The organism is Sphingomonas sp. 10B4, assembly GCF_035019905.1.
Taxonomy (GTDB): Bacteria; Pseudomonadota; Alphaproteobacteria; order Sphingomonadales; family Sphingomonadaceae; genus Sphingomonas; species Sphingomonas glacialis.
This window is the reverse complement of the sequence record NZ_JASJVC010000016.1, coordinates 1-57,161: the sequence shown is the minus strand read 5'-3', so window position 1 is coordinate 57,161 and position 57,161 is coordinate 1. Positions and strand designations below refer to the sequence as shown.

The window sequence follows — 57,161 nt, the reverse complement described above, 5'->3', positions numbered from 1 at the left end:
TCGCGCACATCGTGCTCGAGGACAATCGCCTGCAGACGCTCGCTTTGTCGATCGCCGAGGCTGACGGCGCGCGCGACGTGCCAAGCTATGTCCGGCTGATCGAGATCTTCGAGGCGAGCGGTTCGCTCGACCGCGTGGTCGAAGGGCTGGCGGGCAATGACGATCTGCTGCGCCGCTCGGCCGAAGGGCGCGGGCTGACGCGGCCTGAGCTCGCCGTGCTGCTGGCAACCGCCAAGCTCGCGCTGCAGGCCGCGATCGAGCGGTCGGATCTGGGGGCCGACCCCGAGCTGCTGTCCGATCTCCACGCCGCCTTCCCGCCCGCAATGCGCAAGAAGTTCGGCGCGGCGATCGACCAGCATCGCCTCCGCGGCGAGATCATCGCGACCAAGCTCGCCAACCGGATCGTCAACCGGATGGGCGTGCTCTATCCCTTCGAGCTTGCCGAGGAAGAGGGCGCGGCGATGAGCGACATCGCGGCGAACTTCGTCGTCGCCGAACGGCTGTTCGACCTGCCCGAATTGTGGCGCGAGATCGAGACCGCCGAGATGCCCGAAGCGGCGCGGATCGCGCTGTTCGACGAGGTCGCGGTGGCGACGCGCTCGCAGATCGCCGATCTGTTGCGCGTCACGCGCGGCGGCAGTCGTCCGGGTGACGTGCTCGCGCGGCTGTCGAAGGGCATTCGCGAACTCGACAAGCAGACCAAGGCGCTGCTGCTCGAGGAAGCGAGTGCGCAGAGCGCGCGGATCGCCGCGACGCTCGAGACCGCGGGCGCGCCGGGCAAATTGGTGCAGAAGGTCGTGCGGCTGTTCGAGCTCGATGGTGCGGTCGGGCTGGCCGATCTCGGCGAGCGGCTCGGGATCGACGAGGCGGTGCTGACGCGCGCCTTCACGCGGCTGGGGCAAGCGCTGGGTCTCGACTGGGCGCAGGCCAATGCCGCGCGGATCGCCTCGAGCGACCCGTGGGAGCGGTTGCTGATCGCAGGGCTGGCGCGCGATTTCCAGCAGCTGCGGCTCGAGTTCCTCGGTCGCGGCGCGAACGGGAACGGGAGCGATCCGCAGGCGCTGGTCGAAGGCTGGCTGGCGGAGAATGCCGGCCGCGTCGCGCAGTTCAAGGCGGTGATCGATCGCGCGCGGCTCGCGCCGGCGCCGAATGCGGCGATGCTCGCGCAGATCGCTGGCCAGGCGCGCGTGTTGCTGGGGCGGTAGCAGCCCTCCACAACCGTCACCCCGGACCTGTTCCGGGGTCCACCGGGATGCGCGCCCTGCCTCGGCAGTTCATGCGGCACGGTGGACCCCGGGACGGGCCCGGGGTGACGTTTCAGGAGTAGGCCAGCCAGATCAGCTTAGGACAACAGCTTCACCCCGCGCGCGCTGGCGCGCCTTGAGCTGCGCGCGCCAGCCGCGCGACCGCCACCACATGATGATCCCGGTCACCGCGAGGATCGCGGGCAACAGCCCGCCGAGGAAGATCACGATCTGCCAGACGAGCCCCATCCGGGTGCCGTCGTGGATCCGCCGCATCGTCCGCGCGAGTGGTTCGCGTGGCTCGGGCACGACCTTTGCGGCACCATCGCCGTCGGCGACCGTCACGGCGCGGGCATCGTGCGCGATGCCGAGCGTCCACACCGGCTTCTGATCGGTCGGCCACTCGACCTTGGTGATGGCACCCGGCGACACGGCATTGCCGCGCGCGATGACCGCGTCGAGCGCGAGCTTGGGTGTCGCAAGCGGCAGCGGCCGCTGGCCACCCGCCCGCGCACCGGGCTTGCCGCCCGCCCCACCCTGCGCGCCGCCGAACACTTGCGGGAACGAGATCCAAGCCCCTGTCAACGACAGCACGAACAGCGGCAGCGCGATCCAGAAGCCGAGCAGGTGATGCAGATTGGTGTCGGTGTTGCGATGCCGCCGCCAGCGAAGCCCACGCGCCCAGCGCCCGACCGTCGGCCACCACAGCCACAGCCCCGACACGCAGGACAACAGCATCGCCACCCCGATCCAGCCGACCACTTGCCGCCCGACGCCGGGAATCAGCAGCGATCCGTGGATCATGTGGAAGGTGCGGATCAGCCCGCCGCCGCTACCCGCGCTGTCGAGCACATGCGCGGTCGCCGGATCGATCCAGACGGTCTTGCGGGGCGGCGGTCCGGCGGTACGCTTGGCGGTCGATGCGGTGCTCGCCACCACGATGACGGGCTCACCCGGCGCGGATGGGAGCGCAAGCGAGGCGATTCGGTCGCCCGGCGCGAGCAGGCCGCGCGCCGCTGCGACATAGCGCTGCATCGGCTGCAGCCCGCTTCCGCTCGTCGCGTAGCGCTGCGGGTTGAGCGCATGGTCGAGCGCATCGTCCCACACCAGGGCGGCACCCGTCACCGAGAGCGGGATAATTGCCACCGCCAGTATCAAGCCGATCCATTTGTGCACCTGGAACCAGGCGTTGCGCATTCCGATCTTGCTCACTCAGACCTCCGCCCAGCGGCGCAACAGATTGTGATAGACGCCGGTCAGCCGGACGATCTCGGCATCCCCCTGCCCGACACGCGCGCCGAGCGACTGGATCGCGGTGTCGAGCTCGAACAGCATCGCGCGCGAATCAGTGTCGCGGACCATCGACTGGATCCAGAAAAAGGATGCGACGCGCACGCCGCGCGTCACCGGCGCGACGTGGTGCAGGCTCGACGCCGGATAGAGCACCAACTGACCCGCGGGCAGCTTGACGCTTTGCTCGCCGAACTGCGTCTGGATGACGAGCTCGCCACCGTCATAGCTGTCGGGATCGGCGAGGAAGAGCGTCGCCGACAGATCGCTGCGGATGCGATAATCGCTGCCGCGGCGGATGCGGATCGCGCTGTCGACATGCGCGCCGAAGCCGTCGCCGGTCGCGTAGCGGTTGAACAGCGGCGGAAACACCTTGAGCGGAAGCGCCGCCGCCACGAACAGTGGCGAGGCGGCGAGCGCATCGAGCACGATTGCTCCACCAGCGCGTGCAGCCTGCGAATCCTCGGGCAGTTGCGCATTGTGCTTGGCGAGCGCGGACTGGTGCCCCGACGTGGCGTTGCCGTCGATCCAGTCGCTCGCATCGATCATCGCGCGGAGCGTGGCGACCTGCGCCGCATCGAGTAGATCCGGGATGACCGTCAGCATGCGGCCCCCCGGATCGCCTGGACGCCGCGCACGCGGAAGGCACCGATGTCGGAGGCCGCAAGCCACGCCGAGGCTTTCTCGACGAACGCCGGCGTCGCGCTCGCGCCGGCGCGCTTGAGCCAGCCGATCGCATCCTCGATCCGGCCCGCAGCACCCAGCATCCGCGCATGGTTGAAGCACCCGCGGAAATCCCCGCCCTGCGCCGCGCGCGCATAGCACAGCGCCGCCGCCGCCATGTCGCGCTCGACCACCCAGCCGTCTTCATGGAAGCTGCCGACGAAGTTGATCGCCTTGGCCCCTGCCAAATTTCTGCCGAGCGCCGCTGCCTTGCGGAACCACGCGAGCGCCGCCGGTCGGTCCTCGGCCACGCCGTCGCCGAGCGCGAGCAGGGTCGCGTAATTGTACATCCCCCAGTCGAGCCCACGCTCGGCCGCGATGCGATAGCAATCCGCCGCGCGGCGCTTGTCGGGCGGCGTGCCCCAGCCGAGATCGTAGCACCGACCGACCATGTTGATCGCCATCAGGTGATGCTGCGCCGCCGCGCGCGTGAACCAGCCGAGCGCGGCGCGCGGATCCGTGGCCACGTCGATCCCGTCGAGCAGCATCTGTCCGAACACCGCCTGCGCCTCGGCCTCGCCCGCTTCGGCACAGGCGCGGATGAACGCCGCGCGCTCCGCCGGTGGTGCGGCAAGCCGCGCGGCGATCTCGTCGCGCGACAGCGCCGTGACATCCTCCATCAGAACTTCGCCGTGAGCGTGCCGAACACGGTGCGCCCGGGCGCGATCGACGCGTAATGGTTGGTGTAGGTCTGGTTGAAATAGACCTTGTCGGTCAGGTTCTGCGCGTTGACCGAGAGCTGGAGGGTCGGCGTCAGCTGGTAGCTCGCGCGGGCATCGAAGCGCCAATAGGCGGGGACGCCGCGCGCGAACTGGACCGTCGCGGGGGCGACCGTCACCACGCCCGCCGCGGTCTGCGTCGCGCTGCGATTGTCGGCATAGCCGCCATAGATGCGGCTCGAGTAGATCGCGCTGCCGCCGAGCTGGAAGCGCTTGGTGACTTCGTAATTGGTCGTCGCGGTGAAGCTGTGTTTCGCGATCTGCGGCACTTGCCGACCGGTATTGGCCGAGGCGACATAGACCGTGGTCGCCGGCGCAGCGCCATTCGCCGCCACGGCGAGCGCGCTCTGACCGCCATCGACCACCTTGGCATCGAGATAGGTGTAACCGCCGAACACGGTCCATCCCGGCAGCACCGCGCCCGATGCGGTGAGCTCGAGCCCGCGGATCCGCGTGCGGCCGATAAAGGCGACGCTGCCGCCATCGGCGGTGACGCGCGCGTTCTGGATGTCGGTCTGGAACACGGCTGCTGCGAGCGCGAGCTTTTCGTGGAACACGCTCGCCTTCGCGCCGAGCTCGTACGACTTGGTCTTCTGCACCTTGAGCGAGTCGAGCACCGAAAGCGTGGCAACCGTCGTCGGCAGCGCATTGTCCTCGCGACCCTCGCCGAGCAGGCTGTTGGGCGGCGTCGCAGCGGTGGCGTAGCTGGCGTAAAGGCTGGTTTCCTTGGTCGGCTTGAACACGAGCCCGGCCTGCCAGTTGAACAGCTCATCGGTGCGCGACACGCGCAGCGGCACCGCGCCGACCGCGAAGGGCAGCGTCACGGTCGATTTGAAGCGATCGAAGCGCGCGCCGAGATTGAGGATCAGTTGCGGGAGCAGCGTGATCGAGTCGAAGCCATAGACCGCGATCGTCTGCGCGTCGTTCTGCGTCTCGGTGTTGCTGGCGCCGCGGACGATCGGTGTCTGCACGCTCGACGTGTCGCTGGTATAGTTGACGAAGGGGTCGTTGGGGTTGGGGTTGAACAGGCTCGTGCAATAATAGCGCGCAAGCGTCGCGGTCGTGCAGCGCGGCGTCAGCGTCGAGCCCGAGGCGACGACATAGGTGCCGCGCCGCGTCTTCTCCCACGCGAGCTCGGTGCCGACCGCGAAGCTGTGCTTGATGCTGCCGGTCGTGAACGTGCCGCTGAGATCGGTCTGGTTGATCAGCGCCTTGCTATAGCCATAGCGTGTGTTCGCGCGCCGCCAGACATAGCCGCCGCTCGTCAGATTGCCGCCGGTGTTGGTCGTCGTCGTGCCGAAGACGTTGCCCGTGCTGTCGTCGGGCAGCAGGAAGATATAGGCCTGCGTGTCATGGTTGAAGCGCGCGGTGTTGCGCAGCGTGATCCCGCCGCCGAAATCATGCTCGACCCGCAGCGTCGCCTGGTTGGTCGTCGCATCGCGGAAGTCGCGGTTCTTGAGACCGTAGAAGGTGTTGCGCGAGATCGTGCCGGTCTGGCCGCCGCGCGTCGTGACGGTGCCGATCGCGGGCGTCGTGAAGACAGTGCCCGCGGGCAGCGCGCAATTGGTTGCCGTGCAGACGTTGAGATAGGGAATCCCGCTGTCGGGGAGCTCATGGCTCTCGAGCCGGTAGAAGCCGACCGTGAGGCGCGTCGGCGTGCCGAGCCCGAGCGTGAAGCTCGGTGCGATGCCCCAGCGGCGCGCGTACACGGCATCGCGCCCGGCGACGTTCTGGTCGTGCCACACGCCTTCGATGCGGAACGCCGCGGTGTCGCTGACGCGCAGGTTCACATCGGCGGTGACGCGCTTGTAATCGGCATTGCCGTACGAGACGCTCGCCGATCCGAAGCTGCTTGCTTGCGGAAGCTTCGAGAGGATGTTGATCGTGCCACCGGCGCTCCCGCGGCCACCGAGCGTCGAGTCCGAGCCGCGCACGATCTGCACCGAATCGACCGCGAACACTTCGCGGCTTTGCGAGGCGAGATCGCGCACGCCGTCGACGTAGAGGCTGCCCTGGCTGTCGAACCCGCGGATGAACGGGCGGTCGCCGATCGGGTTGCCGCCCTCGGCCGCGCCGAAGGTGATGCCGGGTACGGTACGCAGCGCATCGGCGAGGCTGTTCGATCCGGTCTGCGCGATCGTGTCCTTGTTGAGCACGAGGATCGATTTCGGCGTGTCGAGCAGCGGCGCGACTTGCTTGGGATCGGTCCGGCGCTGGCCCTGGACGACGATGTCGAGCTTGGCGTCGGGATCCATGTCGTTCGCCGCCGCGAGCGGCGCATCCTCTGCGAACGCCGGATGGCTGGCGAACGCGCCGACGCACGAGAGAGCGAGATAGACGGGCTTACGAACGGCAGAAGATGTCAAAGCGGTTTCCCCTTGTGGGAACACCGCTATTGCGAGTCACTCGCACTGTCAACCTTGTTGCGAATGAGTATCACTAGTGATTGCTTGGAGGTCGGAAAGGGTCCAGCTTCGCAGCGCGCTTGCCAGGTTGGGCGGATCCTCGGCAACGATCCGCAGCGCGTCGATCTGCGCGATGAGCGCGTTAAGCGGCAGCGCGCGCCGCCCCGCCGCGGCTTCGAGGACGTGCCAGAAGATCGGTTCGAGGCTGATCGACGTGGCATGGCCCGCGATCGTCACCGAGCGCTTGACGGGGCCGATGAAGCCGGCGGCGGGTGGGGTTACGGTCATCCGCCCTGCTTGTGCATGTAGAAGCTCGTCGAGCGATTCTCAGGGCCGTATACGCCGGTCGCATGGATCGTCCGCTTGTCGGGCATCATCTGCATCGAAAACACGTCGTCGATGGTGCCGCGGACCGACAGATCGGTCTCGACAATCAGGTCGGGCCGCGGTCTGGTGATTTGCGCGCGGACGCCCGAGTTATCGCCGTCGAACTTGACCGGCGGGCCACCGATGATGGCGTCGAAACCGCTTCCGGTGTCGGTCCGCGAACTGAAACGCTTGCCGTCTAGCTTGAGGATCGTGTCGTTCTTTGAATCGGACGTAACGCTGACGCGCACCCATGTGCCAGACAGCAGATGCGCATCCTTTACCGGTGCCCCGACACGGCGCTGCACCGTTTCACCCGTAACGGCCTGGCCGGTCGGGTTGGTGTAGCTCGCGACGTGCCAAGTCAGCGTGTTGCCATCGGGCGAGACGACATAGGCTACCGTATACGCCAGCTTGCCGCGAATCTTGTCGATCTCCTTGACGACATGGTCGCTCTCGATCGTGATCGACTGCTCGTCCACATAGCCATCGCTGGGGATGGGATGGGGTTGGCCGTCGGCTTTCACAGGGGCGTTGTCGTCGCGCTCGAACACCCCTGTCCCCACCCGAAAGACGCTCGGTTTGACATCGCCGGTGATCGACGCGGTGTCGATCCGCCATCGCCCGGTGAAGGCCGCGTCGAGGCTGGTGTCGGGTGCCCCAGCGCCGACCGAAAGGATGGCAAGCGTGATGACGCCCGCGGCTCGGGCGAGCTTGTGGTTGCGATAGCGCTGCCCGGCACGGGTCATCCAAAACTCCCTATGACCGAACGCCTGAGATCCGAGCGGGATCGCGATCGACGTCTGGTAGCCCGGGTGTCCGTGCCAAATCGGGCGGGATCAAGGCGTATCGAACAGTGCCGCCAACTGCTCGATGATCGTCCCGCCCAACTGCTCCGCATCCATGATCGTCACCGCGCGCGCATAATAGCGCGTCACGTCGTGCCCGATCCCGATCGCGGCCAGCTCGACCGGCGACTTCGATTCGATCCAGCCAATCACCTGCCGCAGATGCCGCTCCAGATACGACCCCGAATTGACCGACAGCGTCGAATCGTCGACCGGCGCGCCGTCCGAGATGACCATCAGGATCTTGCGCTCCTCGGGCCGCGCGATCAGCCGCGAATGCGCCCAGAGCAGCGCCTCGCCGTCGATATTCTCCTTGAGCAGCCCCTCGCGCATCATCAGCCCGAGCGATGGCCGCGCGCGGCGCCACGGTTCGTCGGCCTTTTTGTAGACGATGTGGCGCACGTCGTTGAGCCGCCCCGGCTGCGGCGGGCGCCCCGCGGCGAGCCAGGTCTCGCGGCTCTGCCCGCCCTTCCAGGCGCGCGTGGTGAAGCCGAGGATCTCGGTCTTGACGCCGCAGCGCTCGAGCGTGCGCGCGAGGATGTCGGCGCTGATCGCGGCGATCGAGATCGGCCGGCCGCGCATCGACCCCGAATTGTCGATCAGCAGCGTGACGACGGTGTCGCGGAAATCGGTCTCGCGCTCGATCTTGTAGCTGAGCGACAGTGTCGGGTTGACGATGATCCGCGCGAGCCGCGCCGCGTCGAGGATGCCCTCCTCCTGGTCGAAATCCCAGCTGCGGTTCTGCTGCGCCATGAGGCGGCGCTGCAGCCGGTTGGCGAGCTTGGTCACCGCGCCCTGGAGATGGACGAGCTGCTGGTCGAGATACGAGCGCAGCCGCGCGAGCTCGTCGGCGTCGCACAGGTCGGTCGCCGCGATCACCTCGTCGTAAGACGTGGTCCACGCCTTGTATTCGAACTGCGAAGACGGGTCGGACAGCGGGCGGTTGGGGCGGACGGGGAGCATCCCCTCCTCGCCTTCGTCGCCGGGCTCGCCATCCATGTCGTCGAACGAATCGTCGCCTTGCTCGGTGCCTTCGCCCTCCTCGCTATCAGCTTCGCTCTCCGAGCCGCGCGCCTCGATCTCGCCTTGGCCCTGCTCGCCTTCGTCCTCGCCCTCGTCGCCCTGATCGTCCTGCTGATCCTCGCTGCCCTCTTCCTCCGATCCGCCTTCATCGGCCTCGTCGGGGATCATGTCGCCTTCGATCAGCTCGAGATCCTCGAGCAGCTTGGTGGCGAGACCCGCAAAGGCGCGCTGATCGTCGATCGCAAGGCCAAGCGCATCGAGATCGCGGCCCGCTTTCTGCTCGATCCAGTCGCGCACCAGATCGAGCCCGGCGACCGTCCCCTCGGGCGGCGCCGCACCCGTCAGCCGCTCGCGCACCATCAGCGCGAGCGCGGTCGACAGCGGGACTTCGTCGCGGTTTCGTGCGCGCGTGATCGGATCGGCGCGCAGCCGCGTCTCGAGCGCGCGGTCGAGATTGGCGGTGATCCCGGCATAGCCGCGGCTCCCGAGCGCCTCGACGCGCGCGGTCTCGACCGAGTCGAACACCGCGCGCGCGACCGCGTCGCCGGGTGCACCCTTGGCGTGGAGCGCGGTGTCGTGATGCCGCAGCCGCAGCGCGAAGCCATCGGCGAACCCGCGCGCCTCGGCGACCTGCTCGGGCGGGAGCGTGCGCGCGGGCATCGGCACCTTGATATGCTTGCCGCTTTGCGCGGGCGCGTCGGCAGTGAAGGCGAGCTCGATCTCGGGCTCGTGCGCGACCGCGCGCGCAGTGCCGCCGAGCACCGCCTTGAAACGATCGAGCGGGGTATCAGTGGCCACGGTTCGACTCCGGCAATGCGGTACGCGCAGGGGCAGGAAGAGCAGAGCGATACATCATGCGCCCCTGCTATCAGATGAGCGCGGCGCGGAAAGCCGCAATCTTAGCGTCCGCGACGCAACAGCGAGGATTTCGCGCCCGCCGCCGCGCTCAAACCCGGACGATCCCGCGCTCGAGCAAGCTGTGCGCGGTATCGAGAATCGTCGTGCGCGCATCGCGCGTCTGCCACCCGAGCCGCGCGAGCGCGTGGCCGGCATCGAGCGCACGCGTGCGTCCGAGCTCGCCGGTGACCTGGCGGATCGTCGGATCGAACAGCGCGAGCAAGCGTACGACGAAATCGGGAATGCCGTGCTTCGGCACCTTGCGCGCTTGCGGGCCGAGGCAATCGCGCAGGATCGCGCCGACCTCGTTCATCCACAGGAACGGGCCCGCGCCGATGAAACGTTCGCCGTCGAGCCCCGGCGTCTCGAGCGCGAGCACATGCAGATCGGCGAGATCGCGCACGTCGACCACCGCGAAACCGAGCCGCGGCGTCCCCGGCACTGACCCGTCGAGCAGCCGCTGGACGAACTGGATCGAGCTCGAGAAATCGTCGCTGAGCAGTGGCCCCAGCACCGCCGACGGATTGACCGAGCAGAACTCCATCCCCGTGCCGTGCGCCGCGATCCAGTCGCGCGCGGCGCGCTCGGCGATCGTCTTCGACTTGATATAGGCGCCGACGCCGGGCGCGGTCGGATCGGTCCAGTCGGCTTCGGTGTAGCGCCGCGCATCGCCGCTGTGCCCGTAGGCAATCGCCGCGACCGACGAGGTGAGCACGAAGCGCGAAACCCCCGCCGCCTGCGCGAAGTGCAGCGCGCGCAGCGCACCGTCGCGCGCCGGGACGATCAGGTCGTCGTCGTTCCTCGGCGCGCCCGCCGGAAAGGGCGAGGCGACATGCGCGACATGGCTGCACCCGGCGACCGCCTCGGCCCAGCCGGCGTCGCTCAGCAGATCGGCGGCGAAAAACGTCAGCGCATCGGGCGCCACGCCAAGCGTCGCGCGAACCTCGGCCTCGCGCGCGAGCGATCGCACCGTGGTGTTGACGTGCCACCCGCGCGCGACGAGCTGGCGGATCAGGAAGGCTGCAATATAACCGCTGCCACCGGTAACCAGGACCGTCTTCGTCATCGCGCGCTCCACCTCTGCCTAGCGATCAGTTGTAGATCGAAACGTGTTGCACGCAAAGCGACTTGACCTTGCCAAGCCGCCCGCTCCCGTCGCACATGGCGCGCGCAGGAGAGCGCGCAATGGCCGATCAGGACCTCTACCCCGTCCCCCCCGAATGGGCCGCGCATGCGCGCGTCGATGGCGCGGGCTACGATCAGATGTACGGGCGCTCGCTCGCCGATCCCGGCAGCTTCTGGCTCGACCAGGCCAAGCGGCTCGACTGGATCAAGCGCCCCGAGATCGCGGGCGACTGGTCGTTCGACAAGAGCGACTTCCACATCCGCTGGTTCGCCGACGGCAAGCTCAACGTGTCGGCGAATTGCCTCGACCGGCATCTCGCCAAGCGCGGCGGCGAGACCGCGTTGATCTGGGAACCCGACGAACCCAGCGAAGACCCGCGCCGCTTCACCTATGCCGAGCTGCACGCCGAAGTCTGCCGCTTTGCCAACGTGCTGAAAGCGCAGGGCGTGGTGAAGGGCAACCGCGTCACGATCTACATGCCGATGATCCCCGAGGCGGCGTTCGCGGTGCTCGCCTGCGCGCGGATCGGCGCGATCCATTCGGTGGTGTTCGGCGGCTTCTCGCCCGAGGCGCTGGCGGGGCGGATCGAGGATTGCGGATCGACGATCGTCATCACCGCCGACGAGGGCCGCCGCGGCGGCAAGCGCGTGCCGCTGAAGGCCAATGTCGATGCCGCCGCAGCGAACGCGCCGAGCCTCAGCACCGTCATCGTCGTCAAGGCGACCGACGGCGCGGTGACGATGCAGGAGGAGCGCGACGTCTGGTATCATGAGGCGGCCGAAGGCGTCGCCGCCACCTGCCCGCCCGAGCCGATGGGTGCCGAGGATCCGCTCTTCATCCTCTACACCTCGGGCAGCACGGGGCAGCCCAAGGGCGTGCTCCATACCAGCGGCGGCTATCTGCTGTGGGCGAGCCTGACGCACGAACTCGCCTTCGACTATCGTCCCGGCGATGTGTGGTGGTGCGCCGCCGATATCGGCTGGGTGACGGGGCACACCTACATCCTCTACGGCCCGCTCGCCAATGGCGCGACGACGCTGATGTTCGAGGGGCTGCCAACCTGGCCCGATGCCAGCCGGATGTGGCAGATCGTCGATCGCCACAAGGTCACCACGCTCTACACCGCGCCGACTGCGCTCCGCGCGCTGATGAAGGAAGGCGACCGCTTCGTCACCACGACCGATCGCAGCTCGCTGAAGCTGCTCGGCACCGTCGGCGAACCGATCAATCCCGAGGCGTGGCGCTGGTATCACGACGTCGTCGGCGAAGGGCGCTGCCCCATCATCGACACCTGGTGGCAGACCGAGACCGGCGGCGCGATGATCGCGCCGCTGCCCGGCGCCACCGCGCTGAAGCCCGGTTCGGCGACCAAGCCGCTGCCGGGGATCGACCCGCAGCTGCTCGATCCCGAGGGTGTCGTGCTGAACGGCGCGACCTCGGGCAATCTCGTCATCGCGCGGAGCTGGCCCGGCCAGATGCGCGGCGTGTGGGGCGATAGCGATCGCTTCTTCCAGACCTATTTCACTACCTATCCCGGCAAATACACCACCGGCGACGGGGCGCGCCGTGACGAAGACGGCTATTACTGGATCACCGGCCGGGTCGACGACGTGATCAACGTGTCGGGACACCGGATGGGGACAGCCGAGGTCGAGAGTGCGCTCGTTCTGCATCCGCATGTCGCCGAGGCGGCGGTCGTCGGGATGCCGCACGAGATCAAGGGCCAGGGCATCTACGCGTACGTGACGCTCAATTCGGGGCAGGATCCGTCCGACGACCTGCGCAAGGAGCTGGTCGGCTGGGTGCGCAAGGAAATCGGCCCGATCGCCGCGCCCGACAAGCTGCACTTCGCGCCGGGGCTGCCCAAGACGCGCTCGGGCAAGATCATGCGCCGCATCCTGCGCAAGATCGCCGAGGGCGATGTATCGAGCCTGGGGGATACGAGCACGCTCGCCGATCCGGCGGTGGTCGATGATCTGGTGGCGAACCGCGTGGTTTGAGCCGGGGGCGGATAGCCTCCCGGGCGTCCGCTCTGTTCGGGCGGGTATCGGCCCCGCCGCTCAATCGTCACCCCGGGCTTGTCCCGGGGTCCACCGTGCTGCGTGCACTACACGCGCCGGATCGCCATCCCGGTGGACCCCGGGACGAGCCCGGGGTGACGATGGATCAGAAAACCTAGAATGACGCGGCCGCAGTCCCTTCACCTGGAAGGAACTGCGGCCCGTTCATCATGCGCCGAATGTGCGCTGCCACCAGCCGCGACGCGGGCTGCCGGCTTCGCCCGGATCGGGATCGATCCCGCCGTCGGGACCGGCCGCGGCGTCATCAGCCGGTGCGGCGCCGTCGAGGCCATCGGCCAGCACGACCGCCGGTGCTTCGGCTTCGGGCGCTACCGCTTCGGGCGTCACGGTGTCGACCGCCGCTGCCTTGGGCTTGCGCGTGCGCTTGGGCTTAGGCGCGGGCTCCTGCGAGACCGGCACGTCCATCGTCGCGCTGGTTTCGTCCGCAGGCGCCGCTTCGGCAGCTACCGGCTCGACCGCCTTCTTGCGACGCGTGCGCTTCGGCTTGGCGTCAGCGTCGACCGGCGCTTCAGCCGCGACCTCGGCCGGAGCCTCGACCACGGGGGCAGCCGCAGGCCTGGCCTTGGCGGGCTTGGCCTTGACCTCGGCATCGCGTGCCTTGGGACGGCGGCGACCCTTTTTCGGGGCTTCGGCCTCGGCTTCGGCTTCGACCATCGGCGCTTCGGCAACGGGTGCCTCGGCTTCAACGGCATCGCTCGCTACCGCGTCCTCGGCGTCGGGCGCGCCGGTTTCGCTCGCGACCTGCTCGCCCTCTGCGCGACGTCCGCCGCGACGACCGCGACGTCCGCGACGACGACGCCCACCTTCGCCATTGGCGCCTTCGCCCGCGGCATCACCGTCGGCTGCGAATGCCGCTTCGGCACCCTCGTCCAGCTCGGCCGTCTCGAGCTCGGCTTCGGCCTCGACCGAATCCTCGGCGTCGGACAGTTCGCCCTCGCCAAGCGCCTCGCCCTCGGCAGCACCCTCACCCTCGGGACTCGCGCGACCGCGACGTCCGCGACGGCGACGGCGACGGCGCGAACCAGCCTCGTCCTCGCCAGCTGCCGCTTCGCTGCGCTCGCGCGGAGCCCGCGGCTCGCGTGGCTCGCGGGCGGCCTTGGGCTGCTCCTCTTCCTCTTCCTCGATCTCGTCTTCGATCTCTTCCTCGACGAAATCGTCCTCGACTTCCTCGATCGGCGCATCGAAGCGCGGCGTGTAGGCCGGCGGCGGTCCCGAGACCTCGACCGAGACGCGCGCGCCTTCCTGCTCGCCGTCGGGCGCGATCTCGATCATAACGCCGTAGCGCTCCTCGATCTCGGCCAGCTCGCCGCGCTTGCGGTTGAGCAGGTAGAACGCCGCTTCCTGGCTGGCGCGCAGCAACAGCTGCGACCCGCGACCCTGCGCGGCCTCATCCTCGAGCATGCGCAATGCAGCGATGCCCGACGACGACGCGGTTCGGACGAAGCCCGTCCCTTCGCAATGCGGGCACGGCCGGGTCGAGGCTTCGAGCACGCCGGTGCGCAGGCGCTGGCGGCTCATTTCCATGAGGCCGAACGACGAGATGCGGCCGATCTGGATGCGCGCACGATCGTTCTTGAGCGCTTCCTTCATCGCCTTCTCGACCTTCCGGACGTTGGACCCATTGTCCATGTCGATGAAGTCGATGACGACGAGCCCGGCCATGTCGCGCAAGCGCAGCTGGCGGGCGATTTCGGCGGCAGCCTCGAGGTTGGTCGCGGTCGCGGTCTGCTCGATCGAATGCTCGCGCGTCGAACGGCCCGAGTTGATGTCGATCGACACCAGCGCTTCGGTCGGGTTGATGACGAGATAGCCGCCCGACTTCAGCTGCACCACCGGGTGGTACATCGCCGAAAGCTGCTCCTCGACGCCGGCGCGCTGGAACAGCGGCACGGGGTCGCTGTAATGCTTCACCTTGCGCGCGTGGCTCGGCATCAGGAGCTTCATGAACTCCCGGGCGTGCTGATAGCCCTCGGTGCCCTCGACGATGACCTCGTCGATCTCCTTGTTGTAGATATCGCGGATCGCGCGCTTCATCAGGTCGCTGTCGCCATAGACGAGCGCAGGCGCCGACGAGGTGAGCGTCGTCTCGCGGATCCCGTCCCACAGCCGGGCGAGATAATCAAAGTCGCGCTTGATCTCCTGGCGCGTGCGCTGGAGGCCTGCGGTGCGCACGATGCAGCCCATCGACGGGGGCAGCTTCATGTCGGCCATGATCGACTTCAAACGCTTGCGATCGCCCGCGTTCGAAATCTTGCGGCTGATCCCGCCGCCATGCGACGTGTTGGGCATCAGCACGCAATAGCGGCCGGCGAGCGACAGATAGGTCGTCAGCGCGGCGCCCTTGTTGCCGCGCTCTTCCTTCACGACCTGGACGAGCAGCACTTGGCGGCGCCGGATGACGTCCTGGATCTTGTAGCGATGGCGCAGCGAGGTGCGGCGCTGCTGCAGATCGTCGGCGGCATCGTCCGATGCCGAACGCTTGCGGCGACGGCCACGGCCTTCGCCACCGCGCGCTTCGCCCTCGGCGACGACTTCGGTGTCGGGCTCGTGCCCGCCCCCAAGCTCATCGGCGTCGTCGAAACGCTCGACCGACGTTTCGTCTACGTCCGAATCGCGCTCGAAGCCGTCGTCTTCATGCTCGTCGTCGTGGAGATCGTCTTCGGCGTCCTGCTGGGCGCGCAGTGCAACTTCTTCAGCGGCATGCTCGGCCTCTTCGCGCAGGAGCGCGTCGCGATCTTCCTTGGGGATCTGGTAATAATCGGGGTGGATTTCGCTGAAGGCGAGGAACCCGTGGCGGTTGCCGCCGTAATCGATGAAGGCTGCCTGCAGCGACGGCTCGACGCGCGTCACCTTGGCAAGATAGATATTCCCTTTGAGCTGCTTGCGCTCGGCACTCTCGAAATCAAACTCTTCGATTCGGTTTCCCTTGACGACAGCAACGCGGGTTTCCTCCCGGTGCCGTGCGTCGATCAGCATACGCGTGGTCATGTAATATTCTCCGGTCGCGCGACACAGGGTCCAAGGGCGCTGAGCGCCGTGGCGCTGGTCGCGCGCGATCAATGAAAGGGCTGGTCCCGGCAAAAAGGTCGCCTGGTTCGCCGCCCTGGGTTGTTACGAAAACTGCCTCTGCTCGCGCTGCACGCTCCGCCTTCCGGCCTGGAGCACCCCGCGCGCTCGCGATTCCGCCGGCGAAAGCCGGGCGGAGCGAGGGACGGGATAAATGCAGCATGCGAACGTCAACCTGGATGGGCCGCGCCAAAGGATTGTGGGGCGGCCAAGTGGCCCTGAACGCTACCTGAACCAGGCAGAGGACGGGGTACTGTCTATTGCGTAGCATCCCCTGTCGTGCGCAGCAACTGGCAGCTTTTTGCCGGGCACCGGCAAATCTATGCCTACCCCGGCATTAACCGCACCCGGCAAGGCGGTCTTGCGACCTCGCCCTCTACCCAAGCTGCATGACCGCATCCCCCGCTCCCGCCGATTGTCGTGCCTGCACCGGGCAGCCAAAGCCTTTTCGCTTTACCGCCCCTGCGATCCGGCTGCATTACAAGGCGGTGTCGTTCCTCCTCGCATTGCTGGCCTGCTGGTTTGCCGGTGCTCCCGGCTGGGCGGCGTCGATCGAACGCGTCGAGGTGAAGCACGACCGGATCGTGCTGCGCTTCGACCAGCCGATCGCCGATGCGTCGAGCTTCATCCTTGCGCAGCCGCAGCGCATCGCGCTCGACCTCAAGGGCGCGCGGCCGGGCGGTGCGCTGACGAGTGGCGGCGCGATCTCGGCGGTACGACTCTCGCCACGCGGTCCCGACGGCGTGCGCATCGTGTTCGATCTCGCGCGGCCGACGCTGATCACCGAAGGCCAGTTCGGCCGCGACGGGCGCGAGCTGACGCTCGAATTGCGTACCGTCGACGACACGACCTTTGCCCGCGCCGCAAGCGAGCGCCGGATGCACTTCCTGCCGCCCTTCACGATGGGGCTAGCGCAGGCGGTCGATACGAGCGGCTACCAGGTCACCGTGCCGATCCCGCCCGCGCGGCGCAGCGCAGGCCTGCCGCGGATCTATGGCGACGACGACAGCCGCCCGCTGGTGGTGATCGATGCCGGGCATGGCGGCGTCGATCCGGGCGCAATCTCGCCGCTCGACGGGCGGCGCGAGAAGGACGTGACGCTCAAGATCGCCAAGGCGATCCGCGATGAATTGCTCCGCTCGGGCCGCGTGCGGGTGGCGCTGACGCGCGACGACGATCGCTTCCTCGTGCTGCAGGAACGCTTCGGCATCGCGCGACGGCTGCGCGGGGATCTGTTCATTTCGATCCATTGCGACAGCGTCGGCTCGGGCAATGCGAGCGGAGCGTCGGTCTACACGCTGTCCGAAGTCGCCTCCGACAAGGAATCGGCCAAGCTCGCGGCGCGCGAGAACAAGGCCGACATCATCTCGGGCGTGAACCTGGCTTCGACGTCGGCCGACATCTCGTCGATCCTGATCGACCTGACGCAGCGCGAGACGATGAACGCCTCGGCGAGCTTCGCGCGGCTGCTCGGCCGCGAGGCGCAGCCGCTGATCCCGGTCAAGGCCAACTTCCACCGCATGGCCTCGCTGATGGTGCTGAAGGCGCCCGACATGCCCTCGATCCTGTTCGAGACGGGCTATATCTCGAACCCGCACGACGCCGACTTCATCGACAGCGCCGAGGGCCGCCACAAGATCGCGCAAAGCATCGAACGCGCGGTCCAGGTCCATTTCGCGCGGCGGATGGCGTCCAGAGACTAACCCCCTCTCCCAACGGGAGAGGGAGGGGCCCGCTCGACGCAGTCAAGTCGGAGGGTGAGGGCAGCGCCCGTCACCATCGCCCGCAATGTCCCGTCGCTTCGCTCCTCCTTCCCCAAGTGGAGAGGGACAAGGCTGGCAAGCCTCGCGAATCTTGCTAGAGCCTCACCCCGATATGGCCGAACCCGAAAACAGCGTGAATTTCCGTATCCGTCGCGAGATCGACGGGTTCGCCGGCGTGGTCCAGCGTGTCTGGGGGCGCTGGTGGGTCAAGACGCTCGCCGCGCTCGGCGTGCTCGGTGTGCTCGCCGCGACAGTGTTCTATTTCGCGTTTGCCGCAGGCCTGCCCTCGGTCGACAAGTTGCGCACCTATGAGCCGCCGTTGCCGACCAATGTCCGCGACGTCGATGGCATGCCGATCCACGCGTATGCGCGCGAGCGCCGCGTCGAGCTGAGCTACGACGAATATCCGACGCTGCTGGTGCGCGCCTTCCTCGCCGCCGAGGACAAGAACTTCTTCGAGCATCACGGCGTCGACTATCTCGGCATTGCGAGTGCGGCGGTCAACAATCTGACCAGCGGCAAGCGCCCCGCCGGCGCCTCGACGATCACGCAGCAAGTCGCCAAGAACCTGCTGATCGGCAACGAGACGAGCTATGCGCGCAAGATCAAGGAGGCGATCCTCGCCTACCGGATCGAGGATACGCTGACCAAGCCGCAGATCCTCGAGCTCTACCTCAACCAGATCGCGCTCGGCCGGAACGCGTTCGGCGTCGAGGCGGCGAGCTATGCCTATTTCGGCAAGGATCTGACGCAGCTCGATCTTGCGCAGATGGCGTATCTCGCGATCCTGCCCAAGGGCCCGTCGAACTACGATCCCGTTCGCCACGCCGACCGCGCGCTCGGCCGCCGCGCATATGTGCTGCGCGAGATGCTCAAGAACGGCTTCATCACCCAGGCGCAGCACGACCAGGCGCGCGCCGAGCCGCTCGGCACCGTGCCGCGCCAGACCCCCAAGACCGAGACCGCGGGATCGGGCTATTTCGTCGAGGAAGTGCGCCGCCAGCTGATCGACAAGTTCGGCGAAGACGAGCGCGCCGGGCCGTACAGCGTCTATTCGGGCGGGCTCTGGGTGCGGACCTCGCTCGACGAGAAGATGCAGGATTACGCGCAGACCGCGTTGCGCCAGGGGCTGCTGCGCTTCGACCAGGGGCGCGGCTGGTCCGGGCCGATCGGGCATGCCGAAATCACCGACGACAGGTGGCAGGGCGCGTTGCTCAACACCAATATCGGGCTCGACTATGATGACTGGCGCGCCGCGATCGTGATCGCGCGCGATGCCAGCGCGGCGCAGCTTGGCTTCTCCGACGGCAGCACCGGGACGCTCCCCCGCTTCGCCGCGCAAATGCCGGTGCGGGGCGGCGGCGGAACCGCGTTCGCCAAGATGGTACCCGGCGACATCATCGCGGTCGCGCCCAGCGGGAGCGAATTCGCCTTGCGCTCGGTGCCCAAGATTTCCGGCGCGTTCGTCGTCGAGCAGCCGCAGACCGGCCGCGTGCTCGCGATGCAGGGCGGGTTCGACTTCCGCGTCCAGGCGTTCAACCGCGCGACGCAGGCGATGCGTCAGCCGGGGTCGACGATCAAACCGATCGTCTATGCCGCAGCACTCGAGGGTGGGATGACGCCCGCCTCGATCATCGTCGACGGTCCGTTCTGCGTTTATCAGGGCGCGCGGCTCGGGCAAAAATGCTTCAAGAATTTCGGCGGCGTCGGCGGATCGGGCGCGCATACGATGCGCTGGGGCGTCGAGCAGTCGCGCAATTTGATGACGGTGCGCGCCGCCGCCACCACCGGCATGCCGCACGTCGTGTCGCTGATGGATCGGATCGGCGTCGGCAAATACCCGCCCTACCTCTCCTTCGCGCTGGGTGCTGGGGAGACGACGGTGTCGCGGATGGTCAACGCCTATGCGATCCTCGCCAACCAGGGGCGGTCGCATCCCTCGTCGCTGATCGATTTCGTCCAGGATCGCCACGGCAAGGTGGTCTGGCCCGAAAATTGGCATGCGTGCGACCGCTGCAACGCGCCCGACTGGAACGGCCGGCCGATGCCGCGACCGGTCGCGGGCGGCAAGCAGATCGTCGATGCGATGAGCGCGTACCAGATGATCCACATCGCCGAGGGCGTGATCCAGCGCGGCACCGCAACCGTATTGCGCGATCTCGACCGGCCGATCTTCGGCAAGACCGGCACCAATACCGGGCCGACCGACGTGTGGTTCATCGGCGGCACGCCGCAGATGATCGGCGGGCTGTATATCGGCTATGACACGCCGCATTCGCTCGGCGGCGGCGCGCAGGGCGGGACGCTCGCCGCGCCGATCTTCAAGGCGTTCGCGGTGAAAGCCTATGAGGGGATGGACAAGCTCCCGTTCCGCGCGCCCGCCGGGATCCGCATGGTCCGCATCGACCGGCAGAGCGGCAAGCCGGTGTTCGGCGCCTGGCCGAGCGACGACCCCAAGGCATCGGTGATCTGGGAAGCGTTCAAGCCCGAGAGCGAGCCGCGTCGCGTGATCCATCGCGGTACGATCGTGCCCGATCCCGCTGCCGCAGCCACCGCTGCCGCTGCGGCCTCCGCGGCGCGCGCACGCGCGGCGACGCAGGCGCAGAGCGAGGCACGCAAGGATAGCGACTTCTTGCAAAAGCAGGGTGGCATCTACTAGCGATATATATCCGTCGCCCCGGCGCCAATCTCAAAGGGGGGCCGGGGCCGCCCGGTTGTCGCGGGACAATTGGCGTCTCGCATCCTATATAGCGGCCCCGGCCTTCGCCGGGGCGACGAATTCAAGTCTGGAGTAACCCCATGCGCGCTGAAGCGCAGGCTCATATCGATTCGATCAAGGACGCGCTCGCGCTGCTCCGCCGCTTCCTCGACTGGGACCGCGCGCTGCGCCGGCTCGACGAGCTCAACGCGCGCGTCGAGGACCAGGCCTTGTGGAACGACCCCAAGGCGGCACAGGTCGTGATGCGCGAGCGTCGCCGGCTCGAGGAGGCGATCACCGCCACGCGCGCAATCGAGAGCGAGCTCAACGACACCGCCGAGCTGATCGAGATGGCCGAGGCCGAAGGCGATACCGAGATGGAGGCCGAGGGCGTATCCGCGCTCGCCGATCTCGCCGCGCGCGCCGACAAGGACAAGGTCAAGGCGCTGCTCGCGGGCGAGGCCGATGGCAACGACACCTATATCGAGGTCAATGCCGGCGCCGGCGGGACCGAGAGCCAGGATTGGGCGGGCATGCTCAGCCGGATGTATTCGCGCTGGGGCGAGCGTCACGGCCTTAAGGTCGAGCTGATCGACCAGCATTCGGGCGAACAGGCCGGGATCAAGTCGGCGACGCTGCTGCTCAAGGGCGAGAATGCCTATGGCTATGCCAAGACCGAGAGCGGCGTCCACCGCCTCGTCCGCATCAGCCCGTACGACAGCGCCGCGCGCCGCCACACCTCGTTTGCGAGCGTGTGGGTCTATCCGGTCGTCGACGACAATATCGAGGTCGAATATAACGAGAGCGACCTGCGCATCGACACCTATCGTGCGTCGGGTGCCGGCGGGCAGCACATCAACACGACCGATTCGGCGGTGCGCATCACGCACATCCCGACCGGCATCGTCGTGCAGTGCCAGAACCAGCGCAGCCAGCACAAGAACAAGGCCGAAGCGTACAACCAGCTCCGCGCGCGACTCTACGAACGCGAGCTGGCGATCCGCGAAGCCGCGGCCAATGCCGAGAATGCCGGCAAGACCGACATTGGCTGGGGCCACCAGATCCGCTCCTACGTGCTTCAGCCGTATCAGATGGTGAAGGATCTGCGCACTGGCGTGACCTCGTCGAGCCCGTCGGACGTGCTCGACGGCGATCTCGAAGCGTTCATGGCGGCGGCGCTATCGCAGCGCGTGACCGGTGAGACGGTCGAGGTCGAGGACGTCGAATAATGCGCGCTTCCCTCGTCTCTTCGTCCCCGGCGAGACGGGGGAAGGCCGCTCTGGTCGGCGTGGCGCTGCTTGCGCTCGCCGCGTGCGACGGCGGTTCGGCGACGGTGCCCGATCGCAGCCCGAAGGTCGGCCCCTTCCCCGCCGCCGATCGACCGGTCGCCGCGATCGTCTCGGCGCGCTGGTCGACCGAGGAGAATCGCGACCGGCTCAATGAAGCGGGCGAAGTGATGGCCAAGGCCGGGATCAAGCCCGGCATGACCGTCGCCGATATCGGCGCGGGCGAAGGCTATTACACGATCCGCCTCGCCAACCGCGTCGGCGAGGAAGGCCGTGTGCTCGCCGAGGACATCGTCGCTGACGTCCGCGATGCGCTCGCGCTGCGGGTGGCGCGCGAGCATCTCGAAACGGTCAGCGTCCGGCTCGGCGCGCCGAACGATCCGCGGCTGCCGGCCGCCAGCTTCGATCGGATCCTGATGGTCCATATGTATCACGAGATCGAGCAGCCCTACGAATTCCTGTGGCGGATGCGCCCGTCGCTCAAGCCCGGTGGCCTCGCGATCGTCGTCGACGCCGATCGCCCGACGCAGAATCACGGCACCCCGCCCGCCTTGCTCAAATGCGAGTTCGCCGCGGTCGGCTATAGCGAAGTCGCGACCTATGACATGCCGTCGGCGGGCGGCTATCTCGCCGCCTTCCGCGCGACGGGCCCGCGCCCAGAGCCGAGCGCGATCAAGGCGTGCCGGCTCCACGCCCGCTCATAGCAGCCCGCGCGCGCGAAAACTGCGATAGCCGTGCGCTGCGATCACGAGATGGTCGAACAGCGCCACGTCGATGAACTGCAACGCCTGCGCGATCCGGCGCGTGAGCCTGTAATCGGCGGCGCTCGGCGTCGGATCGCCGCTCGGATGGTTGTGCGCCATCACCACCAGCGCGCAGTCGGACGCGAGCGCATCGGCGACGATCGTGCGAAACGGGATCGTCACCGCATCGACCTGGCGCGGCGGAAGGTGTCGCATCGCGAGAAGCCGCCATTCCGGATCGAAATAGCCAAACGCCGCGACCTCCTGCGCGGCGGTCGCGATCGGCAGGAAGCGCGCGAGGACGGCGTCGGGCAGATCGAGCGCCGCGCAAGCGCCGCGATTCGCGCGCTCCTCGAAAAGCCCCGTCCCCATGCCGCGCTCTGCGCAGCGGCGCAGCACGGCGCCACACAAAGCGTCTCCGAAACGGCAACGGTTGGCGTCGCGGCACGGGCGCGCTAGACCCCCGGCCATGCAAGCCTATCTCGACCTGATGCGCCGCGTGCTCGATCACGGCACCCCCCAGATGGACCGCACCGGCACGGGGACGCTCTCCGTCTTCGGCCACCAGATGCGTTTTGATCTGGCCGCTGGCTTCCCGCTGCTCACCACCAAGAAGCTGCATCTGCGCTCGATCGTGATCGAGTTGCTGTGGTTCCTGCGCGGCGACACCAATGTCGACTGGCTGCGCGAGCGGAAAGTCAGCATCTGGGACGAATGGGCCGACGAGAAGGGCGATCTCGGCCCGGTGTACGGCAAGCAATGGCGCGACTGGGAGACGGCGGACGGCCGCCACATCGACCAGATCGCCGAGCTGATCGAGCAGATCAAGACCAACCCCGCCTCGCGCCGCCAGATCGTCAGCGCGTGGAACCCGGGCGATCTCCACGCGATGGCGCTCGCGCCGTGTCATTGCCTGTTCCAGACGCATGTCGCGAACGGCAAGCTCTCGCTCCAGCTCTACCAGCGCAGCGCCGACATCTTTCTCGGCGTGCCCTTCAACATCGCGAGCTATGCGCTGCTGACGATGCTGCTCGCGCAGCAATGCGGGCTCGAGCCCGGCGAGTTCATCTGGACCGGGGGCGATTGCCACCTGTATTCGAACCATCTCGACCAGGCGCGCGAACAGCTGTCGCGCACGCCGGGGCCGCCGCCGCGGCTCGAGATCCTACGCAAGGCGGACGCGATCGACGGCTATGCCTATGAGGATTTCGCGCTCCACGATTACGTCGCGCAGCCCCATATCAAGGCGCCCGTCGCGGTTTGACACGGAACCGCGCGGCGCGATGCGCGCTTAGCTCCTGCAATTCACGCAGGGGCCGATCATGGACATCACGCAACTCATCCTCGACGAACACGGCCAGCAGCGCGCGCTGTTCGCGCAGATCGAACAGATCGATCCCACGGACACGACCGCACTGTCGGCGCTGTGGAACCGCCTCCACGCATTGCTCGATTCGCATGCCGAGGCCGAGGAGCGCTTCTTCTATCCGCGCCTGATGCAAATCGGCGAAGGCGGCAACGATGCCGATTCGGCCGCCGAGGAGACCGAGGACGCGATCGAGGATCATAACGACATCCGCGACACCGCCGCCGCGGTCGACAAGGAGAAGGTCGGCAGCACGGCGTGGTTCGAGGCGCTCGGCGAATGCAACAAGGCCAACAGCGACCATATGGCGGAGGAAGAACGCCAGGGCCTGACGGACTTCCGCCTCAATGCGACGCTGCAGGAGCGCCACGATCTCGGCGTCAAATTCGCGACCTTCGAGGCCGAGCATCTGACCGGGGTCAAAGCGGTCGACAAGGATCCCAAGACGTGGGTCAAGGATCACGCTCCAGACTGACCCCTCGCCAATCGCGGCGCGTGCGGGCATGACGGTGGCATGATCACGCTGTACCTCGCGCGCGCCGACAATGGCGTCATTGGTGTTGACGGCAAACTGCCGTGGCACCTGCCCGCAGACCTCAAGCGCTTCAAGGCGCTGACGATGGGCAAGCCGATGCTGATGGGGCGCAAGACCTTCGAGAGCTTCCCGTCGCCCCTGCCCGGCCGCCGCCATATCGTGCTGACGCGCGACCCGCTTTGGGCTGCGGCTGGCGCAGAGGTTGCGCATTCGGTCGACGAAGCGCTCGCGCTGGCGGGCGATGGCGATATTGCAGTGATCGGAGGTGCCGAGATTTTCGCGCTGCTGCTGCCCCGCGCCGAGGCCATCGAGCTGACCGAGGTGCATGTGAGCCCGCCCGGCGATGCCGTCGTGCCGCCCTTAGACGGCTGGCACGAGCGGGCTCGCGAGCAGCATCCGGCCGACGGCGCGCGTCCAGCCTATACCTTCGTGACGCTCAGCAGGCGGTGACCGCCAGCGGCTTGTCGCCGCGCCGACGATCCCGCATACCCCGCGCTGACCGAACGCGGCAGACCCTGCCCGAGAAAGCCGGCACGACGGGGAGAGCGAGATGCGCAAGGTGCTGGCTGGGGTAGCGGTGCTCATCGTGCTGGGCCTGATCGCCTTCTTCGCGCTCGCCCCCGGGATCGTCGAGCGATCGATGAACAAGGTCGAACCCGTCGCGCTCGCCATCAGCCCGCGCGCCCGCGCGCTGCACGCCACGCTGCAGATCGCCGACATGCACGCCGATACGCTGCTGTGGCAGCGCAGCCTGCTCGCCCGCGCCGACCGTGGACAGATCGACCTGCCGCGTTTGCTCGCGGGCAATTACGCGCTGCAGATCTTCTCGTCGGTGACCAAGACGCCGAGACACCAGAATTACGATTCGAACCGCGCCGACAGCGACAATATCACCGCACTCGCGATCGCCGATCTCCAGCCGCCGCGAACCTGGAGCTCGCTGCTCGAGCGCTCGCTGTGGCACGCGCAGAAGCTCGATCGCTATGCCGCCGCCTCGAACGGCCAGCTGCGCGTGATCCGCACCCGCGCCGAGCTCGATCGCCTCCTCGCCGACCGTGCGCGCGGGCAGAAGGTCGTCGGCGGCCTGCTGTCGATCGAGGGGTTGCAGGATCTCGAAGGCAAGCTCGCCAATCTCGAGACGCTCCACGCCGCCGGGTTCCGCATGGCGGGCCTTGCGCATTTCTTCGACACCGAAGTCTCGGGTTCGATGCACGGCGAGGCGAAGCGCGGGCTTACCCCGCTCGGACGGCGGGTGGTGCGGCGGATGGAAGCGATCGGCATGATCGTAGACGTCGCACATTCGAGCCACGCCACGATCGCCGAGGTGATCGGTATGGCGCGCCGCCCGATCGTCGCGAGCCATGGCGGGGTCCAGGCGACGTGCAAGGTCAACCGCAACCTGACCGACGACGAGATCCGCGGCATCGCGCGCACTGGCGGGGTGATCGGCATCGGCTACTGGGACGCCGCGATCTGCTCGACCAAACCCGCCGCGGCCGCCGCCGCGATCGCGCATGTCCGCGACGTGGCCGGGATCGACCATGTCGGGCTCGGCTCCGACTTCGACGGCGCGGTGACGACGGGGTTCGATGCGAGCCAGCTTGCCGCCGTCACGCAAGCGCTGATCGACCGCGGTTTCAGCGACGCCGATGTGGCCAAGGTGATGGGCGGCAACGTGCTGCGCGTGCTCCGCGCCGGGATCGCGCCCGCCCCCTAGCGCGCGCGCGAAGCCGACCGTATAGCCGACGCCATGAAGCGGCTCGACGGCGGCTCGACGGTTCCGGCGGCGATGCGCGCTGGCATCGTCGCGCTCGGGAATTTCGATGGATTTCACCTGGGGCATCAGGCTGTGGTCGGGCTTGCCGTCGCGCGCGCGCGCGCCGAGGGGCGGCCCGCACTGGTCGCGACGTTCGATCCGCATCCCGTACGGCATTTCCAGCCCGACAACGCCCCCTTCCGCCTGACCACGCTCGACCAGCGCGAGCGGCTGTTCGCTGCGGCGGGTGCCGATGCGATGGTCGTCTTCCAGTTCGACGCAGCGCTCGCCGCGTTGACCGCGCGCGAATTCGTCACCGATCGGCTGATCCACAAGCTCGGGGTCGGCGGCGTGGTGACGGGCGCCGATTTCACCTTCGGCAAGGCCAAGAGCGGCAATGTCGCGGTGCTCGCCACGCTTGGCATCGAGCACGGCTTTGCGGTCGAGACGGTCGGCGCAGTGACCCTCGACGGTGTTGCCGTCTCATCGAGCCGGATCCGCGACTTGCTCAAGGCGGGGGACCCGCGCGGCGCGGCCAAGCTGCTGACGCGCCCCTTCACGGTGGCGGGAACGGTGCAGCATGGTGACAAGCTCGGTCGGACGATCGGCTATCCCACCGCCAATCTCGACATGGGGAAATATCTCCGGCCGGCGTACGGCATTTATGCAGTGCGCGGGCGGCTCGCCGATGGGCGTGTGCTCGACGGTGCGGCGAACCTCGGGATCCGGCCGAGCTTCGATCCGCCCAAGGAATTGCTCGAGCCGTATTTCTTCGATTTTTCCGAAGACCTGTATGGCCAGCAGATCGAAGTCGAGCTGATCGAGTATCTGCGCCCCGAAGCGAAATTCGACACGCTCGAGGCGCTGACGACGCAGATGGATTCCGATTGCGCGCGCGCGCGCGACATTCTGGCGGCCGAGCCCCGCTAAGCCGCCGTCTCTGCGTCGCGGATCTTCGACAAAAAGGGGCCGGCAGTGCTGCCGCCCCCTGTCGCCGGGCCTCGATCCGCTTGGCGGGTTGCTGGCAACCCTACCCGCGCCATCCGGTTTCGGCGGCTCGCGCCCCCTGCGCCGCCAAGCGACGCCAGGTCTTGCGTTCGGTCGCCAGGCGCGGGTCGGCTCGTGCGAACCGTGGCGCCCGACATCCCGGTGGCCAGCACGACGCTCAAGCTGAATCGCACGCCACGCTTGCGATATCTTTTCTCGCGGCCGTAAACCCCAGGGGAGGCGCCTGCCCTTCCGCCCGATGCCTTCGTCGCGACACCGGCCTGGTTTCCCGCGAGCACCTAGGCTGACGTCGCGACATAAGCGCCTGATGCCGCTCCTGTTTCCGGCCGCGCCGTCGCTCGCCGACAGTCGAGATGCCCTCACGACTTGCGAGTTGCACCAAGGCCGCAAATGCTATCGCCGCGCTGTGAATAGTGCGGAAAGCGTGAACATATCCGCCTCGTCATTCTCGGCTTTATCGCGGCGCTTCGACTTTCTGAACGCGAGGTTGTTTCAGGTTCATGCAACCTGACTAAAACGCCCATCGTTACCGCTTTGGACTTCATCCAGAGCAAAATGCATTCCACGGGAGTTTTACCAATGCGCACCTTGATCCTCGCACTCAGCGCGGCAGCCGTCACTATCCCCGCAACGATGGTCGCCCCCGCGACGCACGCCGAAGCGCGGGACCACCGCCATCACTATCAGCCGCGCGTCTATGAGGGCCGCGACGGTCGTCGCTATTGCCGCCACTCGGACGGCACGACCGGCCTGCTGGTCGGCGGCGTCGGCGGCGCGCTGCTCGGCAATTCGATCGCGGGGCGCGGCGACAAGACGCTCGGCACCGTGCTCGGTGGCGTGGCCGGCGCCTTCGGTGGCCGCGCGCTCGATCGCGCCAGCACCGCGGACCGCCGCTGCAACTAACCAGCCCCATACGGCGTATACCACAGGCGCGGATCGGCAACGGTCCGCGCCTTATCTTTTGGAGAATACCCCATGACGACTCGCAGCGGATCGGCCAGCTATGATGGCCTTGGCAAGGATGGTAAAGGCCATGTCTCGACGCAATCGGGCGTGCTGTTCGACACGCAGTACGGCTTCAACAGCCGCTTCGAAGAGGGCGCGGGCACCAACCCCGAGGAACTGATCGCCGCCGCGCATGCGAGCTGCTTCACGATGGCGCTGAGCTTCGCGCTCGCCGGTGCCGGGTTCACCGACGGCAAGCTCGAGACGACCGCGAAGGTCACGATCGACAAGGACGGCGACGGCTTCACCATCACCAAATCGGCGCTCGATCTCAAGGCGAGCGTCGCGGGTATCTCGCCCGAGCAATTCGAGACGATCGCGCTCGATGCAAAGCAGAATTGCCCGGTTTCGAAAGTGCTCAACGCCGAAGTGACGCTGACCCACAGTCTCAACGCCTGATCTCTTGCGGGGGCGTGAACGGGCCGTAGTTTCCCGTTCACGCAACCTCCAGGCATGCCGACGGTTCTACCTGCAATCCAGCACGGATTGTCTCAAGGAGCATTCGACATGCGCAAGTTTCTTCTCGCCGCCGTAATGGCCGCGACCTCGCTTTCGGCGATCCCCGCGACCGCGCAAGACTATCGCGGCGACCGCCAGGACCAGCGCCGCGATGACCGAGCCGACCGTCGCGACGATCGCCGTGACGAGCGGGCCGACCGCCGCGATGACCGCCGCGAGTATCGCCAGGACGCACGTCAGGATTGGCGTCAGGACCGCCGCCAGGATGCGCGCCAGCGCAATTGGCAGCAGTATCGCAGCTACGACTATAATCGCTACGAGCCGGGCCAGCGGACCTATCTGGCCGACCGTTACTATCGCGACGGCAGCTATTATCAGCCGCGCCGGCTCGGTCGCAACGACCGCATCTATCGCGGTGGCGACAACCGCTATTACTGCCGCCGCAGCGACGGCACGACCGGCCTGATCATCGGCGGTCTCGCCGGCGGCCTGCTCGGCAACTCGCTCGCGAGCGGTGGATCGCGCACGCTGGGTACGTTGATCGGTGGCGGCGCAGGCGCGCTGCTCGGCCAGTCGGTCGATCGCGGCCAGGTGCAGTGCCGCTAAGCGCGACACCTACTTAAACACAGGGCCCGGCGCGAAAGCGTCGGGCCTTTTGCTGTCAGATCACGCCGCCGCCAAGGACGAGACGGATCACCGCGACGATCAGCACGAACAGGTTGAAATTGCGGCCCGAGCGATAGCCCGACAGCATCCCGAGCGCCGCGCCGACAATGGCGATCGGGATCGCCAGATAATTGGCGAGGCCGAAGAACGGCACCAGGCCGACCAGCGCCACCGGCAAGGCGACGAGTCCGGCCAAGATCGAAATCAGATTGACGATGAGTCCCATATCCGGACCATGAACCAAGATAAGCTGCCTGCGCAAGCGCGCCGCAAACGGGTATGCTATGCCCAATCAATTATTAACTGCAGCCGGTCCAAAGGGTGCAGTGGGTGTGGAGCGTCACGTCGATGAGTCGTAAGCGGGTCTTTTTGAGCGTTCTGGTGCTACCGCTGGCGTTGATGGCGTGCGGCAAGCGCGATGGCGAGCGCGATCTCGACACGCTCGACAACGAATTGGTCGATGCCGGCACCGGCGCGCCCAATAGCAGCGACCCGGCGATGACGTCGGCGCTGCACGATCAGATCATGGTCGACCCGTCGCTCGCGCAGCAATCGAACGCGAACACCGTCCGGCCCCCGGCGCAACCCTATTCGGGCGGCGTGCCGCCCGTCACGATCGCCCAGACCGCCGGTGGCGCGGCTGGCACCCAAGGCAGCGCGGTCAGCCAGCGCGCCAAGCAAGCCCCCGCGCCGGCGTCGAAGGACTGCCCGAACTGCCAGGCGGCGCGCAATTCGCTCACGCTCGGCGCATTGGCCGCGAATCAAACCGATAAGCGCACCAGCGCATGCGCCGGGTCGATGCGCTATTCGGCGGCCTGGGCCGACCGTGTGCCCGGCGACGTGCCGCTCTATCCCGGCGCACGCGTCGTCGAGGCGGCTGGCGCCGATACCGCAGCGTGCCATCTGCGCGCGGTCAGCTTTGCGACGAACGCCTCGCTCAAGACGGTGATCGACTGGTACTATACCCGCGTCACCAATGCCGGTTTCAGTGCCGATCATCAGTCCGACGGCGCCGAGCACACGCTTGGTGGGACGCGGCAGCGCGATGGCGGGGCGTATGTGCTCTTCCTCACCAGCCGCCGCGATGGCGGGACCGATGTCGATATGGTGGCCAATAACGGACGCTAGCGGCCCGCGCTGCTGACGCCGAAGGCCAGGCAAACCGCCACCGTTGCACGCGAGGTTCTCATTGCGTGCGATTCGCGCTAACGCACGCACCATGTATCATCTCATCCTCGTCATGGCGGGCGGCGCGCTCGGTTCCGCTGCGCGTTTCCTCGTCGGCCGCGCCACGCTCGCGCGCTTCGGCCCCGATTATCCCTTTGGCACGCTGACCGTGAATTTGGTCGGCGGCTTCGCGATGGGGCTGCTCGTCGGCATCCTCGCCCGCCACAGTGCGGGCGAGAACTGGCGCCTGCTGCTCGGCGTCGGCGTGCTCGGCGGCTTCACCACCTTCTCGTCCTTCTCGCTCGACGTCGTATCGCTGATCGAACGCGGCGATCTCGCGACCGCGCTCGGCTATACACTGCTCTCGGTCGTCGGCGCGATCGTTGCGCTGTTCCTCGGCCTCTCGCTCACGCGGGTGGCGGCATGAGCATCGACACGCCCAAGCCGAGCAAGGCGACATCGGACGTCCGCCAGTTCAACGTCGGCGCCGACGATGATGGCATCCGGCTCGATCGCTGGTTCAAGCGGCATCTGCCCGACACGAGCTTCACGACCGTCGCCAAATGGGCGCGCACCGGCCAGCTGCGCGTCGACGGCGCGCGCGCCAAGCCCGGCGATCACATCGTCGCCGGCCAGTCGATCCGCGTTCCCCCGGCCGAGCCGGTTCGCGTCGACGCCCCCGTCAAGCGCGAGCGCCCGCCGCTGAGCGACGACGAGATGACCTTCGCGCGCGAAATGGTCATCCACCGCGACGCGCAGGTGATCGTGCTCAACAAGCCGCCCGGCCTCGCCACGCAGGGCGGGACCAAGACGATCGAGCATGTCGACGGCCTGCTCGACGCGCTGCAGGACGATCTCGAGGGTCGTCCCAAGCTCGTCCACCGGCTCGACAAGGATACGTCGGGCGCGCTCGTCATCGCACGCACCGCGCGTGCCGCTGGGTTCCTGTCGAAGTCCTTCTCGTCGCGCACCGCGCGGAAGACCTATTGGGCGCTCGTCGTCGGCGTCCCCTCGATCGAGGACGGCACGATCGAGCTGCCGATCGGCAAGCAGCCCGGCTCGGGCGGCGAGAAGATGCACGTCGACGAGAAGGAAGGCAGCCCTGCCCGCACGCGCTACCGCGTGATCGAGATGGCGGGCACGACCACCGCGTGGGTCGAGCTGATTCCCTATACCGGGCGCACGCACCAGCTCCGCGTCCATCTCGCGGCGATCGGCCACCCGATCGTCGGCGACGGCAAATATGGCGGTCAGGCCGCGTTCCTGACCGGCAACATCAGCCGCAAGATGCATCTGCATTCGCGGCGGATCCGGATCGATCACCCCGATGGCGGGCAGATCGACGTGCAGGCCGAGCTGCCGACGCATTTCGCCGAGAGCCTCAAGCAATTGGGCTTCGACGAGATGCTCGGCAACACGATGCCGCTCGAGGAGCCGCCACCCCCGAGCCGCGCGGTCAAGAAGCAGCAGGCGCGCCAGCACAACAAGACGATGCGCAAGGACCGCAAGGGCGAACGCCGCCGGCGCGGCGCAGCGACCTGAGCGTCGCGCGCGGCTGATGCATCCCGATTCGACCTTTCGCTGGGAAGACCGCGCGGAGATGCGCGATCTGGTGCGCGAGCTCGGATTCGGCACGCTGTTCGCCGCGACGCCCGACGGGCCACGCGTGGTGCATCTGCCGGTGGTGTGGCGCGATGAGACCACGCTCGCGCTGCATGTTTCGCGCGGCAATGGCATCACCAAGCATCTCGATGGCGCGACGGGACTGTTCGTCGCGCAAGGGCCTGACGGCTATATCAGCCCCGACTGGTACGATCTCGGCAACGAGCAAGTGCCGACGTGGAACTACGTCGCGGTCGAGCTCGAGGGGCGGATGCGGCGGATGGATCAAGCGGGGCTGGTCAGCCAGCTCGACCAGCTCTCGGCCGAACAGGAAGCACGGCTCGCACCCAAGCCCGCCTGGACGCGCGCGAAGATGACCCCTTCCGTGTTCGACCAGATGACGCGCGGGATCGTCGGCTTCACGCTCGAGGTGCAAGGCTGGCGCGGCACGCGCAAGCTCGGGCAGAACAAGCCCGACGCGGCGCGGCTCTCGGCGGCGGACGGCGTCGAGGCGGCCGGACGGCGCGGGATCGCTTATTGGATGCGCAACGCATGAGCACGATGCAGACCTCTACCCCCAACCGCCTCGCGCTGTTCGATTGCGACGGCACGCTGGTCGACAGCCAGGACAATATCTGCCGCTCGGTCGAAGAAGCGTTTTCGATCGCGCGGATCGAGGCGCCACCGCGCGCGGCGATTCGCCGGATCGTCGGGCTGAGCCTGGTCGAGGCGATGCGGATGCTGCTGCCGACGGGCGGCGACGCGCTGCACCGCAGCCTCGCGCAGGATTACAAGGATGCCTTCTTCCGGCTGCGGACCTCGGGCGCGATGGCCGAGGAGCCGCTGTACGAGGGGATCGTCGACGTGCTCGACAGCCTCGCGGCCGACGGCTGGGTGCTCGGCGTCGCGACGGGAAAGTCCGACCGTGGTCTCGCGCATATCCTCGCGCATCACGGCATCGCCGCGCGCTTCGTCACGCTGCAGACCGCCGATCGCCATCCCTCGAAGCCGCACCCCTCGATGATCGCGACCGCGATGGCCGATGCCGGCGCGGTCCCGGCGACGACGGTGATGATCGGCGATACGAGCTTCGACATGCTGATGGCGCGCGCCGCCGGTGTGCGCGCGCTCGGCGTGGCCTGGGGCTATCATCCGGTCGGCGAGCTGACCGCTGCCGGCGCACACGCCGTTGCCGACGTCGTGCCCGCGTTGCCGCGGCTGATGCAGGAACCGATCGCATGACCGACGCCGACACCACCGCGCGCAATCGCTATTTCCTGATCACCGGCACTCGGCTGGCGGGTGCAGCGGGCGCGATCCTCGGGCTGATCCTGATCGCACGCTCGCACGCGACCTTTCCAAAGGTTATCGGCACCGCGCTGGTGCTGTCGGCGCTGCTGATGATCGCGACCGTTCCGCGCGCGCTCGCGCGCCGCTGGCGCACCCCGCCCGAGGCATAACGCGGGTCGCGCGTCAGGGCTGGGTTTCGACCAGTTCGGCAATCTCGAAGACATGGCTTTTCCAGCCGCGCTGTGCCGCTGCCTCCGCGAGCGCCGACTTCTTGCGCTTGGCCTCGGCAAGCGACTTGGTATGGCCCCAGAACACCTCGCTCTTGCCGTTGGCGAGCAGCGCGACGATCCGCCAATAATGCGTGAACGCCGTGCTCGTCGGCCCGATCGTCTTGACATAGCCGTCGGGCAACGTCGCGGTGAGGTAGCGCTTCTTTGCCACCGCTCAGCCCTGTGGCGCGCGCCGTGCGGCACAGCAAATGGCGTTCATCGAAACTCTCCTGGCGGCGCGGTGTAATGCTTCCTTAGGCGATTGCGCCGTCCTGCCACCATCCCTTTGCCGTACGTACGCGGCTATCCCGCGGAGCGCCGATAGACGCTCACCGTCCCGCGGCGTGCGCGCTTGGCTTCGTACAGCGCGATATCGGCGTGGTGGAGCAAGTCGCTGCGGTCGCGCACCTCGCGGTCGAGCCATGCCGCGCCGATCGTCGCCGACACCGTCTGCCCGTCCTCACCCATGCCGCCGAGCCGGCCCAAGTCGCGCGCCAGCCGGTCGAGCAGCCCGGTGAGATCCTGCAATGCGGTGTCGCGCGTGATCAGCAGGACGAATTCATCACCGCCGAGCCGTGCCGCAAAGGTCCCTTCGAGATATTCGGCGCCAAGGCACGTCGCGACTTGCCGTAACACCGCATCGCCTGCGAGATGCCCCTGCGTGTCGTTGATCGTCTTGAAATGGTCGAGGTCGATCAGCGCGAGCGCGAGTCGCGTGTCTTGCCGCCGCGCCGTCGCCAGTGCCTCGTCGAGCGTCTCGTTGAAATAGGCGCGATTGGCGAGGCCGGTGAGATCGTCGCGCCGCGCGCTGTGGCGCAATTGCTGCTCCATCCGATAGCGAATCGTGATGTCCTGCATCACGCCGATCACCGCGACTGCCTTGCCGTCGCGCAATTCGAGCTCGCCCATCGAGCAGATCCGGCGAATGGCGCCCTGCGCGGTCACGAAATCGGTCTCGACCGAAAAGGGAACGCCGGTCTCGATCGTGCGCCCCAGCGCATCGACCACTTGGCTCCGCGCCGCTGGCGGATAGAAAGCGAGCGCCTCTTCGAGACCGGGCTTCACCCCCAGCGCCATGCCGTGGATCGCATAGATCTGATCGGACCATTCGGTGCGATTGTCGTCGAGCGTCAGCCGCCACGATCCGATATTGGCCATCCGCTCAGCCTGTCGGAACTGGCGATGCGTGATGTCGAGCCGCTGCATCGCCGCGCCGCGCTCCTGCGCAAGGATGCTCGCGCGCGCGGCGAGCGCACGCGCGGAAAGCAGCGATTCGGCCAGATGCCCGAGCTCGCACAGCACGGTCGCTTCGTCGGGCCTGAGCGTGCGTGGCTGATCATCGATGACGCACACCGTGCCCATCGGATAGCTGCGCTCGGGCATCGCGGGATCGGTCGCGCGGATCGGCACGCCGGCATAGAAGCGGATGTGCGGCTCCCCGAGCACCAGCGGATTGTCGGCAAAACGCGGATCGAGTGTCGCATCGGGCACAACCAGCAAGCCGTCGTCGCGGATCGCATGCGCGCAGAACGACTGCGTGCGCGGCGTCTCGCTCGCCTCGAGCCCGCGCTTCGCCTTGAACCATTGGCGATCCTCGCCGACCAGCGACAGCAAGGCGATCTTGGTGCCGAGCAATCGCTGCGCACAGGCGATGATCGTTTCGAATTCCGCCTCGGGGGGCGTGTCGAGCATGTCCAGGCCATCGAGCATTGCAAGGCGGCGCGCTTCGTCGGTTCCGGCGACGGCGCCGAAGGCGTGATCCAACTCGGTCATTTCGCGGGATAGCCATCGCGCGGTTAAGGAACCGCTATCGCCACAGCTCAGCTGACGCGGCGTTCGCCGTGTTCGAGCATTGCGGGAATGACGATTTCTTCTTCGTCGGCCAGATGCCGGATGAGTTGCGCGAACAGGATGTGGCTCGTGCCGGCATAGGCATCGACTGCGGGGCGAGAATCGCCCGGCATGCCGAATGCGCGCAGCATCGTGCGTGCAGCGTCGAGCGTCGCCTCGAGCCCGGCATGGATGATCCCATGGTCGCTCTCGAGCACATCGAACCCCGCCGCCATGCGCGGATCGAGCGCACGGAATTTGGGGAAATAGGCCTGGTCTTCGATTCCGTGATGTCCGCTCAAATGGTGCAGGAAGTGATTGAGCCCCGGAACGACCGCAGCCTGAAACGCACCGACCGCCATGCTGCCCTCGCGAAAGCTCGCGGTCATGCCGTCGAGTCGCGCCGCCTGTTCGCGCAGGCTGGCATGGACGTGCAGCCAAAACGCGGTCAGCTCGCCATAATTGCGATGGCTTTGCCACTTCGCCGCAGGATAGGCCGCACGCAGATAGGCGATCTCGTCGGACAGCCCCGTCCGATCGGGCAGCAGGACAGACGCGGGAGAAAGGGTCATGATGAGGCTCTCAGACGGCGGAAGGTCCGCGTCAAGGCGTTCGGCATGACCGCTAAGGGGGGAAATCTCTGGTCGGGGCGACAGGATTCGAACCTGCGACCCCCACACCCCCAGTGTGATGCGCTACCAGGCTGCGCTACGCCCCGACCGAGGGAGGCGCGTCTAGGCTGACCTGCGTCTGGATGCAAGCCACTTCGCAAAATTGGCGGTACGGCTCAACCAAATTGGCCAAGCGGGAGCAAGCGATTGGCGAGCGCCTGGATCAGCTTGGCATCGCCGCCCTTGAGCACCAGTTCGAGCTGCGCCGCGCGGCGTTGCATCAGCCGGTCGATCGTCGTGGCGGCCGAGGCATGCACCGCCTGCCCGATCAGCGCCATGCCGCGCGCATCGCCGGGATCGATCGCAAGCCGCAGCATCCCGGCGATCCCGGGGAACAGCGCGCGGTCCCCGCCCGCCGCGAGCGCGCGGTCGATCACCGCGAGCCCCACCGCCTTGCGCGCGCCGAGCCCGCCGCGCGCGACCATCGCACCGAGCGCCTTGACCGCGCTCAGATGCCACGCGCCGAGCGCCGCAAGCGCTTCGGGATCGCGAGGATTCTTCGCCACCAGCGCTTCGAATTGCGCTTTGGCGGAGAGCGCTTCGGTCCGGCTGTGCGTCAGCTTGGCGCGATAGCTCGTCGCCATTGCGCGCGACAGCAACGCTTCGCTGTCGCCCGGCGTCTTCGCGAGCGCCGACGCGGCCGCCGCCTCGACGCTGGCGAGTTGCGACAGCGCCGCGCCGCGATCGCGCACGACAAAGGCGGTCTGGATCAGCGTCTCGCGCCCGCTATCGGCGGCGGCCACGCTCGGTACCGCCAGCAGAAAGAGCGCTAAGGTCAGGAGAGATTTCATCGCGGGCTTCGCTACTCAACAAGAAGAGCCGAAATGGTACGATCTTTCGCCGCGCGATCAACCCGTCGCGTGGGATCGGCGCGCGGGCCTGACGTCGCCCTTTGCCGCCCCCCGGAGCACGCGGTGTCGGCGAGTTAGCGTTGCGCGGGCGGAGCGTACCTGATAGCGCGGCGGGCTTGTGGCGTGCCCGAAAGGGTGCGCGATCCCGCGTGTCGAAGCGCAGGCGGGTCCAGTCTTACCAAGGTAGCCCATGTTCGCCACCCCAGCCTTTGCCCAGACCGCCGGCGCCACTGCCGCAGGCCCCGATGGTTTCCTCGCGATGATCATCCAGTTCGCGCCGTTGCTGCTCGTCTTCGTCGTCTTCTACTTCCTGATCCTGCGCCCGCAGCAAAAGCGCGCGCGTGACCAGGCAGCCACGATCGGCGCGGTCAAGAAGGGCGATTCGGTCGTCACGGCCGGTGGCGTGCTCGGCAAGGTGACCAAGGTCGAGGACGCGTTCGTCGAAGTCGAAATCGCCCCTTCGATCAAGATCCGGGTCGTCAAGTCGACGCTCGCCGACGTGACGCCGCTCGGCTCCAAGCCCGCGAACGACTGATCCGATGCTCGATTTCCCGCGCTGGAAGGTCGTCTCGATCCTCGGGTTCCTCGCCTGCCTGATGGCGCTGGCGATCCCGAGTTTCCTGCCTGATTCGGTCACGTCGAAATGGGGCGCCTTTCCGCACCCCAAGGTCAATCTCGGGCTCGATCTCGCCGGCGGCAGCTACATGCTGATCGAGGCCGACACCGACGAACTGGTCAAGAACCGGCTCGAGGCGATGCGCGAGCAGATCGTCACCGAAATGGCGAAGGGCCCGCCGATCTCGATCGGCGACATCGCGACCGACGGCGGCAAGCTCAGCTTCCTGCTGCGCGACGTGACGCAGCTCGATGCCGCGCGCGAGCGGCTCAACAAGCTCACCGGCGGCGTCGGATACACCGGCCAGCGCGACTGGGACTTGCAGGTGGTCGACTCGTCGCGCGTCGTGATGACGCCGACACAGGCGGGCATCGCCGCGGCGATCAACACCGCGATGGCGACCGCGACTGACGTCGTACGCACGCGCATCGACAAACTCGGCACCAAGGAGCCGACGATCGTCCGCCAGGGCAACGACCGTATCGTCGTCCAGGTGCCGGGTCTGAAGGACCCCAAGGCGCTGCGCGAACTGCTCGGCAAGACCGCCAAGCTCGAATTCAAGATGGTCGACGACACGCCGTACGTGCCCGGCGGCATCGTGCCCGCGGGCAGCCAGGCACTCCCCTATTCCGAGGCCGGCCCCGGCGCGCAGATCCTGGTCAAGCGCCAGGCGATCCTCACCGGCGACCAGTTGCTGACCGCAAGCCAGGGCTTCGCGCAAGACACCAATGAGCCGATCGTCAACTTCGGTTTCAATAGCGAGGGCGGCAAGAAGTTTGCGCGCGTGACGCAGGAAAATGGCGGCCGCCGCTTCGCGGTGATCGTCGATGACAAGGTTATCTCAGCGCCGAAGATCGACACCCCGATCCTCGGCGGCTCGGGGTACATCCACGGCTCGTTCACCGTCGAATCGGCGAACAATCTCGCGATCGCGCTGAGCTCGGGCAAGCTGCCGATCTCGCTCAAGGTCGTCGAGGAACGCACCGTCGGTCCCGATCTCGGCGCGGATTCGATCCATGCGGGCCTGCTTGCCTCTGGCATCGCAGTCGCCCTCGTCGTGCTGTTCATGATCGCGACCTATGGCCGCTTCGGTTTCTATGCCGACTATGCCGTGGTCATCAACGTCGTCGTCATCATGGGCGTGCTCGCGCTGCTCAACGGTACGCTGACGCTGCCGGGGATCGCGGGGTTCGTGCTGACGATCGGCACCGCGGTCGACGCCAACGTGCTGATCAACGAGCGTATCCGCGAGGAACGCCGCCGCGGTCGCAGCGTGATCCAGTCGGTCGAACTGGGCTACAAGGAAGCGAGCCGGACGATCTTCGAGGCGAACGCGACGCACGCGATTTCGGGGCTGATCATGCTGATGCTCGGCTCGGGCCCGGTGAAGGGTTTCGCGGTCGTGCTGCTGATCGGCATCATCACCTCGGTGTTCACCTCGGTGACCTTCACGCGGATGCTGGTGGTGCTGTGGATTCGCAAGAACCGCCCGACCGAGATCCACATATGACCCCCTTTTTCCGTCACCCCAGCGAAAGCTGGGGTCTCCCTGCGGCAGGCATCGCCCTCGCCCAAAAAGATGCCAGCGTTCGCCGGCATGACGAGGATGTGACATGCGCCTGCTGAAACTCGTTCCCGACAACACCAACCTGCCGTTCGTCTCGCTCCGCAAATGGGCGTTCGGGCTGACCATCCTGCTGTCGCTCGCCGCGATCGGCCTTGTCTTCGCGCGCGGGCTCAACCTCGGCGTGGATTTCGTCGGCGGTCTGATGATCGAGGAGAAGTTCACCACTCCGCCGTCGGTCGACAAGTTGCGCACCACCATCGATCGGCTCAACCTCGGCGATGCCCGCCTGCAAGTCGTGGGCACTGACGGAAAGACGATTTCGATCAAGCTCCCGCCGGTCAAGAGCCAGGCAAAGGACGCGACCGATCGCGTCGTCGCGACGGTGCAGGCCGCAATCGTCAAGGATTTCCCCGACGCCAAATTCTCCAAGCAGGATGCGGTGAGCGGCAAGGTCTCCGGCGAACTGATCTGGAAGGGCATCCTCGCGGTCGTGCTCGCGGTGGTCGGGATCGGCCTGTTCGCGATCTTCCGTTTCGAATGGCAGTTCGGCGTCTCGACCGTCGTCGCAATCGTTCACGACGTGCTGATGACCTTGGGCTTCTTCGCGCTGACCTGGTACGAATTCGACCTCAACATCGTCGCCGCAGTGCTCACGATCATCGGCTATTCGATCAACGACAAGATCGTGATCGACGACCGCATCCGCGAGAACATGCGCCGCTATCGCAAGATGGACATGTCGAGCATCGTCGATCTCTCGGTCAACGAGACGCTGCCCCGCACCGTGATGACCTCGTTGACGATCCTGTTGGCGCTGTTCGCACTGCTGATTTTCGGCGGTCACGTGCTGCGCGGCTTCACCGCGGCGATGATCCTCGGCATCTTCGTCGGAACCTATTCGTCGATCTACGTGTCGTCGTCGCTGCTGATCACGCTCGGCCTGCGCCCCGATCCGCGGATCGACGACGTCCCCGCCGTAACTGCCGGAACGCCCAAGGCACGCTGATGCGAGTCGAGCGCGAGCGCGGCGTCGGGCCGGTGATCACCGCCTTTTCGGGCGGTGGCTTCAAGGTCGAGGCGGGCGAATTCATCGGCGTGTACCGCGCGCTGCGGATCTGGCCCGACGGGTCGGAGGAATGGGCGCCGCCGCCGATCGAAGCATTGACGGTCGAAGCGCTCGGCGCGCTGCTTGCGCTCGATCCGCGCCCGGAATTCCTGCTGCTCGGAACCGGCGCGACGATGCAGCGCCCGCCCCCGAGCTTCGTGCGGGGGTGCGAAGCGCTCGGCATTGGCGTCGAGGCGATGGACAGCCGCGCCGCCGCGCGCGCCTGGGCAGTTTTGCGCGGTGAGACGCGTTGGGTCGTGGGCGCGCTGTATCCGCTTTGAAGGCTGGCGCTGCAGCGCTATCCTCCTGCCCAAAGATGTTGGGGGGAGACGTTTCATGAAATCGATCGTGCTGGGCTTGAGCCTGTTTGTTGCGCCGGGCGCCGTTGCCGCGCAGACGCCGCCCGCCGCCGCCCCCGCCGCTTCGCCGGACTATGGCAAGCCCGAGAACTGGCTATGTCGGCCGGGCAAGGTTGATCCGTGCGATGCGAATCAGGACGCGACGATCATCAAGGCCGATGGTTCGCGTAGCACCGAGAAGTTTTCGCCGACCAGCAACCCCAAGTTCGACTGCTTCTACGTCTATCCGACCGTCTCGCTCGATCGCACTCCGAACAGCGACATGATCGCCGGGCCCGAGGAGAACACCGTCGCCGCAGCACAAGCCGGACGCTTCGCCGCGCACTGCCGCGTCTTCGCGCCGCTCTACCGCCAGGTCACGCTCACCGCCCTCCAGGCATTGCTGCTGGGCAAGCCCGTCCTTGCCGACCGCGCGATGGCGTATCGCGACGTCAAGGCGGCGTGGGACGAATATCTCGCCTATGACAATCACGGCCGCGGCGTCGTGCTGATTGGCCACAGTCAGGGTTCGGGAATCCTCAAGCAGCTCGTCGCCGATGCGATCGAGGGGACGCCGACGCAGAGACTCATCATTTCGGTGCTCATCCCCGGCACCAATGTCGCGGTGCCCGCGGGCAAGGATGTCGGCGGCGATCTCAAAGCGACGCCGCTCTGCCATACCGCCAAGGATGTCGGCTGCGTCGTCAGCTATGTCAGCTTCCGTGCCGATTCGCCCCCACCCGAGAACAGTCGCTTCGGCGTCGTGGCGCAGCCCGGGATGGTCGCAGCCTGCGTCAATCCGGCCGCACTCGGCGGCGGCGCGGCGGTGAGCGACGCCTATCTCGGCGCGCGTGGCGCCGGAATGGCGAGCGCGCCGATGGGCCCGTGGACGACCGACGCCGCGGCGGTGACCACGCCCTTCGTCAAGGTTCCCGGGCTGATCAGCACCGCCTGCACCAGCAACGGCAAGTTCAGCTATCTGGCGGTGTCGGTAAACGCCAAGCCGACCGACAAACGCACGCAGACGATCGTCGGCGATGTCGTGGTTGGCACGCGCATGCTGAAGGATTGGGGACTGCACTTGGTCGACATGCCCGTCGTGATGGGCAATCTGGTCGAACTGAGCGATGCACAAGCGAAGGTCTGGGCGGGCAAGCAGGCGATTTCAGCGGCGCAGTGAAACCAACTGGCTGAGGTGATCGACCAAGGCGGCGGTGTTCGCCGCCCAGGTGAAGCGCGCTGCGCCGGTTCGCACTGCCGCGGGCGACGGCGGATCGGCGAGCAGCGCTGCGATTGCTGCAGCGAAGGCCTGCGCTGTGCGGTCGGCGATTCGGCCGTAAGCGGCGTCGGTCACCACCTCCATCGCCCCGCCTGCGCCGGTGACGACGATTGGCGTGCCGCATGCGAGCGCCTCGACCCAGGCGTTCGCCAGCCCCTCGGACGCTGATGCAAGCGCCATCAGGTCGGCCGCCGCCAACAGCCCCGGCAAGTCGCCATGCGGGATCGCGCCGAGCAAGCGCACGCGGTCGCCGACGCCGCGCGTAGCGATCTGCGACTCGAGCGCGGCGCGCGCAGGACCTTCGCCAGCGATCAGCACCGTGGTGCCAGGAAGCGACGCGACCGCGTCGATCACGACGTCATGGCCCTTGCGCGGGATGAGGGCGCCGACCGAGACGACCAATGGTCCCGTCACGCCGTACCTTGCCTTGCCCACGCTGCGGTCGTGCGGCGCGAAGCGGTCGAGATCGACGCCGGTATGATGGACGCGGATCCGCTCCGCCGGGATACCAAGCGCAATCATGTCGGCGCGCATCGCCTGCGATACCGCCAGCACGCCGTTCGCGGTTTGCCCGGCCGTCACGACCTGCGCGCTGGTGGCGGGTGTGGTGCCCCAATGGTGGATATCGGCGCCGCGTGCCTTGATCGACACCGGCACACCGAAATGCTGGCCGAGCGCCACCGCGGCGGGACCGTCGGGAAAGAAGAACTCGGCGTCGATTACGTCGAAGGCGAAGTCGCGGCGGATTTGGGTGAGCAGTGGGATCAGCCGCTTGGTCAGCGCGCGTGCATGGAACCGCCCCGCCGTCCCCGGTAGCGTCGTGAAGCGTGGGCGATAGGTCGCGAGCCCCTTCCACGTCTCGCGCTCGGGAAGCGCGGATAGCGCCGCATAATGGGCGTGGCGCGACAGCGGCCACGGCGGCAGCCCGACCGGCGCGACCAGCCTGAGATCGATGTCCGGATGGGCCGCCAGTCCCAACGTCTGCCGCTCGACGAAAACGCCGAAGTTCGGCCGCGACGCATCGGGGAACAGCGTGGAGAGGGTGAGGACACGGAGCATGGCCGCATCGCTAGCACGAGAGTGTAAAGGTCTTCTCCCCTCGCGTGCCCGCGAGGGGAGACGCGATCGATCAGATGCGCTTGTCGCCCGGATAGGCGAGCAGCAAGTCGCTCTCGGCGTCGGACGAAATCTCGCAGCGGCCCTCGAGCAACAGGCACTCGCCCGCCTTGAACGCGACACCGTCGACCGTGCCGGAACCCGCGACGGGAACGAACCAGCCCGGAACGCCAGCGGGCAGATCGATCACGCGGTGGCCGCCGGCAAAGCGCTCGGTGACGAACTTGGGGCCTTCGGACAGGATCTGGTGGTCCTTGCCGTCGGAGGGCGGGGTCGGCAGGGGCACGAACGGCACCGGGTCGGACACCTTGACCCCGGCATCGAGATGCAGTTCGCGGTCGCTGCCATAATCGTACAGGCGATAGGTCAGATCGACGTTCTGCTGGACTTCGATCGTGGTGATCCCTGCGCCGATCGCGTGGATCGTGCCGGCCTCGTTATAATAGAAGTCGCCCGCCTTAACCGGCTTCCAATCGAGCAGATGCTCGATCGAGCCGTCGAGCGAGGCGGCGCGCAACTGCTCGTGCGTCATCGGCTCGAGCGTCCCGATCGCGATGGTCGAATCGGGTTCGGCGGCGAGGATCAGCCACGCTTCGTCCTTGCCGCGCGGATAGCCCGCGGCCTGCGCGGCAGCGTCATCCGGATGCACCTGCACCGACAATTTCTCGCTGGTGAACAGATATTTGATCAGCAATTCTGGCTCGCCCGCATGCGGCGTCTGGAACCACACTTCGCCGACCTTTTCACCACCGGGCGCAGGATCGGCAAAACCGGGCCACAAGGTATGACGCCCCCAGGGCTTTTCGACGCGTTTGGTGGCGAGCAGAGTGGCAGTCACGGTGATGATTCTCCTGTCGGTGCCTCATATGCCAACGCATCGTCGCGTCCAAGCGATCCGTGCGCGTTAAAAGGATTGTTCGCGCGTCGGCGGTTGCGCTAAGGCTGGCGCCAATGCGCACCCCCCTGCCCCGCTCGCCCTTTCTCCGCAGCCTCGCGATCGGTCTGATCGCCGCGACCGCGCTCACCACCACGGGGTGCGCGCGCAACAGGACCAAGGGCGACATCCCCTATGTCGCGCGCGACGTCGGCACGCTTTATACGGCAGCGCGGAAACAGCTCGATCAGCGCAATTACAAGATCGCCGCCGCGCTGTTCGACGAAGTCGAGCGCCAGCACCCCTATTCGGTATGGGCGCGCCGCGCGCAGTTGATGAGCGCGTTCAGTTACTATCTCGCGCATGACTACACCGCCTCGATCCAGTCGGCGCAGCGCTTTTTGACGGTGCATCCGGGCAACCGCGACGCCGCCTATGCCTATTACCTCGTCTCGCTCGGCTATTACGAGCAGATCAGCGACGTCACGCGCGACCAGAAGATCACGCAGCAAGCGCTCGATTCGCTCGGCGAGCTGATGCGCCGCTATCCCAACACGCGCTACGCCGCCGATGCGCGCCTCAAGGTCGATCTGGTCCGCGACCATCTCGCCGGCAAGGAAATGGAGATCGGGCGCTTCTACGAAGTGCGCGGGCAGTGGCTCGCCGCCAACGGCCGCTTCCGCAAGGTCGTCGAGGAGTACCAGACGACGACGCACACGCCCGAGGCGCTGATGCGGCTGACCGAGACTTATCTCGCGCTCGGCGTTCCTGACGAGGCGCGCAAGTCGGCCGCCGTGCTCGGCGCCAATTATCCCGGAACGCAGTGGTACGAGCGCGCCTACAAGCTCAGCAACGAGCATCCCCCGGTGAACGTCGCCGCGCTCGCGCCGGGGCAGCAGATCGTTGCCGACCGGACCAGCGTCGCCGATTCGATTCCGGGCAAGAGCAATGACATCAAGCGCGACACCAGCGCAGCCGCCCCGATCGGCGGCGGCTCGGGCACCAATCCGGGCAACCCCAATCCGGGCAACTGAGTCGCACCGGCGCCGGTTCGATTGAAAAGAACGTTACCGGAACGCGGTCAACTCGGCTAAAGGGCAAGGCGACCCCATGCTGATCTCCCTGGCCATTCGCGACGTCGTGCTGATCGAAGCGCTGGACCTGCAGTTCGGGCATGGCCTCGGCGTGCTGACCGGCGAGACCGGCGCGGGCAAGTCGATCCTGCTCGACGCGCTCGGGCTTGCGCTCGGTGCGCGCGGCGAAGCCGGCCTCGTTCGCCAGGGTGCCGCGCAGGCGATCGTCACCGCCACCTTCGACACCCCCGCGCCGGATGGCCCGGTCGTTGCGCTGCTTACCGAAAACGGGCTCGAGTTCGACCCCGGCGAGCCGCTGATGATCCGCCGCATCGTCAAGGCCGATGGCGGCAGCCGCGCCTTCGTCAACGATCAGCCTGCGTCTGCCGGACTGCTGCGCGAACTGGCGCCGTATCTGGTCGAGATCCACGGCCAGCATGACGATCGCGGGCTGCTCAACGCGCGCGGCCACCGCGCGCTGCTCGACGCGTTCGGGCGCGTCGCGGCGGGATCGACCGCCGCCAGCTACAAGGCGCTGCGCGATGCCGAGGCGGCGCTCGCCGAAGCGCGCGCGACGATCGACACCGCGGCGCGCGACCGCGAGTGGCTCGAACATGCCGTCGGCGAACTGCGCGCGCTCGCGCCCGAGCCGGGGGAGGAGGAAGCGCTCGCCGATCGCCGCCGGACGATGCAGCGTTCGGAAAAGATCGCCGAGGATCTGCTGGCGATCGAGAATTGGCTCGAAGGATCGGATGGCGGGCTCGCCCAGCTCCGCCAGGCGGCGCGCGTGCTCGAACGCATCGCCGAGGACCATGCCGCGCTTGCCGACGCGCTCGCCGCGGTCGACCGCGCGGTGATCGAGGGCGCGGTTGCCGAGGAGAAGCTGCGCGAGGCGAAGACCGATCTGTGGTTCGATCCCGCCAGCCTCGAGGACGACGAGACGCGACTGTTCGAGCTACGCGCGATGGCGCGCAAGCACCGCGTCCAGCCCGACGAGCTGGCGGGTCTGGCGAGCGAGCTCGAAGCCAAGCTCGCGGCGCTCGAGGCCGGCGAAGAGGGGCTCGCCGCGCTCGAGGCGAAGCTGGCCAAGGCGCGCGCCGCCTATGACACCGCCGCCGCCGCGCTGACCAAGGCGCGCACCGCCGCCGCGCTCCAGCTCGATGCGGCGGTGAAGGGCGAGCTAGTTCCGCTCAAGCTCGATGCCGCGCGCTTCCGCACCGTCGTTGCGCCCGCGCCGCCCGAGGCGTGGTCGGCGGCGGGGAAGGACCGTGTCGAGTTCGAGATCTCGACCAACCCCGGCGCACCCTTCGCACCGCTCGTCAAGATCGCGTCGGGTGGCGAATTGTCGCGCTTCATTCTCGCGCTGAAGGTCGCGCTCGCCGAGCAGGGCGGTGCCGCGACGATGATCTTCGACGAGATCGACCGCGGTGTCGGCGGTGCCGTGGCGAGCGCGATCGGCGAGCGGCTCGCGCGGCTTGCCGATGCCACGCAATTGCTCGTGGTGACGCACAGCCCGCAGGTCGCGGCGCGCGGCGGGCATCATCTGCTGATCGCCAAGCGCCACGACGGCGTGGTCACGCGGACCGGCGTGACCGCGCTCGACATCGCGCAGCGCCGCGAGGAGATTGCGCGGATGCTGTCGGGCGCGACGATCACCCCGGAAGCGCGCGCACAGGCGGAGCGGTTGATCGAGACGGCCTGAGGGACTCCTCGAAGCCCTCCCCCGTCGTCACGCCGGCCTTGTGCCGGGGCCCACCGTCCCACGCGTGTTGCGTGGGCAGGATGCGCGGCACGGTGGACCCCGGCACAGGCCCGGGGTGACGGCTATCGGGGTGGACGCTCCCCTCAAAACGGCATCGTCACCGTGAACAGAATCCGCTTTGCGACCTTGCCGTCGATCGTCGTGCCAGGCTCGGTATGGAGGTTCCCCCGCGCGCCCTTGCCGAGATCGACCCCGATCCCGGGCCCGCCGACCTCGGCATATTTCTCGGGCAGAGGCCGGACGCTATACTGTTCGCCCGCGTCGCGCTTGCCGCAGACGACGATGTCGCGCGACGGCTCGGTGCTCGAACAGCCGCCGGGATGCCAGGCTGCCGGGAGATCGACGCTCGTGCGCGCCGCGCGTTGCGGCTCGGGGGAATCGGCGGTCTGCAATGCAACGAGCAGCGGCAAGATCATGTCGGCAAACCCCATCCCGGATGCGCAAAGGCTAGCGCGCCCGACCGGTGCTGTATAGCGCGCGACTTTTGCGTAACGACCTGCTATAGCGCTTGCATCGCGCGAGTCCGTACAAGCTTTTTCGCGACTGAGAGACCCCCTGCGCTCCCGCTTGATTGGCACCGGACGCGCATTTTGGTTTCTCTTTTCACCCCCCTTCGTCACCCAGCCCGCTGCGGACCCACCGCGCGCGGGTGACACCGTCATCGGATGCGCCGGCCGGGGCCGGACGTCGCATCCGTCTTTGATCTCGGCCCCACTCCGGCGCTTTCGCATGATCTGCGCGGCGATCCGGCACTAAGGAATACACTATGGCTATCGGCACCGTTAAGTTCTTCAACGCCGACAAGGGTTACGGTTTCATTGCGCCTGAGGGCGGCGGCGGCGATGCGTTCGTCCATATCAGCGCGGTCGAAGCCGCCGGCATGGCGACGCTCGATCGCGACCAGCGCGTTTCGTACGAGCTGGAAGAAGATCGCCGCGGCAAGGTCTCGGCCGTCCGTCTCGCCCAGGCCTGACGCGTTTGGGGGTGTCGCCAACCGGCGGCACCCCTTTTATTTGGCCCCGCCCCCGGTCAGGAGACCTCCGACGAACACCACCGCCATCTTCTATCGCGACCGCGCCCGCCAGGCCGAGTCCGAAGCTGCCACCGCCACGCTCGACAACGTCCGCACGCGCCATCTGCGCGCCGCCAAGGCGTGGGACGAAATGGCGACCCGCGCCGAAAAGACCGCCGAGCGCAAATCGACCAACGAGGAAGCCAAGCTCGCCGCCGAGATGACCGAGGATGACGACGAGGTCGTGACGCCCTAACGGCGGACCGCCGTTAGCGACCCCGTCCGGACATCGCGACCCGCGGAAGCGCGTGTCGCGTGCTTGACTCGATTGACCCCAAGACGCGGTATATCCAGCGGCGATCGTTTCCGTTTTTGCATGAATGCAATTGGGCAGAACCGACGATTTCAAAGAGCGCTCCGGTACATATCATGAACGCGCCGTGTAGGACGGCGCCTTGTCCGCTTTCGCCCAATTGCGGACATCCGCCGTCGGAGCCACAAGCCCACTTTGGGCAGACACGTTTCCTCTGGCGGTTTCAATGACGATGAGCATATTTCATCTCGCTCATTTAATTGGCGCCCTTAGCTCTCGGGTGACGCGGCCTTCCGAAGAGGGCAGAAGGCAGGAACAGCCCGGAGAACCGTCGATGATGCAAGCATCTGCTATTGTTATCGCCATTGTGTCTGCCCTCGCCACTCAGGCAAATACGCCAGGGTCGAAGCCGGGGCCTTACCCGCTGCCTACGGTACAGACCGTTGCCAGTAGCGATGGCGAAATTGTCCGCACGTTTTTCATCGACGGCTACGGCAATCAGGCAGGCGTCGTCGCTTTCATGCGCCGTCCCGGCGAGGAACCGCGTGTAGAAGTCCGGACTGCCGCCGGCGGCACGCTGGCGACGGCCGTGCCTCTCGACACCTGGGAACGAGTGCGTTCCGCAGCCGCGCTTTTTGACCGTACGCTTGCGCCGGTGCCCAATAAGGATGGCCCGTCAATCTGCCTCGATCCTTGGTCGGTGTCCGTCGAAGCGGTCGATCCTGCCCGCCCCGGCCGTCCTGCTGCCATCCGCAAGGCCGTCCAGTCCGCTTGCGATACCGGGCTGGCAGTGCCGCTCGCGTTCGAACTCGCCCGCGAGGCAGTAGCGGCGTTGCCGGCCTGTGCGCTGCTCAATGCTCGACAGTACCGCAACGATGTCACCCGGCTTGCCGGGTGCACGCTGCTGGAAGGCGACCGCGCGGCTGCCGCGCTCGCGCGCAATGCGTATGGAAGCGATTGGTTCGCGACCACTCGCGGCGACCGTACAGAATACGCAATCCGCCAGCTGTTCTTCGATCAAGCCCGAATCGATTGGGCTGGCACGACCGCCGAGGGTTCGGCGGCGGCCGCGAAGATTTGGTCGAGCCAGCTGGAGAACGCGTCTATTTTTCTCCGCCACATCATCGGCGAAACCGCCGACCGAGTGAGGATAGAGGGGGTGATCGTCCGGTTTACTGACAACCACACCACTCAAGCACCAGTGACGATGGTCTGGACCAAGGAGAATGGCTTCGGTTTTCGGGTCCGTTCTGTCACTGTAAGCGCAGAAGAACCGGCCCGGTGACGGCCAAGCGGACATTCGCTGCTGCTCCGGCAATGTCCGCTATCCACCAATTCCCGCCATTCGCTCTCTCTACTTCGCGCCACGCCTTGATGCCGCCCCCCGCTCTCCGGTAACGCCAAGCGCATGAGCGCTCCCCTCCCCGCCACCGAAACCGAAGCCGCCGCCGAACTCGCGCGGCTGGCGGAGCAGATCGCCTATCACAACGCGCGCTATCACACCGAGGACGCGCCCGAGATCAGCGACGCCGCCTTCGACGCGCTGCGTGCGCGCAACACTGCGCTCGAGGCGGCCTTCCCGCAGCTCGTCCGCGCCGATTCGCCCGCGTTCCAGGTCGGCGCCGCGCCCGCCGCGCATCTCGCCAAGGTCGCGCATGCCCGCGCGATGACCAGCCTCGACAATGCCTTTACCGATGAGGACGTCGCCGAATTCGTCGCGCGCGTGCGGCGCTTCCTCGCGCTGCCCGACGATGCAGCGGTAGAGCTCACCGCCGAGCCCAAGATCGACGGCCTGTCCTGCTCGCTGCGCTACGAACAGCGTCGGCTCGTCCAGGCATTGACCCGCGGCGACGGGCAGGTCGGCGAGGACGTCACCGCCAATGTCGCGCACATCCCCGACATCCCGCAGAGCCTCCCCGCCGACGCGCCCGACATCTTCGAGGTGCGCGGCGAGGTCTATATGGCGAAGGCCGATTTCGCCGGCCTCAACGCCCGGCTGCTCGCCGAGGCCGAAGCCGCCGCCAAGGACGCGCGCCAGTTCGCCAACCCGCGCAACGCCGCCGCCGGGTCGCTCCGCCAGAAGGACGCCGCGGTCACCGCGACGCGACCGCTGCGCTTCTTCGCCTGGGGCTGGGGCGAAACCAGCGCGCTCCCCGGCGAGACGCAAAGCGCCAACGTTGCCGCCTTGCGCGACTGGGGCTTCCAGGTCGCGAGCGGTTTCGCGCACGCACCAACGACCGACGCCGCGCTCGCCGTCTACCGCGCGATCGAACACCAGCGCGCCGACCTTCCGTTCGACATCGACGGCGTCGTCTACAAGCTCGACCGGCTCGACTGGCAGGCGCGGCTCGGCACCGTCGGGCGCACGCCGCGCTGGGCGATCGCGCACAAATTCCCCGCCGAGCGCGCCGAGACCACGCTGACGGCGATCGACATCCAGGTCGGTCGCACCGGCGCGCTGACCCCGGTCGCGCGGCTCGCGCCCGTGACGGTCGGCGGCGTCGTCGTCACCAATGCGACGCTGCACAATGCCGACGAGATCGAGCGGCTCGGCGCGCGCGTCGGCGACCGCGTCGTGCTGCAGCGCGCGGGCGACGTCATCCCGCAGATCGTCGAAGTGCTGACGCGCGATGAAGACCGTCCCGCCTTCGCCTTCCCGAGCGAATGTCCCGAATGCGGCTCGCTCGCCGAACGCGGCGAGGGCGAGGTCGTCGTGCGCTGCACCGGCGGGCTGATCTGCCCGGCGCAGCGCGTCGAGCGGCTGATCCATTTCGTCTCGCGCCACGCCTATGACATCAGTGGCCTCGGGCTGGTGCGGATCGAGGAATTCTTCCGCGACGGGCTGATCGCCTCGCCCGCCGATATCTTCCGGCTCCACGAACATCGCGCCCAGCTGGTGACGCGCGAGCGGATGTCCGAGCTCGTCGTCGACAAATTGCTCGCGGCGATCGACCTGCGGCGCCAGATCGGGCTCGACCGCTTCCTGTTCGCGCTCGGCATCCGCCATGTCGGCGAGATCACCGCGCGTGACCTCGCGCGTCGCTATGTCAGCTATGCGGCGTTCGCCGAGATGATCGCGCGCGTGCGCGCGGTCCGCGAAGCGACGGTGCCTGCACTCGGCGAAACCGAGGCGAAGTTCGTCGTGCGGCGCGGCCGCGTGCTCGCCGATGCGATCGAGACCGCGGGGATCGGCCCCGAAGTCGCCGACGCGCTGATCGAGTTCTTCGCCGAGCCGCACAATCGCGACGTCGTCGCGGCGCTGCTGCGCGAAGTGACGCCGACCGACGTCGTCCACCAGACCCGCGAGTCGCCGGTCAGCGGCAAGACCGTGGTGTTCACCGGCAGCCTCGAGACGATGAGTCGCGACGAGGCCAAGGCGCAGGCCGAACTGCTCGGTGCGCGCGTGGCAGGATCGGTCTCGGCCAAGACCGATCTTGTCGTCGCGGGGCCTGGCGCAGGATCGAAACTGAAAAAGGCGGCGGATCTGAAAGTTACGGTGATCGACGAAGCAGGTTGGGCCGAGATCGTCGCCGCCGCCCGCTAAGTCCCGGACGCCCCGTCGGTTACCCTGTGATGCTAATATGCAACGGTTCCCAACCGTTTTTAACCGAAGATGAACAGTCTGCATGACTTGTCATTGAACAGAAATATAACGCGTGCAGGGGCTCCGGTCGACGGAGCGTGACGGCTAGAGGCCGAACGCCGACGATCACGATATTCTGTGGGGAACGAGCATGAACACGAAGCTATTCACTGGCGTGGCGTTTGCCGCGCTCCTGATTCCGGGCGTAGCCTTCGCGCAGTCGTCGGGTTCGACCGACTTTGACGCGGGCACCGACATCGTCGTCACCGGCACGAAGACCGGCAAGGGCGGCATCACCGTTCCCGACGTCCCCAAGACGCGCATCACCGTCGGCGCCGACACGATCAGCCGCCAGCGTCCGGGCCAGACCGTCAACGAGATCATCAATCTGGTCCCCGGCGTCAGCTTCCAGAACAACGACGCGACCGGCGCCGCCGGCGGCACCTTCACGATCCGCGGCTTCGACAGCTCGCGCATCTCGCAGACGCTCGACGGTATCCCGCTCAACGACACCGGCAACTACGCGATCTATTCGAACCAGCAGCAGGATCCCGAGACGCTCGACTCGATCAGCGTCAACCTCGGCTCGACCGACGTCGACAGCCCGACCGCTTCGGCCGTCGGCGGCACCGTCAACATCCGCACGCGCAAGCCGACGCAAGACTTCAGCGCGATGATGAGCGGCACCTACGGCACCTATCTCGGCCAGGGCGACCCGCTCAACCGCTCGATCTTCCGCGTCTACGGCTCGGTCGACACCGGCGAAATCGCGCACACCGGCGTCCGCGCGTTCTTCACGGGGTCGAGCATCAGCGCCGACAACCCCTTCAGCAACTATTCGCGCCTGAAGAAGCAGCAGTATAACGCGCGCATCTTCAAGGATCTCGGCGACAATGGCGACTTCCTGTCGCTCGCCGGCCAGTGGAACGAGAACCGCAACAACTTCCTCGGTTCGGTGCCGCTGCGCAACGATCTGACCAACGGCGCCTTCGCACGCGTCGTCGGTCCGAACTCCTCGAACCGCGCCCCCCTCACCGGGGCAGAGCGTTTCTACAACATCAACTATCCGTGCGTCATCGGTGGCCCGACGCCGACCGGCGCGACCGCCGGCGCGGCCTGCGGCACCGAGTTCGACCGTCGCTTCAACCCGTCGAACACCGGCAACGTCCGCTTCGGTTCGCGCTTCACGCTCACGCCGAAGCTCGTGCTCACGCTCGATGCCAGCTACCAGTACGTCAAGGCCAATGGCGGCGGCACGGTGTCGCTGCTCGAAGGTTGCGGCAATCTCGGCAGCGCGACGGTCCGCACGTGCGGCCCCAACAGCGTCCTCGGCGTGATCAACACCACGGGCAACACTGGTAACGGCGCGCCCGGCGGCTTTGGCTATTACACCGGTCGCGATCTCAACGGCGACGGCGTGATCAGCCCGACCACGAGCGTGCTCGCAATCGCGCCGAGCCAGACGCAGACGCGTCGCTTCGTCGGCGTCGCCGGTCTCGCCTATGAGTTCGACGAGAACAACCGCGTCCGCATCGCCTATACCGGCGACTATGGCCGCCATCGCCAGACGGGCGAAGCCGGCTTCCTCAACACCGACGGCACCCCGCTCGACGTGTTCCCGGTCAATAACGGCGTCAAGGACGCAAACGGCGCGCTGATCGAGAAGCGCAACCGCAAGTCGCTCGCGATCCTCAACCAGGTCTCGGCCGAATATCGCGGCAAGTTCTTCGACGACAAGCTCGTCGCGACGCTCGGCGTACGTGGCACGTTCTTCCGCCGCGACTTGACGCAGAACTGCTTCACGGTCGCTGCCAACACCAACGTGTCGTGCGTCTCGCCGACGCAGACGGCGGCCTATGCCGCAGCGAACCCATACACCTACTTCGCGCCGGGCGTGACGACGGTGAACGGCGTCAACCGTCCGGTCGTCGCGGGTACGTCGTGCGCGGTGTTGACCTCGGCGTGCGTCGTCGGCTTCGCGCCGCCGCAGAACCGCATCCGCAACTACAACCGCGCGCTGCCCAATGTCGGCCTGACCTACAACTTCACCAACGCGATCAGCATGTATGCGAGCTTCTCGCAGGGTCTGTCGGTGCCGAGCACGGACAACCTCTACAGCTCGTTCTATTATGCCGACGGTTCGCCGCAGTCGAAGCCCAAGCCCGAGACGACCGACAGCTACGAACTCGGTGCACGCTACACGACGGGCAAGGTCCAGGCGCAGATCGCTGGCTGGTACACCAAGTTCAAGAACCGTACCGTCACCATCTATGACGTCGAGAGCGACGCAAGCGTGTCGCGCAACCTCGGCACGGTCGACAAATACGGCTTTGACGGCTCGGTGTCGTACACGCCGGTCCGCAACCTGACCGCGTATCTGTTCGGTTCGTACCTGCACTCGAAGATCCGCGACAATTTCGAAGCGGGTCGTACCGGCACGACGATCAACTACTTCCAGACCGCGGGCAAGCGCGAGGGCGGCGCGCCGACCTGGATGGGCGGCGGTCGTCTGCAGGGCACCGTCGGGATCTTCGATCTCGGCGCGCAGGCCAAGTACACCGGTTCGCGCTTCGTCAACGACGAGAACCTGCCGGTCTACACCTGCACCGGCACCGTTTCGGGTGGGCTGTGCCCGGTGGCATCGCAGAACCAGATCTACGGTGCGAAGATCCCGAGCTACACGATCGTCGACCTCGACGTTCGCATCAACATCGGCCAGCTGCTCGGCAACAACCGCAAGACCTTCTTCCAGGTCAACGTCAGCAACCTGTTCGACAAGGTCTATATCGGCGGCCTGAGCGGCTCGGGCGGCTTCGTCGGCCTGCCCAACCGCTACTCGATCGGCAATGCCGTCATCGGCACGCCGCGGTCGATCACCGGCTCGCTGGTGATCGGGCTCTAAGCCTTCTTACAGTTCGTCACGATGGCCGCCGTCCCCGCAAGGGGGCGGCGGTTTTCGTTTGGGCCTCACGCTTCCGCTGCGGCCTTGGCGTAGAGCGACTGGATCGGGCGCGCGAAAACGCGGCCGACCATCGGCTCGAAGAAAGACAAAGGCGCGCTCTCATAGGTCGGGTCGAACGCCGCCTGATCGTATTTCTCGCAGAATTCGGCACACGCCTCGAAATGCGGATGCCCGCGATATTGCTCGCGCAAGTCGCGATCGCCGCCGATATAGTGGAAGAAGTAATAGCCCTGGAACACGCCGTGGGTGTTGGCGATCCAGTGGACTTCCTCCGACACGAACGGGCGCAGCATGGCAGCGCCGATCTCGGGATGGTTGTAGGTGCCGAGCGTGTCGCCGATGTCGTGGAGCAGCGCCATCACGACATAGGCCTCGCCGCGCCCGTCGCGGTGCGCGCGCGTCGCGGTCTGGAGCGAATGTTCGAGCCGATCGACCGGAAAGCCGCCGTAATCGCCGTCGAGCAGCTTGAGGTGCGTCAGCACGCGGTTGGGGAGCGTCCTGGCGAACTGGCCGAAATGGCCGGCGATCAGGCTCCAATCGGCCTGGGTGCCGTGCTCCATTGCGGTGAACTGCGCGCGGTCGGGCTGGTCGTTCATGATGCTCTCCACGGTGTTATCGTCACCCCGGGCTTGTCCCGGGGTCCACCGTGCCTCGTGGACACAGCCCGCAGAATATGCGGTGCGGTGGACCCCGGGACAAGCCCGCGGTGACGGGTGCTTTGCGCAACGCGCCCAGCCGGGCTAAGACGGTGGGATGCCGCTTTTCACCCGACCCGCGATCTTCTCGCGGCCCTTCTTCGAGGATAAGGGCCGCGCCTTCTGGACGCTGCAAGCGGCCGGCTGGACCGGCTACCTCATCCTCCGCGGCGTCTCGAGCGTGTCGAATGCCGCCGACGTGTCGGTGGTGGTGCCTGTCGTGATCGAATCGATCGTCGGCTACAGCATCACGCTGCTGCTCGCGACGGTGTACCATTATTACCGCCGCCAGCCGCGCTTCGCGATGGCGATCCTGACGATCATCACGCTCGCCGCGGCGACCCTGCTCTACGCCGTGCTCGACGCCTTCTCCTTCTCGTTCATCAAGCTGCAGAGCCCGGGGCTCAACATCAGCTTGGTGCTCGGCACGATCTTCCTCAACTTCACCGTGCTGGCGGGGTGGACCGCGCTCTATTTCGGGATCAATTTCTACCTGATCGTCGAGGATCAGATCGACCAGCTCGCCACGCTCGAGAACACCGCATCCTCGGCGCAGCTCGCGATGCTGCGCTATCAGCTCAACCCGCATTTCCTGTTCAACACGCTCAACTCGATCTCGACGCTGGTGCTGCTCAAGGAAACAGAGCGCGCCAATGCGATGCTCGGGCGGCTGTCGTCGTTCCTGCGCTACACGCTCGCCAACGAGCCGACCGCGCACGTCACGGTGCAGCAGGAGTTCGAGACGCTGAAACTGTATCTCGAGATCGAGAAGATGCGCTTCGAGGAGCGGTTGCGGCCGACCTTCGACGTCGATGTGCGCGTCGCCAAGGCGCGGCTGCCGTCGCTGCTGCTCCAGCCGCTCGTCGAAAACGCGATCAAATACGCGGTGACCCCGCAGGAAGATGGCGCCGAAATCGCCGTTACCGCGCGGCTCACCGGGGATCGGGTGCAGATCGTCGTATCCGACACCGGCCCCGGCTTGAACGAAACAAAGGCGCGGCAGAGCGTTTCTCCAAGCCAGGCTCTTTCAACCGGGGTTGGCCTTGCCAATATCAGGGAGAGGCTGGCCCAGGCTTACGGGCCGGACCACAAATTCGAGACGCGATCGATCCCGGGGGGCGGTTTCGGGGTCGAGATTGAAATCCCGTTCCAGCTCGAGGAACCGAAGAAAGAGTTTGCATGACGATCCGCACCATCCTCGTCGATGACGAAAAACTAGCTACCCAGGGGCTCGCGCTGCGCCTTGCCGCGCACGAAGACGTGGAAATCGTCGACACCTGCATGAACGGTCGCGAGGCGATCCGTGCGATCAAGACGCACAAGCCCGATCTGGTCTTCCTCGACATCCAGATGCCGGGGTTCGACGGCTTCTCGGTCGTCCAGGGGCTGATGGAGGTCGAGCCGCCGCTGTTCGTGTTCGTCACCGCCTATTCGGACCATGCGCTGAAGGCGTTCGAGACCGACGCGGTCGATTATCTGATGAAGCCGGTCGAGGAATCGCGCCTCGCCGATACGCTCGACCGCGTGCGCCAGCGGCTGACCGAGAAGCGCGGGGTCGAGGAAGTCGATCGCTTGAAGGAAGTTATCGCCGAGATCGCGCCCGATTCGGTCGAGAACCTTGCCGAGGGCGGCGAGCAGGTGTCGGCCAATCGCTTCGAGAAGCTCATCAACATCAAGGATCGCGGGCAGATCTTCCGTGTCGATGTCGACACGATCGAGCGGATCGATGCCGCGGGCGATTACATGTGCATCTACACCGGCGACAACACGCTGATCCTGCGCGAGACGATGAAGGATCTGGAGAAGCGGCTCGATCCGCGCCGGTTCCAGCGGGTGCATCGCTCGACGATCGTCAATCTCGATCTCGTCAAGGAAGTGAAGCCGCACACCAATGGCGAGTGCTTCCTGGTGCTCCAGTCGAACGCGCAGGTGAAGGTGTCGCGCTCGTATCGCGACGTGGTCGCGCGTTTCGTGCACTAAGTGATGCTGCTCCCCTCCCCTTCAGGGGAGGGGTTGTGGGTGGGGCCGGGCTGTCTCTTATACACATCGTGGTTGAAAAAAAAAAGGGGGGGGGGGGGGGGGGGGGGGGGGGGGGGGGGGGGGGGGGGGGGGG

General features: G+C 67.0%; 53 protein-coding genes and 1 tRNA gene (1 of these 54 running past the window's edge). 34 read left to right on the top strand and 20 right to left on the bottom strand.

Features of this window, described 5'->3' with window-relative positions; translation table 11 throughout:
* Positions 1-1,205, top strand: the end of a protein-coding gene (locus tag QN347_RS07215) for an NAD-glutamate dehydrogenase (protein ID WP_322162397.1). The gene continues 3,400 nt to the left of window position 1, outside the view; only the last 1,205 of its 4,605 coding nucleotides appear in the window; the start codon falls outside the window, past its left edge; the stop codon is at positions 1,203-1,205.
* A gap of 132 nt (positions 1,206-1,337) precedes the next feature.
* On the opposite strand, the gene QN347_RS07210 is transcribed toward QN347_RS07215, so the two are convergent.
* From QN347_RS07210 to QN347_RS07175, 8 genes are all read right to left on the bottom strand, one after another.
* The gene (locus QN347_RS07210; protein WP_322162395.1) at positions 1,338-2,456 is read right to left on the bottom strand and encodes a PepSY-associated TM helix domain-containing protein; all 1,119 of its coding nucleotides are present in this window, start codon (positions 2,454-2,456) and stop codon (positions 1,338-1,340) included.
* Positions 2,457-3,140 carry a Fe2+-dependent dioxygenase gene (locus QN347_RS07205; RefSeq protein ID WP_322162393.1) on the bottom strand — a complete coding sequence of 228 codons (684 nt, stop codon included), beginning with the start codon at positions 3,138-3,140 and terminating at the stop codon, positions 2,457-2,459. It abuts the gene before it with no gap.
* The gene (locus QN347_RS07200) at positions 3,134-3,877 is read right to left on the bottom strand and encodes a tetratricopeptide repeat protein (protein ID WP_322162391.1); all 744 of its coding nucleotides are present in this window, start codon (positions 3,875-3,877) and stop codon (positions 3,134-3,136) included. Before QN347_RS07200 ends, QN347_RS07205 begins: the two co-directional genes overlap by 7 nt.
* Positions 3,877-6,342, bottom strand: coding sequence for a TonB-dependent receptor (locus tag QN347_RS07195; RefSeq protein WP_322162390.1), 2,466 nt, complete (start codon positions 6,340-6,342; stop codon positions 3,877-3,879). The genes QN347_RS07200 and QN347_RS07195 overlap by 1 nt, the downstream gene beginning before the upstream one ends.
* Before the next feature lie 48 nt (positions 6,343-6,390).
* Positions 6,391-6,669, bottom strand: coding sequence for a ribbon-helix-helix domain-containing protein (locus tag QN347_RS07190; protein ID WP_322162388.1), 279 nt, complete (start codon positions 6,667-6,669; stop codon positions 6,391-6,393).
* Positions 6,666-7,496, bottom strand: a complete 831-nt coding sequence (locus QN347_RS07185) for a hypothetical protein (protein WP_322162387.1) — start codon at positions 7,494-7,496, stop codon at positions 6,666-6,668. The genes QN347_RS07190 and QN347_RS07185 overlap by 4 nt, the downstream gene beginning before the upstream one ends.
* 90 nt (positions 7,497-7,586) lie before the next feature.
* Complete coding sequence (gene cobT, locus QN347_RS07180; RefSeq protein WP_322162385.1) at positions 7,587-9,416, bottom strand: cobaltochelatase subunit CobT; 1,830 nt, start codon at positions 9,414-9,416, stop codon at positions 7,587-7,589.
* A 148-nt stretch (positions 9,417-9,564) separates the two neighbouring features.
* Positions 9,565-10,581, bottom strand: a complete 1,017-nt coding sequence (locus QN347_RS07175) for an aldehyde reductase (RefSeq protein WP_322162383.1) — start codon at positions 10,579-10,581, stop codon at positions 9,565-9,567.
* A gap of 119 nt (positions 10,582-10,700) precedes the next feature.
* Here QN347_RS07175 and acs point away from each other — a divergent pair, with 119 nt between their 5' ends.
* Complete coding sequence (acs, locus tag QN347_RS07170) at positions 10,701-12,641, top strand: acetate--CoA ligase (protein WP_322162381.1); 1,941 nt, start codon at positions 10,701-10,703, stop codon at positions 12,639-12,641.
* Between the two features lie 228 nt (positions 12,642-12,869).
* Here the strand turns inward: acs and QN347_RS07165 are convergent, their stop codons facing one another.
* Positions 12,870-15,710 carry a ribonuclease E/G gene (locus tag QN347_RS07165; protein ID WP_322162380.1) on the bottom strand — a complete coding sequence of 947 codons (2,841 nt, stop codon included), beginning with the start codon at positions 15,708-15,710 and terminating at the stop codon, positions 12,870-12,872.
* Between the two features lie 566 nt (positions 15,711-16,276).
* Between QN347_RS07165 and QN347_RS07160 the strand changes: the two genes are divergently transcribed.
* The 4 genes from QN347_RS07160 to QN347_RS07145 all read left to right on the top strand — a co-directional run bounded on the left by QN347_RS07160 (position 16,277) and on the right by QN347_RS07145 (position 22,239).
* Positions 16,277-17,491, top strand: a complete 1,215-nt coding sequence (locus QN347_RS07160; protein WP_322164175.1) for an N-acetylmuramoyl-L-alanine amidase — start codon at positions 16,277-16,279, stop codon at positions 17,489-17,491.
* Between the two features lie 172 nt (positions 17,492-17,663).
* Positions 17,664-20,210, top strand: a complete 2,547-nt coding sequence (locus QN347_RS07155) for a penicillin-binding protein 1A (protein WP_322162379.1) — start codon at positions 17,664-17,666, stop codon at positions 20,208-20,210.
* Positions 20,211-20,350: 140 nt separating this feature from the next.
* Complete coding sequence (gene prfB, locus QN347_RS07150; RefSeq protein WP_133186187.1) at positions 20,351-21,478, top strand: peptide chain release factor 2; 1,128 nt, start codon at positions 20,351-20,353, stop codon at positions 21,476-21,478.
* The gene (locus QN347_RS07145; protein ID WP_322162377.1) at positions 21,478-22,239 is read left to right on the top strand and encodes a methyltransferase domain-containing protein; all 762 of its coding nucleotides are present in this window, start codon (positions 21,478-21,480) and stop codon (positions 22,237-22,239) included. Before prfB ends, QN347_RS07145 begins: the two co-directional genes overlap by 1 nt.
* On the opposite strand, the gene QN347_RS07140 is transcribed toward QN347_RS07145, so the two are convergent.
* Positions 22,234-22,650 (bottom strand): JAB domain-containing protein, encoded by a 417-nt coding sequence (locus QN347_RS07140; protein WP_133186183.1) that lies wholly within the window; start codon positions 22,648-22,650, stop codon positions 22,234-22,236. The genes QN347_RS07145 and QN347_RS07140 overlap by 6 nt on opposite strands.
* A 97-nt stretch (positions 22,651-22,747) precedes the next feature.
* Here QN347_RS07140 and QN347_RS07135 point away from each other — a divergent pair, with 97 nt between their 5' ends.
* The 8 genes from QN347_RS07135 to QN347_RS07100 all read left to right on the top strand — a co-directional run bounded on the left by QN347_RS07135 (position 22,748) and on the right by QN347_RS07100 (position 29,013).
* A complete protein-coding gene (locus tag QN347_RS07135; protein WP_322162375.1) occupies positions 22,748-23,542 on the top strand; it encodes a thymidylate synthase in 795 nt (264 codons plus the stop codon).
* Positions 23,543-23,600: 58 nt separating this feature from the next.
* Positions 23,601-24,119, top strand: a complete 519-nt coding sequence (locus QN347_RS07130) for a hemerythrin domain-containing protein (RefSeq protein ID WP_322162373.1) — start codon at positions 23,601-23,603, stop codon at positions 24,117-24,119.
* A 39-nt stretch (positions 24,120-24,158) separates the two neighbouring features.
* Positions 24,159-24,629 (top strand): dihydrofolate reductase, encoded by a 471-nt coding sequence (locus QN347_RS07125; protein ID WP_322162371.1) that lies wholly within the window; start codon positions 24,159-24,161, stop codon positions 24,627-24,629.
* A gap of 100 nt (positions 24,630-24,729) precedes the next feature.
* Positions 24,730-25,896 (top strand): dipeptidase, encoded by a 1,167-nt coding sequence (locus QN347_RS07120; protein WP_322162369.1) that lies wholly within the window; start codon positions 24,730-24,732, stop codon positions 25,894-25,896.
* 33 nt (positions 25,897-25,929) lie between these two features.
* Positions 25,930-26,865, top strand: coding sequence for a bifunctional riboflavin kinase/FAD synthetase (locus QN347_RS07115; protein WP_322162367.1), 936 nt, complete (start codon positions 25,930-25,932; stop codon positions 26,863-26,865).
* Positions 26,866-27,522: 657 nt separating this feature from the next.
* Entirely contained in the window at positions 27,523-27,846 is a 324-nt protein-coding gene (locus tag QN347_RS07110) for a glycine zipper 2TM domain-containing protein (RefSeq protein ID WP_133186171.1), read from the top strand.
* Positions 27,847-27,918: 72 nt separating this feature from the next.
* Entirely contained in the window at positions 27,919-28,347 is a 429-nt protein-coding gene (locus tag QN347_RS07105) for an OsmC family protein (protein ID WP_322162365.1), read from the top strand.
* A gap of 108 nt (positions 28,348-28,455) precedes the next feature.
* The gene (locus QN347_RS07100; RefSeq protein WP_322162364.1) at positions 28,456-29,013 is read left to right on the top strand and encodes a glycine zipper 2TM domain-containing protein; all 558 of its coding nucleotides are present in this window, start codon (positions 28,456-28,458) and stop codon (positions 29,011-29,013) included.
* Between the two features lie 55 nt (positions 29,014-29,068).
* On the opposite strand, the gene QN347_RS07095 is transcribed toward QN347_RS07100, so the two are convergent.
* Complete coding sequence (locus tag QN347_RS07095; RefSeq protein ID WP_133186165.1) at positions 29,069-29,299, bottom strand: hypothetical protein; 231 nt, start codon at positions 29,297-29,299, stop codon at positions 29,069-29,071.
* A gap of 122 nt (positions 29,300-29,421) precedes the next feature.
* Between QN347_RS07095 and QN347_RS07090 the strand changes: the two genes are divergently transcribed.
* The 6 genes from QN347_RS07090 (at position 29,422) to QN347_RS07065 (ending at position 33,302) form a co-directional block, all read left to right on the top strand.
* Positions 29,422-30,201 carry a hypothetical protein gene (locus tag QN347_RS07090; RefSeq protein WP_189675938.1) on the top strand — a complete coding sequence of 260 codons (780 nt, stop codon included), beginning with the start codon at positions 29,422-29,424 and terminating at the stop codon, positions 30,199-30,201.
* A gap of 91 nt (positions 30,202-30,292) precedes the next feature.
* Positions 30,293-30,667: a fluoride efflux transporter CrcB gene (crcB, locus tag QN347_RS07085; protein WP_133186161.1), complete on the top strand. Its 375-nt coding sequence runs from the start codon at positions 30,293-30,295 to the stop codon at positions 30,665-30,667.
* Positions 30,664-31,782, top strand: a complete 1,119-nt coding sequence (locus QN347_RS07080; protein ID WP_189675939.1) for an RluA family pseudouridine synthase — start codon at positions 30,664-30,666, stop codon at positions 31,780-31,782. Before crcB ends, QN347_RS07080 begins: the two co-directional genes overlap by 4 nt.
* Positions 31,783-31,798: 16 nt before the next feature.
* Positions 31,799-32,398, top strand: coding sequence for an FMN-binding negative transcriptional regulator (locus QN347_RS07075; protein ID WP_322162361.1), 600 nt, complete (start codon positions 31,799-31,801; stop codon positions 32,396-32,398).
* On the top strand, positions 32,395-33,084 hold the full coding sequence (locus QN347_RS07070) for an HAD-IA family hydrolase (protein ID WP_322162359.1): 690 nt from the start codon (positions 32,395-32,397) through the stop codon (positions 33,082-33,084). Before QN347_RS07075 ends, QN347_RS07070 begins: the two co-directional genes overlap by 4 nt.
* Positions 33,081-33,302, top strand: a complete 222-nt coding sequence (locus tag QN347_RS07065; protein WP_189675942.1) for a hypothetical protein — start codon at positions 33,081-33,083, stop codon at positions 33,300-33,302. Before QN347_RS07070 ends, QN347_RS07065 begins: the two co-directional genes overlap by 4 nt.
* Positions 33,303-33,315: 13 nt before the next feature.
* Here QN347_RS07065 and QN347_RS07060 read toward each other — a convergent pair whose 3' ends face one another.
* The 5 genes from QN347_RS07060 to QN347_RS07040 form a co-directional block, all read right to left on the bottom strand.
* On the bottom strand, positions 33,316-33,573 hold the full coding sequence (locus QN347_RS07060; protein ID WP_133186153.1) for a hypothetical protein: 258 nt from the start codon (positions 33,571-33,573) through the stop codon (positions 33,316-33,318).
* 131 nt (positions 33,574-33,704) lie between these two features.
* The gene (locus tag QN347_RS07055) at positions 33,705-35,174 is read right to left on the bottom strand and encodes a diguanylate cyclase domain-containing protein (protein ID WP_322162357.1); all 1,470 of its coding nucleotides are present in this window, start codon (positions 35,172-35,174) and stop codon (positions 33,705-33,707) included.
* Positions 35,175-35,221: 47 nt separating this feature from the next.
* Complete coding sequence (locus QN347_RS07050) at positions 35,222-35,803, bottom strand: hemerythrin domain-containing protein (protein WP_322162355.1); 582 nt, start codon at positions 35,801-35,803, stop codon at positions 35,222-35,224.
* Between the two features lie 69 nt (positions 35,804-35,872).
* A tRNA-Pro gene (locus tag QN347_RS07045) sits at positions 35,873-35,949 on the bottom strand.
* Positions 35,950-36,018: 69 nt separating this feature from the next.
* A complete protein-coding gene (locus QN347_RS07040; protein WP_322162353.1) occupies positions 36,019-36,693 on the bottom strand; it encodes a hypothetical protein in 675 nt (224 codons plus the stop codon).
* Positions 36,694-36,943: 250 nt separating this feature from the next.
* On the opposite strand from QN347_RS07040, the gene yajC reads away from it, so the two are divergent.
* The 5 genes from yajC (at position 36,944) to QN347_RS07015 (ending at position 41,559) form a co-directional block, all read left to right on the top strand.
* Positions 36,944-37,288 carry a preprotein translocase subunit YajC gene (gene yajC, locus QN347_RS07035; protein ID WP_133186118.1) on the top strand — a complete coding sequence of 115 codons (345 nt, stop codon included), beginning with the start codon at positions 36,944-36,946 and terminating at the stop codon, positions 37,286-37,288.
* 4 nt (positions 37,289-37,292) lie between these two features.
* Complete coding sequence (gene secD / locus QN347_RS07030) at positions 37,293-38,879, top strand: protein translocase subunit SecD (protein WP_189675958.1); 1,587 nt, start codon at positions 37,293-37,295, stop codon at positions 38,877-38,879.
* A gap of 103 nt (positions 38,880-38,982) precedes the next feature.
* On the top strand, positions 38,983-39,942 hold the full coding sequence (gene secF, locus QN347_RS07025) for a protein translocase subunit SecF (RefSeq protein ID WP_322162352.1): 960 nt from the start codon (positions 38,983-38,985) through the stop codon (positions 39,940-39,942).
* Positions 39,942-40,322 carry an Mth938-like domain-containing protein gene (locus tag QN347_RS07020; RefSeq protein ID WP_322162351.1) on the top strand — a complete coding sequence of 127 codons (381 nt, stop codon included), beginning with the start codon at positions 39,942-39,944 and terminating at the stop codon, positions 40,320-40,322. The genes secF and QN347_RS07020 overlap by 1 nt, the downstream gene beginning before the upstream one ends.
* Positions 40,323-40,377: 55 nt before the next feature.
* Entirely contained in the window at positions 40,378-41,559 is a 1,182-nt protein-coding gene (locus QN347_RS07015; protein WP_322162349.1) for a DUF3089 domain-containing protein, read from the top strand.
* Here the strand turns inward: QN347_RS07015 and QN347_RS07010 are convergent.
* Positions 41,545-42,717: a glycosyltransferase gene (locus QN347_RS07010; protein WP_322162347.1), complete on the bottom strand. Its 1,173-nt coding sequence runs from the start codon at positions 42,715-42,717 to the stop codon at positions 41,545-41,547. The genes QN347_RS07015 and QN347_RS07010 overlap by 15 nt on opposite strands.
* Positions 42,718-42,787: 70 nt before the next feature.
* Positions 42,788-43,612 carry a class I mannose-6-phosphate isomerase gene (locus QN347_RS07005; RefSeq protein WP_322162345.1) on the bottom strand — a complete coding sequence of 275 codons (825 nt, stop codon included), beginning with the start codon at positions 43,610-43,612 and terminating at the stop codon, positions 42,788-42,790.
* A gap of 113 nt (positions 43,613-43,725) precedes the next feature.
* Between QN347_RS07005 and QN347_RS07000 the strand changes: the two genes are divergently transcribed.
* Together QN347_RS07000 and recN are read left to right on the top strand one after the other, a co-directional pair.
* Complete coding sequence (locus tag QN347_RS07000) at positions 43,726-44,682, top strand: outer membrane protein assembly factor BamD (RefSeq protein ID WP_133186104.1); 957 nt, start codon at positions 43,726-43,728, stop codon at positions 44,680-44,682.
* A 76-nt stretch (positions 44,683-44,758) separates the two neighbouring features.
* Positions 44,759-46,423, top strand: coding sequence for a DNA repair protein RecN (gene recN, locus QN347_RS06995; protein WP_322162343.1), 1,665 nt, complete (start codon positions 44,759-44,761; stop codon positions 46,421-46,423).
* A gap of 143 nt (positions 46,424-46,566) precedes the next feature.
* Here recN and QN347_RS06990 read toward each other — a convergent pair whose 3' ends face one another.
* Positions 46,567-46,899: a hypothetical protein gene (locus QN347_RS06990; RefSeq protein WP_322162342.1), complete on the bottom strand. Its 333-nt coding sequence runs from the start codon at positions 46,897-46,899 to the stop codon at positions 46,567-46,569.
* Positions 46,900-47,249: 350 nt separating this feature from the next.
* On the opposite strand from QN347_RS06990, the gene QN347_RS06985 reads away from it, so the two are divergent.
* From QN347_RS06985 to QN347_RS06965, 5 genes are all read left to right on the top strand, one after another.
* Complete coding sequence (locus tag QN347_RS06985) at positions 47,250-47,456, top strand: cold-shock protein (protein ID WP_010185321.1); 207 nt, start codon at positions 47,250-47,252, stop codon at positions 47,454-47,456.
* A gap of 40 nt (positions 47,457-47,496) precedes the next feature.
* The gene (locus QN347_RS06980; RefSeq protein WP_322162340.1) at positions 47,497-47,751 is read left to right on the top strand and encodes a hypothetical protein; all 255 of its coding nucleotides are present in this window, start codon (positions 47,497-47,499) and stop codon (positions 47,749-47,751) included.
* A gap of 391 nt (positions 47,752-48,142) precedes the next feature.
* Positions 48,143-49,093: a hypothetical protein gene (locus QN347_RS06975; RefSeq protein WP_322162338.1), complete on the top strand. Its 951-nt coding sequence runs from the start codon at positions 48,143-48,145 to the stop codon at positions 49,091-49,093.
* A 123-nt stretch (positions 49,094-49,216) separates the two neighbouring features.
* On the top strand, positions 49,217-51,352 hold the full coding sequence (gene ligA, locus QN347_RS06970; protein ID WP_322162336.1) for an NAD-dependent DNA ligase LigA: 2,136 nt from the start codon (positions 49,217-49,219) through the stop codon (positions 51,350-51,352).
* A gap of 190 nt (positions 51,353-51,542) precedes the next feature.
* Positions 51,543-54,293 carry a TonB-dependent receptor gene (locus QN347_RS06965; RefSeq protein ID WP_322162334.1) on the top strand — a complete coding sequence of 917 codons (2,751 nt, stop codon included), beginning with the start codon at positions 51,543-51,545 and terminating at the stop codon, positions 54,291-54,293.
* 65 nt (positions 54,294-54,358) lie between these two features.
* Here QN347_RS06965 and QN347_RS06960 read toward each other — a convergent pair whose 3' ends face one another.
* Positions 54,359-54,949, bottom strand: coding sequence for an HD domain-containing protein (locus QN347_RS06960; protein ID WP_322162332.1), 591 nt, complete (start codon positions 54,947-54,949; stop codon positions 54,359-54,361).
* Between the two features lie 157 nt (positions 54,950-55,106).
* Between QN347_RS06960 and QN347_RS06955 the strand changes: the two genes are divergently transcribed.
* The gene (locus QN347_RS06955) at positions 55,107-56,231 is read left to right on the top strand and encodes a sensor histidine kinase (RefSeq protein ID WP_133186092.1); all 1,125 of its coding nucleotides are present in this window, start codon (positions 55,107-55,109) and stop codon (positions 56,229-56,231) included.
* Positions 56,228-57,028, top strand: coding sequence for a LytR/AlgR family response regulator transcription factor (locus QN347_RS06950; protein ID WP_010185313.1), 801 nt, complete (start codon positions 56,228-56,230; stop codon positions 57,026-57,028). Before QN347_RS06955 ends, QN347_RS06950 begins: the two co-directional genes overlap by 4 nt.
* Positions 57,029-57,161 lie beyond the last annotated feature (133 nt).

Coding starts and splice junctions, on each gene's coding strand:
- QN347_RS07055 (WP_322162357.1), bottom strand. CDS start 35,174: ATGACCGAGTTGGATCACGCCTTCGGCGCCGTCGCCGGAACCGACGAA.
- QN347_RS07190 (WP_322162388.1), bottom strand. CDS start 6,669: ATGACCGTAACCCCACCCGCCGCCGGCTTCATCGGCCCCGTCAAGCGC.
- QN347_RS07090 (WP_189675938.1), top strand. CDS start 29,422: ATGAGTCGTAAGCGGGTCTTTTTGAGCGTTCTGGTGCTACCGCTGGCG.
- QN347_RS07130 (WP_322162373.1), top strand. CDS start 23,601: ATGGACATCACGCAACTCATCCTCGACGAACACGGCCAGCAGCGCGCG.
- QN347_RS07140 (WP_133186183.1), bottom strand. CDS start 22,650: ATGGGGACGGGGCTTTTCGAGGAGCGCGCGAATCGCGGCGCTTGCGCG.
- QN347_RS07205 (WP_322162393.1), bottom strand. CDS start 3,140: ATGCTGACGGTCATCCCGGATCTACTCGATGCGGCGCAGGTCGCCACG.
- QN347_RS07100 (WP_322162364.1), top strand. CDS start 28,456: ATGCGCAAGTTTCTTCTCGCCGCCGTAATGGCCGCGACCTCGCTTTCG.
- QN347_RS07095 (WP_133186165.1), bottom strand. CDS start 29,299: ATGGGACTCATCGTCAATCTGATTTCGATCTTGGCCGGACTCGTCGCC.
- QN347_RS07040 (WP_322162353.1), bottom strand. CDS start 36,693: ATGAAATCTCTCCTGACCTTAGCGCTCTTTCTGCTGGCGGTACCGAGC.
- QN347_RS06975 (WP_322162338.1), top strand. CDS start 48,143: ATGATGCAAGCATCTGCTATTGTTATCGCCATTGTGTCTGCCCTCGCC.
- prfB (WP_133186187.1), top strand. CDS start 20,351: ATGCGCGCTGAAGCGCAGGCTCATATCGATTCGATCAAGGACGCGCTC.
- QN347_RS07175 (WP_322162383.1), bottom strand. CDS start 10,581: ATGACGAAGACGGTCCTGGTTACCGGTGGCAGCGGTTATATTGCAGCC.
- QN347_RS06965 (WP_322162334.1), top strand. CDS start 51,543: ATGAACACGAAGCTATTCACTGGCGTGGCGTTTGCCGCGCTCCTGATT.
- QN347_RS07050 (WP_322162355.1), bottom strand. CDS start 35,803: ATGACCCTTTCTCCCGCGTCTGTCCTGCTGCCCGATCGGACGGGGCTG.
- QN347_RS07110 (WP_133186171.1), top strand. CDS start 27,523: ATGCGCACCTTGATCCTCGCACTCAGCGCGGCAGCCGTCACTATCCCC.
- acs (WP_322162381.1), top strand. CDS start 10,701: ATGGCCGATCAGGACCTCTACCCCGTCCCCCCCGAATGGGCCGCGCAT.
- QN347_RS06990 (WP_322162342.1), bottom strand. CDS start 46,899: ATGATCTTGCCGCTGCTCGTTGCATTGCAGACCGCCGATTCCCCCGAG.
- QN347_RS07200 (WP_322162391.1), bottom strand. CDS start 3,877: ATGGAGGATGTCACGGCGCTGTCGCGCGACGAGATCGCCGCGCGGCTT.
- QN347_RS07010 (WP_322162347.1), bottom strand. CDS start 42,717: ATGCTCCGTGTCCTCACCCTCTCCACGCTGTTCCCCGATGCGTCGCGG.
- QN347_RS07000 (WP_133186104.1), top strand. CDS start 43,726: ATGCGCACCCCCCTGCCCCGCTCGCCCTTTCTCCGCAGCCTCGCGATC.
- QN347_RS06985 (WP_010185321.1), top strand. CDS start 47,250: ATGGCTATCGGCACCGTTAAGTTCTTCAACGCCGACAAGGGTTACGGT.
- yajC (WP_133186118.1), top strand. CDS start 36,944: ATGTTCGCCACCCCAGCCTTTGCCCAGACCGCCGGCGCCACTGCCGCA.
- secF (WP_322162352.1), top strand. CDS start 38,983: ATGCGCCTGCTGAAACTCGTTCCCGACAACACCAACCTGCCGTTCGTC.
- QN347_RS07125 (WP_322162371.1), top strand. CDS start 24,159: ATGATCACGCTGTACCTCGCGCGCGCCGACAATGGCGTCATTGGTGTT.
- QN347_RS07015 (WP_322162349.1), top strand. CDS start 40,378: ATGAAATCGATCGTGCTGGGCTTGAGCCTGTTTGTTGCGCCGGGCGCC.
- QN347_RS07120 (WP_322162369.1), top strand. CDS start 24,730: ATGCGCAAGGTGCTGGCTGGGGTAGCGGTGCTCATCGTGCTGGGCCTG.
- QN347_RS07135 (WP_322162375.1), top strand. CDS start 22,748: ATGCAAGCCTATCTCGACCTGATGCGCCGCGTGCTCGATCACGGCACC.
- QN347_RS07105 (WP_322162365.1), top strand. CDS start 27,919: ATGACGACTCGCAGCGGATCGGCCAGCTATGATGGCCTTGGCAAGGAT.
- QN347_RS07080 (WP_189675939.1), top strand. CDS start 30,664: ATGAGCATCGACACGCCCAAGCCGAGCAAGGCGACATCGGACGTCCGC.
- ligA (WP_322162336.1), top strand. CDS start 49,217: ATGAGCGCTCCCCTCCCCGCCACCGAAACCGAAGCCGCCGCCGAACTC.
- QN347_RS07165 (WP_322162380.1), bottom strand. CDS start 15,710: ATGACCACGCGTATGCTGATCGACGCACGGCACCGGGAGGAAACCCGC.
- crcB (WP_133186161.1), top strand. CDS start 30,293: ATGTATCATCTCATCCTCGTCATGGCGGGCGGCGCGCTCGGTTCCGCT.
- QN347_RS07185 (WP_322162387.1), bottom strand. CDS start 7,496: ATGACCCGTGCCGGGCAGCGCTATCGCAACCACAAGCTCGCCCGAGCC.
- QN347_RS07065 (WP_189675942.1), top strand. CDS start 33,081: ATGACCGACGCCGACACCACCGCGCGCAATCGCTATTTCCTGATCACC.
- QN347_RS06950 (WP_010185313.1), top strand. CDS start 56,228: ATGACGATCCGCACCATCCTCGTCGATGACGAAAAACTAGCTACCCAG.
- QN347_RS07070 (WP_322162359.1), top strand. CDS start 32,395: ATGAGCACGATGCAGACCTCTACCCCCAACCGCCTCGCGCTGTTCGAT.
- recN (WP_322162343.1), top strand. CDS start 44,759: ATGCTGATCTCCCTGGCCATTCGCGACGTCGTGCTGATCGAAGCGCTG.
- secD (WP_189675958.1), top strand. CDS start 37,293: ATGCTCGATTTCCCGCGCTGGAAGGTCGTCTCGATCCTCGGGTTCCTC.
- QN347_RS07115 (WP_322162367.1), top strand. CDS start 25,930: ATGAAGCGGCTCGACGGCGGCTCGACGGTTCCGGCGGCGATGCGCGCT.
- QN347_RS07155 (WP_322162379.1), top strand. CDS start 17,664: ATGGCCGAACCCGAAAACAGCGTGAATTTCCGTATCCGTCGCGAGATC.
- QN347_RS06960 (WP_322162332.1), bottom strand. CDS start 54,949: ATGAACGACCAGCCCGACCGCGCGCAGTTCACCGCAATGGAGCACGGC.
- QN347_RS07075 (WP_322162361.1), top strand. CDS start 31,799: ATGCATCCCGATTCGACCTTTCGCTGGGAAGACCGCGCGGAGATGCGC.
- QN347_RS07145 (WP_322162377.1), top strand. CDS start 21,478: ATGCGCGCTTCCCTCGTCTCTTCGTCCCCGGCGAGACGGGGGAAGGCC.
- QN347_RS07020 (WP_322162351.1), top strand. CDS start 39,942: ATGCGAGTCGAGCGCGAGCGCGGCGTCGGGCCGGTGATCACCGCCTTT.
- QN347_RS06955 (WP_133186092.1), top strand. CDS start 55,107: ATGCCGCTTTTCACCCGACCCGCGATCTTCTCGCGGCCCTTCTTCGAG.